The sequence below is a fragment of the Amycolatopsis sp. NPDC050768 genome (assembly GCF_040654155.1).
Classification (GTDB): domain Bacteria; phylum Actinomycetota; class Actinomycetes; order Mycobacteriales; family Pseudonocardiaceae; genus Amycolatopsis.
In genome coordinates, this window is the sequence record NZ_JBFAHL010000021.1 from 1 (window position 1) to 57,671 (window position 57,671).

46 protein-coding genes and 1 pseudogene (1 of these 47 running past the window's edge) are annotated in these 57,671 nt (G+C 71.4%); 27 read left to right on the top strand and 20 right to left on the bottom strand.

The annotated features are described in order from the left end of the window. The first annotated feature begins 333 nt into the window (after nt 1-333). The 3 genes from AB0H62_RS41580 to AB0H62_RS41590 all read left to right on the top strand — a co-directional run bounded on the left by AB0H62_RS41580 (nt 334) and on the right by AB0H62_RS41590 (nt 6,881). Complete coding sequence (locus AB0H62_RS41580) at nt 334-5,010, top strand: ATP-dependent helicase (RefSeq protein ID WP_220247484.1); 4,677 nt, start codon at nt 334-336, stop codon at nt 5,008-5,010. Between the two features lie 437 nt (nt 5,011-5,447). Further along, the gene (def, locus tag AB0H62_RS41585) at nt 5,448-5,948 is read left to right on the top strand and encodes a peptide deformylase (protein WP_220238080.1); all 501 of its coding nucleotides are present in this window, start codon (nt 5,448-5,450) and stop codon (nt 5,946-5,948) included. Nucleotides 5,949-6,155: 207 nt separating this feature from the next. Beyond that, nucleotides 6,156-6,881: a hypothetical protein gene (locus tag AB0H62_RS41590; protein WP_360591994.1), complete on the top strand. Its 726-nt coding sequence runs from the start codon at nt 6,156-6,158 to the stop codon at nt 6,879-6,881. Between the two features lie 92 nt (nt 6,882-6,973). Here the strand turns inward: AB0H62_RS41590 and AB0H62_RS41595 are convergent, their stop codons facing one another. Then, nucleotides 6,974-7,975: a hypothetical protein gene (locus AB0H62_RS41595; protein WP_360591995.1), complete on the bottom strand. Its 1,002-nt coding sequence runs from the start codon at nt 7,973-7,975 to the stop codon at nt 6,974-6,976. 184 nt (nt 7,976-8,159) lie between these two features. Here AB0H62_RS41595 and AB0H62_RS41600 point away from each other — a divergent pair, with 184 nt between their 5' ends. The 8 genes from AB0H62_RS41600 to AB0H62_RS41635 all read left to right on the top strand — a co-directional run bounded on the left by AB0H62_RS41600 (nt 8,160) and on the right by AB0H62_RS41635 (nt 19,198). Continuing rightward, entirely contained in the window at nt 8,160-8,954 is a 795-nt protein-coding gene (locus AB0H62_RS41600; RefSeq protein ID WP_360591996.1) for an IclR family transcriptional regulator, read from the top strand. A gap of 132 nt (nt 8,955-9,086) precedes the next feature. After that, nucleotides 9,087-9,689 carry a hypothetical protein gene (locus AB0H62_RS41605; protein WP_220238076.1) on the top strand — a complete coding sequence of 201 codons (603 nt, stop codon included), beginning with the start codon at nt 9,087-9,089 and terminating at the stop codon, nt 9,687-9,689. 19 nt (nt 9,690-9,708) lie between these two features. Continuing rightward, nucleotides 9,709-10,686 (top strand): amidohydrolase family protein, encoded by a 978-nt coding sequence (locus tag AB0H62_RS41610; RefSeq protein WP_220238075.1) that lies wholly within the window; start codon nt 9,709-9,711, stop codon nt 10,684-10,686. Nucleotides 10,687-10,857: 171 nt separating this feature from the next. After that, nucleotides 10,858-11,823, top strand: a complete 966-nt coding sequence (locus tag AB0H62_RS41615) for an ABC transporter ATP-binding protein (protein ID WP_360591997.1) — start codon at nt 10,858-10,860, stop codon at nt 11,821-11,823. Continuing rightward, nucleotides 11,820-13,202 (top strand): ABC transporter permease, encoded by a 1,383-nt coding sequence (locus AB0H62_RS41620; RefSeq protein WP_360591998.1) that lies wholly within the window; start codon nt 11,820-11,822, stop codon nt 13,200-13,202. Before AB0H62_RS41615 ends, AB0H62_RS41620 begins: the two co-directional genes overlap by 4 nt. A 4-nt stretch (nt 13,203-13,206) precedes the next feature. Then, the gene (locus AB0H62_RS41625) at nt 13,207-15,951 is read left to right on the top strand and encodes an alkaline phosphatase family protein (RefSeq protein ID WP_360591999.1); all 2,745 of its coding nucleotides are present in this window, start codon (nt 13,207-13,209) and stop codon (nt 15,949-15,951) included. A gap of 136 nt (nt 15,952-16,087) precedes the next feature. Beyond that, nucleotides 16,088-17,443, top strand: a complete 1,356-nt coding sequence (locus AB0H62_RS41630; protein ID WP_360592000.1) for a carboxylesterase family protein — start codon at nt 16,088-16,090, stop codon at nt 17,441-17,443. 57 nt (nt 17,444-17,500) lie between these two features. Further along, the gene (locus AB0H62_RS41635; protein ID WP_220238070.1) at nt 17,501-19,198 is read left to right on the top strand and encodes an FAD-dependent oxidoreductase; all 1,698 of its coding nucleotides are present in this window, start codon (nt 17,501-17,503) and stop codon (nt 19,196-19,198) included. 5 nt (nt 19,199-19,203) lie between these two features. Here the strand turns inward: AB0H62_RS41635 and AB0H62_RS41640 are convergent, their stop codons facing one another. From AB0H62_RS41640 to AB0H62_RS41675, 8 genes are all read right to left on the bottom strand, one after another. Then, nucleotides 19,204-20,067: an alpha/beta hydrolase gene (locus AB0H62_RS41640; RefSeq protein WP_220238069.1), complete on the bottom strand. Its 864-nt coding sequence runs from the start codon at nt 20,065-20,067 to the stop codon at nt 19,204-19,206. After that, complete coding sequence (locus AB0H62_RS41645) at nt 20,064-21,395, bottom strand: MFS transporter (RefSeq protein WP_360592001.1); 1,332 nt, start codon at nt 21,393-21,395, stop codon at nt 20,064-20,066. Before AB0H62_RS41645 ends, AB0H62_RS41640 begins: the two co-directional genes overlap by 4 nt. A 29-nt stretch (nt 21,396-21,424) precedes the next feature. Continuing rightward, entirely contained in the window at nt 21,425-22,120 is a 696-nt protein-coding gene (locus tag AB0H62_RS41650; RefSeq protein WP_220238067.1) for a GntR family transcriptional regulator, read from the bottom strand. Then, a complete protein-coding gene (locus AB0H62_RS41655) occupies nt 22,117-22,908 on the bottom strand; it encodes an SDR family oxidoreductase (protein ID WP_360592002.1) in 792 nt (263 codons plus the stop codon). The genes AB0H62_RS41650 and AB0H62_RS41655 overlap by 4 nt, the downstream gene beginning before the upstream one ends. Further along, nucleotides 22,905-23,786, bottom strand: a complete 882-nt coding sequence (locus tag AB0H62_RS41660; protein ID WP_220238065.1) for an oxaloacetate decarboxylase — start codon at nt 23,784-23,786, stop codon at nt 22,905-22,907. Before AB0H62_RS41660 ends, AB0H62_RS41655 begins: the two co-directional genes overlap by 4 nt. Before the next feature lie 212 nt (nt 23,787-23,998). Beyond that, nucleotides 23,999-24,655, bottom strand: coding sequence for a VOC family protein (locus tag AB0H62_RS41665; protein ID WP_220238064.1), 657 nt, complete (start codon nt 24,653-24,655; stop codon nt 23,999-24,001). 58 nt (nt 24,656-24,713) lie between these two features. Beyond that, nucleotides 24,714-25,481: a maleylpyruvate isomerase N-terminal domain-containing protein gene (locus AB0H62_RS41670; RefSeq protein WP_360592003.1), complete on the bottom strand. Its 768-nt coding sequence runs from the start codon at nt 25,479-25,481 to the stop codon at nt 24,714-24,716. Then, entirely contained in the window at nt 25,471-25,932 is a 462-nt protein-coding gene (locus AB0H62_RS41675; RefSeq protein ID WP_360592004.1) for an SAV_6107 family HEPN domain-containing protein, read from the bottom strand. Before AB0H62_RS41675 ends, AB0H62_RS41670 begins: the two co-directional genes overlap by 11 nt. 220 nt (nt 25,933-26,152) lie before the next feature. On the opposite strand from AB0H62_RS41675, the gene AB0H62_RS41680 reads away from it, so the two are divergent. Together AB0H62_RS41680 and AB0H62_RS41685 are read left to right on the top strand one after the other, a co-directional pair. Beyond that, nucleotides 26,153-26,677 carry a YbaK/EbsC family protein gene (locus AB0H62_RS41680; RefSeq protein WP_220238061.1) on the top strand — a complete coding sequence of 175 codons (525 nt, stop codon included), beginning with the start codon at nt 26,153-26,155 and terminating at the stop codon, nt 26,675-26,677. After that, nucleotides 26,674-27,246 (top strand): GNAT family N-acetyltransferase, encoded by a 573-nt coding sequence (locus AB0H62_RS41685; protein WP_220238060.1) that lies wholly within the window; start codon nt 26,674-26,676, stop codon nt 27,244-27,246. Before AB0H62_RS41680 ends, AB0H62_RS41685 begins: the two co-directional genes overlap by 4 nt. Here the strand turns inward: AB0H62_RS41685 and AB0H62_RS41690 are convergent. From AB0H62_RS41690 to AB0H62_RS41700, 3 genes are all read right to left on the bottom strand, one after another. Then, nucleotides 27,185-28,099 (bottom strand): EamA family transporter, encoded by a 915-nt coding sequence (locus AB0H62_RS41690; RefSeq protein WP_360592005.1) that lies wholly within the window; start codon nt 28,097-28,099, stop codon nt 27,185-27,187. The genes AB0H62_RS41685 and AB0H62_RS41690 overlap by 62 nt on opposite strands. A 458-nt stretch (nt 28,100-28,557) precedes the next feature. Beyond that, a complete protein-coding gene (locus tag AB0H62_RS41695; RefSeq protein ID WP_266118352.1) occupies nt 28,558-30,243 on the bottom strand; it encodes a DUF885 domain-containing protein in 1,686 nt (561 codons plus the stop codon). A 42-nt stretch (nt 30,244-30,285) separates the two neighbouring features. Continuing rightward, nucleotides 30,286-31,170 (bottom strand): methylenetetrahydrofolate reductase, encoded by an 885-nt coding sequence (locus AB0H62_RS41700; RefSeq protein WP_220238058.1) that lies wholly within the window; start codon nt 31,168-31,170, stop codon nt 30,286-30,288. A gap of 101 nt (nt 31,171-31,271) precedes the next feature. Between AB0H62_RS41700 and merB the strand changes: the two genes are divergently transcribed. The 5 genes from merB to AB0H62_RS41725 all read left to right on the top strand — a co-directional run bounded on the left by merB (nt 31,272) and on the right by AB0H62_RS41725 (nt 36,426). Further along, nucleotides 31,272-31,952: an organomercurial lyase gene (gene merB / locus AB0H62_RS41705; protein ID WP_220238057.1), complete on the top strand. Its 681-nt coding sequence runs from the start codon at nt 31,272-31,274 to the stop codon at nt 31,950-31,952. 195 nt (nt 31,953-32,147) lie between these two features. After that, nucleotides 32,148-33,239 (top strand): polyprenyl synthetase family protein, encoded by a 1,092-nt coding sequence (locus tag AB0H62_RS41710; protein ID WP_360592006.1) that lies wholly within the window; start codon nt 32,148-32,150, stop codon nt 33,237-33,239. Continuing rightward, nucleotides 33,236-34,714 carry a phytoene desaturase family protein gene (crtI, locus tag AB0H62_RS41715; protein ID WP_360592007.1) on the top strand — a complete coding sequence of 493 codons (1,479 nt, stop codon included), beginning with the start codon at nt 33,236-33,238 and terminating at the stop codon, nt 34,712-34,714. The genes AB0H62_RS41710 and crtI overlap by 4 nt, the downstream gene beginning before the upstream one ends. Beyond that, complete coding sequence (locus AB0H62_RS41720; RefSeq protein WP_220238054.1) at nt 34,711-35,634, top strand: phytoene/squalene synthase family protein; 924 nt, start codon at nt 34,711-34,713, stop codon at nt 35,632-35,634. Before crtI ends, AB0H62_RS41720 begins: the two co-directional genes overlap by 4 nt. A 3-nt stretch (nt 35,635-35,637) precedes the next feature. Beyond that, on the top strand, nt 35,638-36,426 hold the full coding sequence (locus AB0H62_RS41725; protein ID WP_360592008.1) for an LLM class F420-dependent oxidoreductase: 789 nt from the start codon (nt 35,638-35,640) through the stop codon (nt 36,424-36,426). A gap of 154 nt (nt 36,427-36,580) precedes the next feature. Here the strand turns inward: AB0H62_RS41725 and AB0H62_RS41730 are convergent, their stop codons facing one another. Next, complete coding sequence (locus tag AB0H62_RS41730) at nt 36,581-36,949, bottom strand: Rv2175c family DNA-binding protein (RefSeq protein ID WP_220238052.1); 369 nt, start codon at nt 36,947-36,949, stop codon at nt 36,581-36,583. Nucleotides 36,950-37,052: 103 nt separating this feature from the next. Here AB0H62_RS41730 and AB0H62_RS41735 point away from each other — a divergent pair, with 103 nt between their 5' ends. The 5 genes and pseudogenes from AB0H62_RS41735 to AB0H62_RS41755 all read left to right on the top strand — a co-directional run bounded on the left by AB0H62_RS41735 (nt 37,053) and on the right by AB0H62_RS41755 (nt 43,603). After that, nucleotides 37,053-39,110 carry a PASTA domain-containing protein gene (locus AB0H62_RS41735; RefSeq protein ID WP_360592009.1) on the top strand — a complete coding sequence of 686 codons (2,058 nt, stop codon included), beginning with the start codon at nt 37,053-37,055 and terminating at the stop codon, nt 39,108-39,110. Continuing rightward, nucleotides 39,107-39,316, top strand: coding sequence for a hypothetical protein (locus AB0H62_RS41740; protein WP_360592010.1), 210 nt, complete (start codon nt 39,107-39,109; stop codon nt 39,314-39,316). Before AB0H62_RS41735 ends, AB0H62_RS41740 begins: the two co-directional genes overlap by 4 nt. 47 nt (nt 39,317-39,363) lie before the next feature. Next, nucleotides 39,364-40,866: an SPFH domain-containing protein gene (locus AB0H62_RS41745; protein WP_360592011.1), complete on the top strand. Its 1,503-nt coding sequence runs from the start codon at nt 39,364-39,366 to the stop codon at nt 40,864-40,866. Between the two features lie 3 nt (nt 40,867-40,869). After that, a pseudogene (locus tag AB0H62_RS41750) lies at nt 40,870-41,484 on the top strand (hypothetical protein); the annotation flags it as partial. Nucleotides 41,485-42,277: 793 nt separating this feature from the next. Beyond that, the gene (locus AB0H62_RS41755) at nt 42,278-43,603 is read left to right on the top strand and encodes a wax ester/triacylglycerol synthase family O-acyltransferase (protein ID WP_360592012.1); all 1,326 of its coding nucleotides are present in this window, start codon (nt 42,278-42,280) and stop codon (nt 43,601-43,603) included. 4 nt (nt 43,604-43,607) lie between these two features. Here AB0H62_RS41755 and AB0H62_RS41760 read toward each other — a convergent pair whose 3' ends face one another. The 5 genes from AB0H62_RS41760 to gltB all read right to left on the bottom strand — a co-directional run bounded on the left by AB0H62_RS41760 (nt 43,608) and on the right by gltB (nt 51,745). Further along, nucleotides 43,608-44,999: a class II 3-deoxy-7-phosphoheptulonate synthase gene (locus AB0H62_RS41760; protein WP_220238047.1), complete on the bottom strand. Its 1,392-nt coding sequence runs from the start codon at nt 44,997-44,999 to the stop codon at nt 43,608-43,610. Nucleotides 45,000-45,179: 180 nt separating this feature from the next. Then, on the bottom strand, nt 45,180-45,401 hold the full coding sequence (locus AB0H62_RS41765) for a hypothetical protein (RefSeq protein WP_360592013.1): 222 nt from the start codon (nt 45,399-45,401) through the stop codon (nt 45,180-45,182). Next, nucleotides 45,395-45,616 carry a hypothetical protein gene (locus AB0H62_RS41770; protein ID WP_360592014.1) on the bottom strand — a complete coding sequence of 74 codons (222 nt, stop codon included), beginning with the start codon at nt 45,614-45,616 and terminating at the stop codon, nt 45,395-45,397. The genes AB0H62_RS41765 and AB0H62_RS41770 overlap by 7 nt, the downstream gene beginning before the upstream one ends. 86 nt (nt 45,617-45,702) lie before the next feature. Next, nucleotides 45,703-47,211, bottom strand: a complete 1,509-nt coding sequence (locus tag AB0H62_RS41775) for a glutamate synthase subunit beta (protein ID WP_220238045.1) — start codon at nt 47,209-47,211, stop codon at nt 45,703-45,705. Beyond that, complete coding sequence (gene gltB, locus AB0H62_RS41780; RefSeq protein WP_360592015.1) at nt 47,204-51,745, bottom strand: glutamate synthase large subunit; 4,542 nt, start codon at nt 51,743-51,745, stop codon at nt 47,204-47,206. Before gltB ends, AB0H62_RS41775 begins: the two co-directional genes overlap by 8 nt. Nucleotides 51,746-52,117: 372 nt before the next feature. On the opposite strand from gltB, the gene AB0H62_RS41785 reads away from it, so the two are divergent. The 4 genes from AB0H62_RS41785 (at nt 52,118) to AB0H62_RS41800 (ending at nt 55,617) form a co-directional block, all read left to right on the top strand. After that, complete coding sequence (locus tag AB0H62_RS41785) at nt 52,118-52,903, top strand: SDR family oxidoreductase (RefSeq protein WP_360592016.1); 786 nt, start codon at nt 52,118-52,120, stop codon at nt 52,901-52,903. A 133-nt stretch (nt 52,904-53,036) separates the two neighbouring features. Beyond that, nucleotides 53,037-53,366 (top strand): hypothetical protein, encoded by a 330-nt coding sequence (locus AB0H62_RS41790; protein ID WP_220238042.1) that lies wholly within the window; start codon nt 53,037-53,039, stop codon nt 53,364-53,366. Between the two features lie 41 nt (nt 53,367-53,407). Further along, nucleotides 53,408-54,760, top strand: a complete 1,353-nt coding sequence (locus AB0H62_RS41795) for a hypothetical protein (RefSeq protein ID WP_360592017.1) — start codon at nt 53,408-53,410, stop codon at nt 54,758-54,760. A 14-nt stretch (nt 54,761-54,774) separates the two neighbouring features. Continuing rightward, nucleotides 54,775-55,617, top strand: coding sequence for a hypothetical protein (locus AB0H62_RS41800; protein ID WP_360592018.1), 843 nt, complete (start codon nt 54,775-54,777; stop codon nt 55,615-55,617). Between the two features lie 68 nt (nt 55,618-55,685). Here AB0H62_RS41800 and lgt read toward each other — a convergent pair whose 3' ends face one another. Further along, the gene (lgt, locus tag AB0H62_RS41805) at nt 55,686-56,777 is read right to left on the bottom strand and encodes a prolipoprotein diacylglyceryl transferase (protein WP_360592019.1); all 1,092 of its coding nucleotides are present in this window, start codon (nt 56,775-56,777) and stop codon (nt 55,686-55,688) included. Nucleotides 56,778-56,868: 91 nt separating this feature from the next. Then, nucleotides 56,869-57,671 carry the 3' portion of an amidohydrolase gene (locus AB0H62_RS41810; protein WP_220238038.1) on the bottom strand. Its footprint extends 373 nt past the window's final position, so 803 of the gene's 1,176 nt are visible here — the last part of the coding sequence; its start codon lies beyond the right edge, outside the window; the stop codon is at nt 56,869-56,871.

Genomic DNA, 57,671 nt, shown 5'->3' on the forward strand with positions numbered 1-57,671 from the left:
TTTGGCCCCGGCTTCGCCGGGGCGTGCGAGATCGCCTTTGAGCCGGCTTCCGGATGGGGCGGTCGGATCGGCCGGGGGCCGATCGCACCGCCCCATCCGGAAGCCGGCGCGATCTCGCGCTGTGGTCGCCTGGAGGGGGTGGGTAAGAGGGCTCGGGGTGGGTAAGAGGGCTCGGGGTGGGTAAGAGGGCTCGGGGTGGGTGGCCCTGGGCGTGACGCAGTGCACGTCCAGGTCGCCCGGTCGGGTGGTCGGCGGCGCCGTGACCTGGGCGTTCGCCGCGAGGGGACCGTTCGCGACGGCGGGAATCGGAAACTGTCGGGGGTGCCGCGCATCATGGAGGACGTGGCAGCAGACGTCCTCGACCTCTTCTCCCCCGCGACCCGCACGTGGTTCGAGGGGGCGTTCGCCGCGCCGACCGCGGCGCAGGAAGGGGCCTGGCGGGCCGCGCACGCCGGGCAGCACGCCCTGGTGGTGGCGCCCACCGGGTCCGGCAAGACGCTGTCCGCGTTCCTGTGGGCGCTCGACCGGCTGTCGGTGGAACCACCGCCGGCGGAGCCGCGCAAGCGCTGCCGGATCCTCTACGTCTCGCCGCTGAAGGCGCTGGCGGTCGACGTGCAGCGCAACCTGCGCGCGCCGCTCGCGGGGATCTCGCAGGCGTCGCGACGGCTGGGGCTGCCGGTGCCGGAGATCGAGGTCGGCATGCGCACCGGCGACACCACGGCGGCCGAGCGCCGGTCGTTCGGCAAGACTCCGCCTGATGTGCTGGTGACCACGCCGGAGTCGCTGTTCCTCATCCTCACGTCGTCGGCGCGGGAGTCGCTGGCGGGCGTGGAGACGGTGATCGTCGACGAGGTCCACGCCGTGGCGGGCGGCAAACGGGGCGCGCACCTGGCGGTGTCGCTGGAGCGGCTCGACGCGCTGCTGCCGAAGCCCGCGCAGCGGATCGGGTTGTCGGCCACCGTGCGGCCGGTCGACGAGGTGAGCTCCTTCCTCGCGGGCGGGCGACCGGTCACGGTGGTGCAGCCGAAGCTCGCGAAGACCATCGAGGTCCGCGTTGAGGTGCCGGTGGAGGACATGGCGAACCTCGACGGGCCGGCGCCGTCGCCGATGGAGCGGCTGGAGAACTTCACGTCGTTGTCGCAGCTGCCTTCTCAGGGCGGCATCGGCACGCAGGAGGAGATTGCGGGCGCCGAGGTGAAGCGGCCGTCGATCTGGCCCGCGGTCGAGGAACGGGTGCTGGAGCTGATCCAGTCGCACCGGTCGACGATCGTGTTCGCCAACTCGCGGCGGCTCACCGAACGGCTCACGGCGCGGCTCAACGAGCTGGCGGCCGAACAGACGGAGCTGCGGGCCGGCGACGCCTTCCCCGCCGAGGCGATCGGGCAATCCGGGCTCACCACCGGTGCCGCGCCGACGATCGCGCGGGCGCACCACGGGTCGATGTCGCGGGAGCAGCGCACCCACGTGGAAGAGGAGCTCAAGTCCGGGCGGCTGCCGTGCGTGGTGGCGACGTCGTCGCTGGAGCTGGGCATCGACATGGGTGCGGTCGACCTCGTGGTGCAGATCGAGGCGCCGCCCACGGTCGCGTCGGGGCTGCAGCGGGTCGGGCGCGCCGGGCACCAGGTGGGGGCCGTGTCGTCCGGCGTGATGTTCCCGAAGTTCCGCGGCGACCTCGTGTCGTGCGCGGTGGTCGCGGAGCGGATGGCCGCGGGGGCGATCGAGGCCGTGCGGTACCCGCGCAACCCGCTCGACGTGCTGGCGCAGCACGTGGTGGCGATGGTGGCGCTCGAGTCGTGGACGGTGCCGGAGATCGCGGCGCTGGTGCGGCGGGCGGCGCCGTTCTCCGCGTTGCCCGACGACGCGTTGCACGCGGTGCTCGACATGCTGGCCGGGCGGTACCCGAGCGAGGAGTTCGGCGAGCTGCGGGCGCGGATCACGTGGGACCGCGTGACCGGTGAGCTGCACGGGCGGCCGGGTTCGCAGCGGCTGGCGGTCACGTCGGGCGGCACGATCCCCGACCGCGGGCTGTTCACCGTGATGACGCCGGGGGCCGACGACAAACCCGGCTCGCGCGTCGGCGAGTTCGACGAGGAGATGGTGTACGAGTCGCGCGTCGGCGACACCATCCTGCTGGGCACGTCGTCGTGGCGGATCACGGACATCACCCACGACCGCGTGATCGTGGTGCCGGCGCCGGGCGAGCCCGCGCGGATGCCGTTCTGGAAGGGCGACGCGGCCGGGCGGCCGCTGGAGCTGGGGCGGGCGCTGGGCGCGTTCGTGCGGGAACTGTCCACTTCGGACAGCGAGGCGGCGCGGAACCGGGCCGCGGCGGCGGGGCTCGACCAACGGGCGTGCGACAACCTGCTGGCGTACCTGGAAGAGCAGAAATCGGCGACGCGACACGTGCCGAACGACCGGACGATCCTGCTGGAGCGCTATCGCGACGAGCTGGGCGACTGGCGGATCGTGGTGCACTCGCCGTTCGGGGCGCAGGTCAACGCGCCGTGGGCGCTGGCGATCGCCGCGCGGCTGCGGGAGAACCGGGGTGTCGACGCGCAGGTGGCGCATTCCGACGACGGCATCGTGCTGCGGCTGCCCGACGCGCTCGACGCCGAGGGCGGCGAGGTCACCATCGGCGCCGACGACGTGCTGCTGGACCCGGAGGAGGTCGAGCAGCTGATCGTGGCGGAGGTCGGCGGGTCGGCGGTGTTCGCCGCGCGGTTCCGCGAGTGCGCGGCCCGGTCGCTGCTGCTGCCGCGGCGCGATCCGCGGCGGCGGACCCCGTTGTGGCAGCAGCGGCAGCGAGCTTCGCAGCTCCTGTCGGTGGCGGCGAAGTACGAGCGGTTCCCCGTGGTGCTGGAGGCGATGCGGGAGGTCCTGCAGGACGTCTACGACGTGGGCGGGCTGCGGGAGCTGATGGCCGACGTCCGGGCGCGGCGGGTGCGGCTGGTGGAGGTGGAGACGCCGGCGGCGTCGCCGTTCGCGCGGAGCCTGCTGTTCGGTTACGTCGGGATGTTCCTCTACGAGACCGACGCGCCGCTGGCCGAGCGGCGGGCGGCCGCGTTGTCGCTGGATTCCGGTTTGCTGGCCGAACTGCTCGGCACGGAGGCGATCCGGGAGCTGCTGGATCCCGATGCCGTGCGCGAGGTGGAGCGGTCACTGCAGCGGCTCGATCCCGATCGGCACGCGCGTTCGGCCGAGGACGCGGCCGACCTGTTGCGATTCCTGGGTGATCTGTCCACTGCGGAGGCTCTGGAACGAGGGATCCAGCCCGAGTGGCTGGAGGAGCTGGAAGCCGCGCGGCGGGCGATCCGGGTGCGGATCGCCGGCGAGGAACGGTATCTGGCGATCGAGGACGCCGGGCGGGTGCGCGACGCGCTGGGGGTCGCGCTGCCGGTGGGGGTGCCCGAGGCGTTCACGGAACCGGTGGAGGATCCGCTGGGCGACCTGCTCGGGCGGTACGCGCGGATCCGCGCACCGTTCCCGGCTTCGGCGGCGGCCGCTCGGTTCGGGCTCGGTTCGGCCGTGGTCACGGGCGTGCTGGAGCGGATGACTGGGCAGGGCCGGCTGGTCCGGGGTGAACTGAGCCCGGTCGGGCACCCGGACACCCACGGTGTGGGGCTCGAATACTGCGACGCGGCAGTGCTGCGGCGGCTGCGGCGAGCGTCGCTGGCGAAGCTGCGGGCGGAAGTCGAGCCGGTGGAGCCCGCGGCACTGGGCCGGTTCCTGCCGTCGTGGCATGGGATCGGCGCGCGGATGCGCTCGGCGCCGACGGCTGACGACGTGCTGTCAGTGGTCGAGCAGCTGGCGGGCGCGCCGTTGCCGGCCAGCGCCGTGGAGTCGCTGATCCTGCCGAGCCGGCTGCCTGGCTACTCCCCCGCGCTGCTCGACGAGCTCACCACGGCCGGCGAGGTCACGTGGGCAGGCTGCGGCGCGCTGTCCGGCGGGGACGGGTGGCTGGCGTTGGCGCCGACGGACGTGGCCGACCTGCTGCTGCCGGAGGTCGAGGAGAACGCGCCGTCGAGCCCGGTCCACGAGGCCCTGCTGTCCACTTTGGAGGGTGGTGCACTGTTCTTCCGGCAGCTGGTGGACCGGGTTTCGCCGCAGCTGGAGTCGCCGCCGAACGACGGCGACATCGCCGGTGCGCTGTGGGACCTCGTGTGGGCCGGCCTGGTCACGGGCGACACGCTGGCGCCGCTGCGCGCGCAGGTCGCGGGCCACGGCGCGCACAAACCGCGGCGGCAGGCTCCGCGCGGCCGGTATGCGCGACTGCGGGCGGGGCGCCCGGCGATGCCGTCGCGCACGGGACCGCCGACGGTCGCGGGCCGCTGGGCTCTCACGCCGGCGCGGGAGACCGATCCGACGCGCCGGGCCCACGCGCGCACCGAGGCGTTCCTCGAACGGCACGGCGTGCTCACGCGCGGTGCGCTCGACACCGAACGGGTCACAGGCGGATTTTCGGGGATCTACAAGGTGTTGCGCGGCATGGAGGACTCGGGCCAGGTCGTGCGCGGGTACGTGGTGGAGGGCCTCGGAGCGGCGCAGTTCGCGGCGAAGGGTGCGGTCGACCGGTTGCGTGCCCTGTCCGGTCCTGCGCCCGGCGCGGACGGCTGGTCCGGTTCCCCGGCCCGGGCCGGCAGCGACCGCGCGGTGGTGCTGGCCGCCGCCGACCCCGCCCAGCCCTACGGCGCGGCCCTGCCCTGGCCGGCCGCCACAGGCGACACGAAACACCGCCCGGCGCGCAAGGCGGGCGCCCTCGCGGTCCTCGTCGACGGCGTCCCCGCCCTCTACGTCGAACGCGGCGGCCGGTCCCTGCTCAGCTTCACCGAGGACCGCGCCCCCCTCCAAGCCGCGGCGGCGGGCCTCTCCACCGCCGTCCGCGAGGGCTGGCTGGGCCAGCTGGCCGTCCAACGCGCCGACGGCGAACAAGCCCTCACCTCGGAACTCGCCGACATCCTCCGTGAAGCCGGCTTCCGGGCGACACCGAAGGGGCTGCGGTTGCGCGCCTGAGTATTCGAGTGTCCAAGTATTCGAGTGTCCGGACGGACGCCAAAGCCGCGGCAACACGCCTGGCAGCCGCAGGCAAGAAGCCGCGACGCCGAAGGCCTGCCGGTGCGCAGTTGTGCTCCACGGGCAACGGCGAAACCGAAGCCCCGCGAGCGCGAGCCTGGCCACCGCGGAGTCCGATCGGCGCCGAAGCGACCGCAGCCATCAGCCTGACCGCCGCATGCGTCGGCCTGCCCGCAGAGGCTGTGGCCGGCCGGCTGCGTGGCGCGGGCCCTGGCCGCCACCGAGGCGGCACCCGGTGGCGGACGCATCGCCGCGAGCGGCGGCAGGCGTCGAAGGGCTCGTGCTGCGGGGCTGACCAGCGCGGGTGCCGGGTGGGGGCGGACCCGGTGGTCATTACACTTCGTCCGGATACCCGGCGGGAAGAAGGACGTTCGATCATGGCGATGCGCGCTCTGCGCTACTTCGGGGACCCGGTGCTCAAGACGGTCTGCGATCCCGTGACGACTTTCGACAAGAAGGTCGAGGCGCTGGTCACGGATCTCATGGACTCGGTGAAGCCGGACGGGCGCGCGGGGTTGGCGGCGCCGCAGATCGGGGTGGGGCTGAGGGTCTTCAGTTACGACGTGGGCGGCCTGACGGGTTACGTGATCAACCCCGAGATCGTCTCGTTGTCGGAGGAGACGCACGAGATCGACGAGGGCTGCCTGTCGGTGCCGGAGCTGTGGTTTCCGACCGTGCGGGCCAAGCACGCGGTGGTGCGGGGCGTCGACCTGCGCAACGAGCCGATCGAGGTCGAGGGGGTCGACGTGCTGGCCCAGTGTCTGCAGCACGAGACCGACCACCTGGACGGCATGCTCTACCTGGACCGCTTGACGCCAGAGCGCAAGAAGCAGGCCCTCAAGCAGGCGCGGGGCAAGGACTGGTTCTGGAACCGCTGAGCACCATCGGCGAAGTGCATTCATGTTCGCGGAAACGTTTTCCACGAACGGCACCACCGGGATTTGTTCACACTCTTGAAGATCGCAAGCGGAATATTCCGCTGAAATGAGAGAAAGGGCAGTGCCGGAGCCCTGCAGTCCTCGGTCGCGGCGAAATCCTCCTCTGGCGCCTTAGGTTCGAAGGCGAGAACCCCGAGGAGGAATGACGTGAAAAGACGGGACGTGCTCAAGGCAGGCCTGGCCGACGGTGCCGGGGTGGTGCTGATGGCGGCACCCGCGATGGCCGCGCCGCGGGGCCGAGGTCTGGCCGACGCGGCGAACAGTAGCTGGCTCCAGGCCACGGAACACCTGCTCAGCGCGTTGCCGAGGTCAGTCGATCAAGCCGGAAAAGGCAGCGCGCTGCTGGTCAGTTTCCAGAGCCAGGCCCGGATGAACGGCGTGTTCGGGATCGCGGAAAACGCGAGCGTCGCGGAAATGGCGGAATTCGCCGCACAAATGCCGAAGTACGGGGTGCCGTGGGTGTTGCGGACCAGGGGTGCCGCGACGCCGGAATTCACGGAGCTCGCGGAAAGTCACGGGCTCACGGTGCAGGATCAGCGTGCGCTCGCCGTTCTCGAGAAGAACACCACACCATTCGACACAACCCCGCCCGGTGCGACAGTACGGCGCGTCGACGGGGCTTACGCGCAGACGTTCCTCGACGTTTCCGTCGCGGCCACAGGCGTGCCGGCCGACAGTGTGCGCGATCTGCTCAGCGGCGCCGTGCTCGATCTGCCCGCGGCGTCGCCGTATGTGGTCGAAGTGGGCGGTGAGGTCGTGGCCGTCGGGCTCGGACTGCGGGGCGGGCTGCTGGCGATCGACCCGGCCAACGAGCAGCTCGCCCGGACGCTCGGCTTCCACACCGTGGACACCTGGACCATCGCCCACGCTTGATCACGCGGAGAAGCGGGTTCGGCCGAAGAACGCCGAACCCCCTTCTCCCGCCCGGCAACCTCACCGGCGCCAATCCGGATCGCCCGCCGCCATCAGTGCTCGACCGCCTTCTGCGCCAATGCGGCGAGCGTCGCGTCGTCGACGAAGGAGCCGTCCCAGACGGCGGTCGCGCGCGTGATCAGGCCGCGCGCGTCGAGCTCGAGCCCGGTGACGCCGTGGGGCGCGGGGCCGCGAGAGGTCCACTCGTACCCGCCGCCGAGCGCGCCGCCCAAGGTGTGGCGCACGGCCGAGCCCGGGCCGGCGTACGGGAGCAGGTCACGCGCCGAGGTCAGGAACCGCGTGATCGCGGCCGGGCCCACGAGATACACGTGCGCCGCGACGTCCTCGAACACCGCGTCCTCCGCGAAGAACTGCCGCGTCGACGCGCCGGTGGCCAGCGCACCGGCGAGGCCGTCGACCGCGCGGCGCATCACGGAGGCGGCCGTCTCGCCGACGGTCCCCTCCTTGAAATCCGCCGGGAACGGCTCGCGCTTGCCGCGCACGTAGTCGATGCCGACGTGGCGGCCGTCCCAGTAGTCGACCCAGCGCGCGATCCTGCCGCCCTGCAGGTTGACCACGCCGGTGGCGCGGATCTCGCCGGGCGCGAACAGGCCGGGGGTGTTGGAGAAGAAGACGATCGCGCTGCGGTCGTCGCCGAGGATGCGCGTGGCGTAGGACTTCCCGTCGGCGGGCCACTTCGGCATGTTCTTCGCGAAGAGATCGTGCAGCGACTGCCACGACGGCCAGATCTCGCCGGTCACGGCGTCGAGGTAGTTCATCTGCGCGCGGTTGATCTGCGCCATCGTCGCTTCGGGTTGTTTCCCGGTTTTGGCCAGGAAGTACGCGCTGAGCACCCGCGAGACGCCGGGCGTCGCGTGGGAGGTGTCGATGACCGTGCCGATGCCGGGAACCTGCCGCACACCCCCACCCGAGCCATACCCCCGAGAAGCCGCGCCCGCGGTCCCCGCCGGCAGCACCGTCGCGACTGCCGCCGCGGCCCCGGTGATCGCGACACCCTTGAGCAACGCCCGGCGACCCAGATTCCGCTCGTTCACCACTACCTCCTCGTGGGCCGCCCGCGCGGCCACAGAATTCACTTATATGCATCGAGTTTATGGAAAGTGGACGAGTTGTCGAGGTGCGCCCGGGAACCACCGCCGTACACAAGGGCAGACCACGGCTCGCCGAGGCGGCTCACCCCACCGGGTCCGGCACCGGACCGGCCGTATAGTCCAGAACGTGGCAGCCCGGGAACCCGAAGACGACCGCCAGGGCATCCAGTCGGTCGAGATCGCGATGACGGTCGTGCGCGCCCTCGAGCAGGGCCCGGGTCCCATGAGCCTCAAGCAGGTCGCCGAGGCGAGCGGGATGGCGCCGAGCAAGGTGCACCGCTACCTGGTCAGCCTGTCGCGAGAAGGCCTGGTCGCGCAGTCGCCGAACTCCGGCCGCTACGACCTCGGCCCCGCACTGCGCCGCCTCGGCATGGAAGCGCTGCGGCGCATGGACGAGGTCGAGGTCGTCTCCGAGCACCTGCCGGGCCTGCGCGACCGCACCGGCCACTCCGTGAACCTCGCCGTGTGGGGCGACCACGGGCCGGTCATCGTCGGCTGGCACTACGGCGCCCACGTGCTGCCGATCACCGTGCGGGTCGGCGCGATCCTGCCGCTGATGTCCACGTCGGTCGGCCGCGTTTTCCTCGCCCACCTGCCGGAGACGATCACCGCCCCCGTCCTGCGCGGCGACTTCGACCCCGGCGCGGCACCCGAAGTCCCTTCGCCGGCCCAGCTCACCCGCGTCATCCGCGACGTCCGCCGCTCCGGCGCCGCGGTGACCACGGACGCCATGATCCCCGGCGTCACCACGGTCGCCGCCCCCGTGTTCTCCGAGGCCACGCCGCTGCCGCTGGCCGTCGCGCTCGCGATGCCCGTCGGCCACGCGAGCCCGGAGCAGGTCGCGAGCGCCACCGAGGAACTGCTGCGCACGACCATCGCTGCGTCGGCAGAGCTCGGCGGACGCGGCCCCGCGGCCGGCTGACCCCAGCCCGAATCCTCAGCCACACCACCCAAAAGCACGCCGGTCGTCGCCCGAGCGCGCCCACCCCTGGACACCGTCATCCACTTTTCGTAAACTCGATGCACATAAGTGAACGAGCCGAAGGAGACTCCAGTGTCCACGAGCATCGTCGCGCCCCGGCCTGAACGCGCCACGTCACGCGGCCTCACCGACCTCCGCCCGGACCGGGAGTGGTTCCGCTGGTCGGGGCGCCACCCCGTCGGCGCCTTGCTGGTCACCGCGTTCGTCGCGACGCAAATGGCCACGACGGCCGGCTACTTCATGCCGGCCATCGGCCTGCCGGAGCTGCCGTGGCCGTTGCACAACGGGCACGTCGCCGCGCCGGCAACCCCCGAGGGCACGGCCGCGTCGTACTTCGCCGGGCAGTTCATGCACTACTTCAACGGGATCGCGTTCGTGTTCGTCTTCGCGCTGCTCGCGTACCCGAAGCTGCCCTTCCGCGCCACGAACACCGGAAACCTGCTGAAGGCACTCACCTTCTGCACGATCCTCGCCCTCGTCGCCGCGGGCCTGCTCGCGCCGCTGATCTACCGGCCGGGCACCGGGCTCGGGTTCTTCTCGTTCGGGCACGGCTGGAAGTTCCCGTTCGCCATCCTCGTGTGGCACCTGTTCTTCGGCGTCCACATCGCCGCGCTGCACAACCCCGTGCGCGTCAGGCAGATCCAGCTCGAAGACGCGCAGCGCGAACAGGCCTGATCCGGAAAGGACCTCCACTGTGGACGGCAAGATCGCCCTCGAAGAACACTTCGCCACCGAGGACACACTCGGCGACTCCGAGCCTTACGCTCCTCCCGCGCTGTGGCCCACCTTGCGCGCCCGCCTGCTCGACCTCGACGGCCAGCGGCTGCGCCTGATGGACACCCACGGCATCGAGCTGATGCTGCTGTCGCTCAACTCCCCTGCCGTGCAAGGGATCCCGGACGCGATGAAGGCCGCCGAGCTCGCCCGGCGCGCCAACGACACCCTCGCCGAGCACGTCGCCGCGCGGCCCGACCGGTTCCGCGGGTTCGCCGCACTGCCGCTGCAGGACCCGGACCTCGCGACGGCAGAGCTGCGCCGCGCGGTCACGGAGCTCGGGTTCGTCGGCGCGCTCGTGAACAGCTTCACCGAGCTCGACGACGCCGGCACCGTCACCTACTACGACACCCCCGAGTACCTGCCGTTCTGGGCCGAGGTCGAACGCCTCGGCGTGCCGCTCTACCTGCACCCGCGCAACCCGCTGCCGCAGGACGCCCGCGTGTACGCCGGCCACGAGTGGCTGCTCGGCCCGGCCTGGGCGTTCGGCCAGCAGACGGCGGTGCACGCACTGCGCCTGGCCGCGTCGGGGCTGTTCGACCGCCACCCCGGTGTCACCATCATTCTCGGTCATCTCGGCGAAGGTCTGCCCTACTCCCTTTGGCGGATCGACCACCACAACAAATGGACCAATGCCGCGCTCCCCTATCCCGCCGCACGGCCGATCACCGAATACTTCACCGAGCACTTCTACGTGACGACGTCCGGCAATTTCCACACCCAGTCCTTGCTCGCCGCGATGTCGGAACTCAGCGCCGATCGCGTGCTCTTCTCCACCGACTGGCCGTTCGAAAACGTCGACCACGCGGCCGGCTGGTTCGACTCCGCACCCCTGAACGAACCCGACCGTCGCAAGATCGGCAGGGACAACGCGCGAGCCCTGTTCCGGCTCTCCTAATGCAAGGTGACAGTTAACTCAAGGCAAGATCACGATTTAACTCGGACAATCCACGAGTGCGACTTGTTTCGTCCGAGCCCCGTTCCCCGATCGTTCACCCGGCACCGGTTCGAGATTAATTTGCTGTCCCTAAGTTCCTGACGCACGTTTCACGACGAAAGCAAAGGGACCATGGACACACCTCTGGCAGTCCGGGCTCGGGGAATCACCAAAAGTTTCGGCGAAGTCGTCGCGCTCGACGAAATCGATCTCGACGTCGCCCAGGGGCAGATCCACGGACTGGCCGGGCCGAATGGCGCGGGCAAAACCACGCTGCTGGGTCTGCTGCTGGGCCTCGCCGTCGCGGACGAGGGCCGCCTGGAGATCCTCGACTCGCCCGTCGGGCGGACCCTGGACGCTCCCGGCGGCGTTGCCGGGTTCGTCGACGGCCCCGGCCTCTACCCCTCGCTCACGGCGCGGAAGAACCTCGCCGCGCTGGCCGCCCTGCGCGGCGGAGACACCCGCACCGCCGACATCGACGACGCGCTCGCCCAGGTCGGGCTCACCGACGTCGCCGACGACCGCGTGCGCGGCTTCTCCCTCGGCATGCGTCAACGGCTCGGCCTCGCCGCCGCCCTGCTCACCCGCCCGCGGCTGCTCGTGCTCGACGAGCCCGCCAACGGCCTCGACCCCGCCGGCAAGAAGCACGTGCACGGGGTCCTCAAACGGCTCGCGGCCGAAGGCGCCACCGTCGTGCTGTCCAGCCACCGCATGGACGACCTCGAAGCGCTGTGCTCGGAGGTCACGATCATCGCGACCGGCCGCGTCGTCTTCACCGGCCCGCTGGGCAAGCTCTCTTCGGAGAGCCAGGAGCTCGACTACCGGCTCGTGACTTCCGATCGCGAGTCCGCGCGGAAGCTCGCCGCCGAAACCCCCGGCATCCGGCTCGGCGATGAGTCCGGAAAGGACAGTGGTGTCCTCGTGGTGCGCGCGCTGGTGCCCGCTCTCGACGACCTCGTGGTGCGCCTCGTCCACGCGGGCGTGGCCCTTCGCGAGCTCGCGCCCGTGGTGTCCCCGTTGGAAGCCGCGTTCCTCGCCCTCACCGAATCCGAAGAGGCGCCCGAAACCGCGTCTCAGCAGCAGGAGTCCGCTCGATGACCGCGACCCTCACCGAACCCGGCACGCCGGGCACACCGGAAACCCCGACCGCACGCGAAGCACCTGCCTCGGTGGCCCGCGGCTACCGTTTCGAGCTGGTCAAACTCGTCTCCCAGTGGCGCGTCCGCCTGCTGGTGCTCGCCTGCTGGATCGCCCCGGCGCTGTTCGTCGCCGCGGTGAGCCGGCAGAGCGACCTGCCCGTGGACACCGTCTTCGGCCGCTGGATGAACGCCACCGGCTGGGCGGGTTCACTCGTGATGCTCGGGTTCGCCGGCAGCTACGCGCTCCCACTGCTCACGTCGGTGGTCGCCGGTGACGTGTTCGCGTCCGAGGACCGGCTCGGCACCTGGCGGCACCTGCTGGTGGCCGTGCGCTCGTACCGGCGGATCTTCGTGGCCAAGGTGCTGGCCAGCCTCACCGTGATCTTCGTGCTCGTGGCCGGCCTGGCCGTGTCCAGCATCATCGGCGGAGTGCTCGGCGCCGGCAACCATCAGCTCGTCGGCCTCGACGGGCACCTGCTCTCCCCCGGCGCCGCCGCCGGTCAGGTGCTGCTCGCTTGGGTGTGCGCGCTGGCCCCGACGCTCGCGCTGGCCGCGGTCGGGCTGCTCGGGTCCGTCGCGCTGGGCCGGTCGCCGATGGGCCTGCTGCTGCCCGCCGTCGTCGCGCTCGGGATGGCGGTGGCCCAGCTGCTGCCGCTGCCCGTGGCCGTGCGGCTCGCGCTGCCGACGTACTCGTTCATCGCGTGGGAAGGGTTGTTCACCAGTCCCGCGCAAGCCGGGCCGCTGCTCGTCAGCATCCTCGTCTGTCTCGTGTGGACAGTCGTGGCGACCGCGCTGGCCTACTTCCTGTTCCTGCGCCGCGATTTCACCAACCTGAGCTACGACGGCTCGGCCCGCCGCACGATCACCGCCGGCGCGCTGCCGCTGGTCGGGCTGATCGTGGTCGCCTTCGCGGTGATCGCCGTGGCCACGCCGTCGCTCGGCTCCGGCGTGACGCAGGACAAAGTGCAGCAGTCGCTTTCGACCACGTTCGCGCACCTCTACCGCCTGCAGACCGACGAACTGCACCGCCCCGCCGTGACCGAAGCCCAGCTCGGCGTCACGTCGGAGTGCCAGAAGGGCGGCGGCCTCGTCGCCCAGGAAGGACCGGGCAACGACTGGCGGTGCGTCGTCTCTTGGCATCTCCCCGGCGTCGAAGCGACTGGTCAGGCCATCTACCAGCTCGACGTCACCTCAGACGGGCGGTTCGTCGCCGACGGCGACGGGCCGAAGGAAGTGAACGGCTACTTCCAGGTGCGGACCCCGATCGGGGACCAACCCAACCCGCTGTGGCAGTTCGACGCCAGCGTCGAACTGCTGTCCAACACCCCGAAGGGATGACCCCATGCAGGTAACACGCCGCCGCAGGCGTGCAGGGAGAGCCAGGTCCGGCACCGGCAGATCGCGTCAGATCCGCCTCGTCACCGCCGGAACCGCCACGCTCGCCCTGGTCGTGACGGGCTCCGGCATCGGCACCGCGTCGACGCAGGAGTTCGGCCAGCAGCATGTCGGCCAGAACACCAAGGACGGGCTGGTCGTCTCGAGCGACCAGTACCTCGACCCGATCGGCGACCGGCTGGTCGTGAACGACGGCAAGATCATGGCGTCGAAGATCAGCCCGGACGGCACGCACCTCGCCGCGCTGACCACCGACGGCGACGCCGCGCTGACGATCGTGGACCTCAAGAGCTACAAGGTCCAGCAGCTGATCGGCACCTCGGCGAAGGTCAACCTCAAGATCGCCGGCAGCGACGTCGGCCAGGAAGGCCCGTCGTACTCCCCCGACGGCAAGTTCCTGTGGCTCGCCCAGACCGACGGCTACACCAAGTTCTCGGTGAACGCCGACGGCTCGCTCGCCAACCCCGTCTCCGTCAAGATCCCCGCCGACGGACCCAAGCACGCCCTGGTCGCCCAGGCGGTGTTCTCGCCCGACGGCGCCGTCGTGTACGCCGCCGTGAACGGCCAGAACCGCGTGGTCGCCATCAACGCGTCGACCGGCGCCGTCCAGCAGAGCTGGAACACCGGCATCGCGCCGCGCGACCTCGTGCTGGTGGGCAACAAGCTCTACGTCAGCAACGAGGGCGGGCGGATGCCGCTCCCCGGTGAGACGACGATCAACTCGTACAACACCCAGGTGCCGGCCGACCCGTTCACGGGTGCCTCCACCACCGGCACGGTTTCGGTGATCAACACCGCGAAGCCGGCCGCCGCCGTGGCCACCATCAACGTCGGGCTCCACCCCACCGCGGTGTACGCCAGCAACGGCACGGTGTTCGTCGCGAACACGTCGAGCAACAACGTGTCCGTGATCGACTCGGGCAAGGACAAGGTCACCCAGACCATCGCGACCCAGCCGTGGCCCGAGGCCACAGTCGGGTACGAGCCCGACGGCATCACGCTCACCAAGGACGGGCACCTGCTGGTGACCCTGGGCCGCGCCAACGCGATCGCCGTGTACAAGTACGACAGCCCGAAGGACCCGGCCAGCTACATCGGCCTGCTGCCCACGGACTACTTCCCGACCGCGATCGCCACGGTGGGCAAGGACATCGTCGTGTCCAACACCCGCGGCATCGACGCCCAGCGCCCGACCACGGCCGCCGGGCACGGCACGCACGACACGACGTCCAGCGTGCAGCGCTTCCAGCTGCCCGACGACCGGACGATCAAGTCGTACACGCCGAAGGTGTTCAAGCAGAACGGCTGGACGAACAACGCCGTCCAGGTGGCGAACGGCAAGAACAAGAAGCCCGTGCCGGTGCCGGCTCGCCTCGGCGACCCGTCCCCGATCAAGCATGTGTTCCTGCTCGTCAAGGAGAACCGGACCTACGACCAGGTCTTCGGTGACATCGCGGCTGGCAACGGCGACGCGGCGCTCGCGCAGTTCGGCGAGAACGTGACGCCGAACCAGCACGCGCTGACGCAGCAGTTCGGGTTGTACGACAACACGTACGACATCGGCACGAACTCCGCCGAGGGCCACAACTGGCTCATGCAGGCCGACGACCCGGAGTACACCGAGTCCTCGGCCGGCGAGTACCTGCGCAGCTACGACACCGAGGACGACGTGCTGGGCCACCAGGCCTCCGGCACGCTGTGGTCGGGCGCGGAGGCCGCGGGCAACACCGTCCGCGACTTCGGCGAGTTCCAGCAGTTCCTGACCAAGCCTTCGGGCGCGTCGTGGCAGAACCTGTACTGCGACAGCAAGAACATGGCCGCGACGGGTGAGCCCAACGCCTACCCGCTCGTGTCGTCGTCGCCGATCCCGTCGCTCAACGACGTGTCGGTGCACGGCTTCCCGAAGTTCGACACCAGCGTGCCGGACGTCTACCGGGAGCAGATCTGGCAGCAGGACTTCGAGAAGAACGGTCCCGCGAACCTGAACATGTTCTGGCTTTCCAGTGACCACACCGGTGGTCCTGCGAACGCCGCCGCGCAGGTCGCGGACAACGACCTCGCCGTGGGCAAGATCGTCGACACGATCTCACACAGCCAGTACTGGAAGGACTCCGCGATCTTCGTGGTCGAGGACGACTCCCAGGCCGGGCTGGACCACGTCGACGGGCACCGGGCGCCGATCCAGATCATCAGCCCGTACGCCCAGCACGGTGCCGTGGACAGCACGTACTACTCGCAGATCACGATGGTTCGCACGATCGAGCAGATCCTCGGGATCCAGCCGATGAACCAGAAGGACAGCGCGGCCACCCCGATGGCGAGTGCGTTCACGAGCAAGCCGAACCTCACGCCGTTCAACGCGGTGGCGAACCGCACGTCGCTCACGGGCGGCCTCGCGACGCAGCCGTCGTGCGGTCCGGACGTGGTGGCTCCGCAGTTCGCGTCCGTCCAGCCCGACACCGCGGTGCCGGCGGACAAGCAGCAGGTCGCTTCGCAGTGGTCGGCGTGGCAGAAGAACCAGCGCCTCACCGGTCCGAACGCGACGGCGGACTACGCCAACCCCGCGCAGATGAACCACTTCACGTGGTACCAGACGCACGGGTTCAAGACCCCGTACCCCGGCGAGAACAAGGTCTTCTCGCCGGATCAGGTGCCGGGTGCGTACATCCCGTCGGCCGAGTCGGACGGCTGAGTCACTTATTGAGTCATGACACGGGCCCCTGGCCGGCATCACCGCCGGCCGGGGGTTCGTGCGTTCGGGACAGGAATCCCTGGCGATTCGGGCAGCCGCGCCCCGGTGCGGGCCCGGCGCTGGTAACGATGGGGGGATGACCGATCCCGTCGTCACCACCCCGTACGGCCGGGTGCGGGGCAGCGTGCGCGAAGGCGTCACGCGGTTCCTCGGCATCCCTTACGCGGCCGCGCCGTTCGGCGAGGCGCGGTTCCGGGCGCCGCGCGCGCCGGAGGCGTGGGACGGCGTGCGTGACGCGCTCGAGTTCGGGCCGACCGCGCCTTCGGTGCCGTTGCCGGGTTCGTTCCTGGCGGAGCCGGTGGTCGAGGGGCCGGCCTGCCTCAACCTCAACGTGTGGACGCCCGACCAGGACGCGGCCGGACTGCCGGTGCTGGTGTGGCTGCACGGTGGCTCGAACGTCACCGGTTCGTCGGCGATGCCGATCTACGACGGCGCCGCCTTCGCGCGGCGCGGGGTCGTGTTCGTGTCGGTGAACTTCCGGCTCGGCGCGGAAGGCTTCGCGCTGCTGCCGGACGCGGTCGCGAACCGCGCGCTGCTCGACCAGGTCGCGGCGCTGGAGTGGGTGCGCTCCAGTATCGCGGCGTTCGGCGGGGATCCGGACGCGGTGACGTTGTTCGGTACGTCGGCGGGCGCGGGCGCGACGCTGGCGCACGTGGCGACGGACCGCGGCCTGTTCCGGCGGGCGATCGTGCAGAGTGCCAGCGCGCGGGCCGCGCTTTCCGCGTCCGACGCGCTTCTGGTCACCGGCGAGATCGCCCGCGCGGCCGGCGTGGAGCCGACGGCGGCGGGGTTCGCGCGCGTCGAGCCGGAGCAGCTCGCCGCGCTGTCGACGGCGGCCGTCGCGGACCTCACGGCCGACCTCGACCCCGCTCGCTGGGGTGCGACGACCGTGGCCGCCGCGCAGCCGTTCCTGCCGGTGGTGGACGGGGAGGTACTGGCCGAACCGCCGTTCGACGTGGTCGTGCGCGGCGGCGGGGTGGATCTGTTGATCGGGACGAACGCCGACGAGCTGCTGGCGCTGGCCGGCGCGTCACTTCCGGACGGTGTTTCGCACTCGGACGTGACGGAGCTACTGGGGCAGCTGGGTCTTGCGGTCGAAGCCGCTCCTGAAGGGACCACGCCGGTCGAGCTCTACGCCGACGTGCTGACCGACGCCCTGTTCCGCCGTCCGGTCGCGGAGATCGCCCGGGCGCGGCCGGCTTTCGTGTACGAGTTCGCGTGGCCCTCGCCGTTGCCCGGTGTGGGCGCGGCGCACGGGCTGGAGCTGGGGTTCGTGTTCGGCAACCTCGGGTTGTCCGGCCTCGAAGGGCCGATGCCGCCGCGTGAGCTGGCGGATCGGGTGCAGGCGGCGTGGGTGGCTTTCGCCACGACCGGTGACCCGGGGTGGCCGCGGCACGGCGAGGACGGCGGGGTGTTCGTGTTCCGGGCCTGACGGCCTCTGAAAAACCACGCGTTCGCGCGAGTGTGGATCGCCGTTACTGTCGGGTGCATGTCCGGCGCCGTGCTTCTCGCCGTCGACGAGAACGCGGATGCGCTGCGTGACGTCGACCGGGAACTGCGCGAGCGCTACGCGCGCCACTACCGCATCGTGAGCCTGGGCTCGGCGCAGGAAGCGTTGTCGCTGCTCGAAGAACTCGCCGCGGATGGTGAAGACGTCGCGCTCGTCCTTGCCGGTCAATGGCTTTCCGGTACGACGGGCAGCGAATTGCTGGCCCAGGCGCGTCGGCTGCACCCGCACGCGAAACGCGGACTGCTGATCGCCTGGGGCGAATGGGGAGACCGGGCCACGGGCGAGGCGATCTTCGACGCGATCGCGCGCGGGCACATCGACCACTACGTGCTCAGGCCGCTGGCCGCGCCGGACGAGGTGTTCCACCACGCGATCTCGAACCTGCTGCTCGAATGGACCGAGCTGCGGCGGACGTCGCCCTACACGATCCACGTGGTCGGCGACACCTGGTCCGGCCGGGCCTACCGGCTGCGGGAGGTCCTCGGGCGGTGCGCGATCCCGCACTCGTTCTCCCTCGCCGACTCGAACGAAGGACGCGCCCGCATCGCCCAGGCCGGGCCGGGCGAGCTCCCGATCGTCGTCTTCCCCGACGGCACGGTCCTGCGCAACCCCACCGACGCCGACATCGCCGTGGCCTCGGGCGCCCCGGTCAACCCGGACCGCATGGAGTTCGACCTCGTGATCATCGGGGCGGGCCCGTCCGGGCTGTCGGCGGCCATGTACGGCGCGTCGGAAGGATTCGGCACGCTGGTCGTCGACGAGGGCGGGCTCGGGGGCCAGGCGACGTCCAGTTCACTGATCCGCAACTACCTCGGTTTCCCCCGGGGCGTCAGCGGCCGCCGGCTGGCGCAGCAGGCGTACGACCAGTCGTGGGTGTTCGGGGCGAAGTTCGTGTTCATGCAGCGGGCGGCCGAGCTGCGGCGCGACGACGAGCTCTCGATCACGCTGTCCAACGGCACGCGGGTGCGGTCCCGCGCGGTGCTGCTCGCGCTGGGCGCCACCTACCACCGGCTGGGCGTGCCGGCCCTCGAGGCGTTGAACGGGGCCGGCGTCTACTACGGCGGTCCGGCTTCGGAGGCGCCCGGTGTCACCGACCGCGAGGTCTACGTCGTCGGCGGCGGGAACTCGGCCGGCCAGGCCGCGCTGTACCTGGCGCGGTACGCCGGCCAGGTCACACTCGTGATCCGCGGTGAGTCGCTGGGGTCCGGCATGTCGCACTACCTCGCGCGGGAAATCGAGGCCACGCCCCGGCTCAGCGTTCGCCTCGCCACCGAGATCGTCGACGGAGGCGGCACCGGCTGGCTCGACCACCTCGTGCTTCGCGACCGCCGGACCGGCCGCTCGGCCACCGCCCCCGCCGACGCCCTCTTCGTCATGATCGGCGCGCACCCCCACACCGACTGGCTGCCCCCGGAGGTCGAGCGCGACGACCGCGGCTTCATCGTGACCGGCCCGGACCTGCGCGCCTGGCCGCTCTCGCGGGACCCGTTGCCACTGGAGACGAGCCTGCCCGGCGTGTTCGCGGCGGGCGACGTGCGGCACGGTTCGGTGAAGCGGGTGGCGTCGGCGGTGGGAGAGGGCTCGGTCGCGATCCAGCTGCTGCACCGGATGTTCGCGGCAGAGGCGTTGCGGCCGCGGGGGCGGCCGCAGGAACCGGTGGAGTCCGTGGGGCGGTGAACCGTCTACTGTGGAGCGTTCCGCGCGGTGAACTCGCGGAACAACCGCACCAGCTCGCCCGGCTGCTCCTCCGGCACCCAGTGCCCGGCTTCGGCCACGACGGCGCCGGTGACATCGTCGGCCAGCCGGGAGACCGACGCCTCGACCTCGGCGCCCCGGCCCCAGCCGCTCGCGCCGCCGACGGCCAGCACCGGCACGTCGACGCGTTGTTCGGCGGCTCGGGCGGCGTTGTCGCGGGCGTCCTGGTCGATCGCGCGGTAGTACTCGAACCCCGCGCTCAACGTCTCGGGCCGCGTATAGGTGCGCAGGTACTCCACGCGGTCTTCAGCGGTGATCACGTCAGCGCGATGGCCGTAGTGGTCGTAGAACCAGCCGAGGTAGAGCTCTTCCCGCCCGGCGATCAGCGCCTCGGGCAGGCCGGGCGTCCGGTGGAACTCGTGGTGCCAGCGGCGGCCGCCCTGGTTGATGCCGGGACTGCCGTCGCCGGGGATCGCGACGTCGACGATGGTCAGGGTGCGGACCGGGCCCGGGAAGTGCGCGGCGAGGGCGTAGGCCACGAGCCCGCCCCAGTCGTGACCCATCACGTGGAACCGCTCGGCTCGCAGCTCTTCCCGCATCAAGCGGTCGATGTCCGACGCGACCGTGCGCGTGTCGTACCCGCCCGCGCGCCGCGAGGAGTCGCCGAGCCCGCGCAGGTCAGGGGCGACGATCGTGAAGTCGCCGGCGAGCAGGGGCAGCACGTGGCGCCAGCAGAACCACGTCTGGGGCCAGCCGTGCAGCAGCACCACGGGTTCCCCGTGCCCGGCCGTGACGTAGTGCAGGCGCACGTCGCCCAGGTCGGCGTGGTGGTGGGTGAGGCCGGCGGTCATGCGCGGCCCCCGTCGTCGGGCATCCGGTAGGTCTCCGGTGCCAGCCGCAGCGCCACGAGCGTGACGACCGCCGTCAGCGCCACGAACACCGAGATCGCGACCGTAGTGCCCAGGGATTGCAGCAGGGACAGGGAAAGCAGCGGCACGAGCCCACCGAGCGCACCGGTGACCTGGTACGCGATCGACGCGCCGGTGTAGCGCACGCGCGACGGGAACAGCTCGGACAGGAACGCTCCCTGCGCGCCGTAGAGCACGCTCCAGGCGACGATGCCGGTGGCGAAGGCGATCACGACCGGCGCTGCGGAACCTGTGTCCAGCAAGGGGAAGAAGGCGAACGCCCAACCGGCCATGAGCACCGCCGACACCGCGTAGAGCGGACGGCGGCCCACGCGGTCGGACAGCGCGCCGGAGCCGAGGATCACCGGCACGGTGAGCGCGGCGCCGATCACGGTGCCGTAGAGGCCGTAGGAGCTGGGGATCTTCTTCAAGCTCACGTACGCCAGCCCGACGGTGGTGAAGACGTAATAGCCGCCGAAGGACACCACGGTGACGCCGATCGCGAGCAGCAGCCGCGCCCAGTGGCGGCGCAGGACCTCGGCCACGGGTGACTTCGCGGTGCTCTGGCGCACCTGCATCTGCTGGAACACCGGGGATTCCTCGACGGTGCGGCGTAGCACGACACCGATCACGATGAGCATGAAGCTGAGCAGGAACGGGATCCGCCAGGCCCAGCTCGCGAAGCGGTCGCTGCCGGCGAGCGCGACCGTGCCGAGCACAACGCCGTTGGACAGCAGCAGGCCCAGCGGCGAACCGAGCTGCGCGAAGCTCGTCGCCCAGCCGCGGCGGCCCTTCGCCGTGTGTTCCCCGATCAGCAGCACCGCGCCGCCCCATTCGCCGCCGACCGCCGCGCCCTGGAGCACACGCAACACGACCAGCAGCAGCGGTGCCCAGTAGCCGATGGCCGCGTACGGCGGCAGGACACCGATCGCGACCGTGGCGCCGCCCATGATCACGAGCGTGAGCATCAGCGTGCGCTTGCGGCCGACGCGGTCACCGAGGTGACCGAACAACGCGGCCCCGAGCGGGCGGGCCAGGAAGCCGACGGCGAACGTCGAGAGCGCGAGCAGCGTCCCGACACCGGGCGCCGCCGCCGGGAAAAATTGCTTGTTGAAGACCAGCGCGGCGACCGTGCCGTAGACGATGAAGTCGTAGAACTCCAGGGTGGTGCCGATCATGCTGGCGGCGACGACCTTGGCCGGGGCCGAGCCGGGCGGTTCGTCCTCACGGGGTCTCTGCGGCACGGGGGTAGTGGGGGTTTCGGGGTCCATGGTCGGTCTCCTCGTCGAGTACCGGGGATCTAGTGGAGGGTGGAATCGGAGTAGCCGGTGGTGCCGCGGGCCGGGTCGCGCATCGAAGCGAGCAACTGGGCCGCGGAGTGGGCCATGATCTCGTCGAAGGTGGCCTGGATCCGGGCGGGTTCGCGCGAGCGGATGGCGTCGACGAACACCAGGTGGTCTTCCGCGGCCATCAGCGGAAGGACCAGCGATTCGCCCATGCCGGCGTGGACCGAGAGCATCTGCGTCACGAGGTGCTCCCACGCCTGGGCGAGCGTGTTGTTGCCGGACAGCTTGCACAGCAGGCGGTGGAACTCGAGGTCGAGGCGGATGCGGTCGAGGAACGTGCCGGCGCGGGCGCGGTGCATCTCGTCGACGTGCCGCTCGAGCTGGTCGGCGTAGTCGTCCCACAGCGGTGAGCGCGCGATCGCCACGGCCGCGCGCCCTTCGAGCGCGGCGCGCACGTCGTAGATCTCGGTGATGTCGGCCGGGCTGAGCCGGCGCACGAACGTGCCGGTGCGCGGCCGTTGCACCACCAGACCCTGGTCGTGCAGCTCGCGCAGCGCCTCGCGGACCGTGCCGCGGCTGACCTGGAACCGTTCGCTGAGCGCGTTTTCGACCAGCGCGCTGCCCGCGCCCAGCTCACCGGAGGCGATTTCGGCGCGGAGGCTGTCCACGAGCTGCTGGCGCAGCGTCCGCCGTTCGAGGAGCCCGCTCATCGGCCATTCCCGTGGTAGGCGCTGTTGGTGTTGACGCTGTAGCTCTTCTCCGCCGACCAGCCGCCGTCGACGGGCAGCACGGCGCCGGTGATGAAGCCGCTCTCCGGGCCGGACAGGAAGGCGACGGCGTCGGCGACGTCCCGGGCCGTGCCGCCCGCGCCGAGCGGCACGACGGCGGTGAGCGAGTCGACGAAGTCCTGGTCGTGGTAGTAGCTCTCGGTCATCGGCGTGCGGATCGTGCCCGGCGCGACCACGTTCACGCGGATGCGGAAGCGGCCCAGATCCGTGGAAAGGTTGCGGGACAGGCCGATGACGCCGTGTTTGCTCGCGCAGTACGCCGGGCGGTTGCTGATGCCCGTGAGGCCGGCGACCGAGGCGATGTTCACGATGGCGCGGGGTGGTCCGTCCTTTTCGGACACCGCGCGGCGGGCGAACTCACGGCAGGTGAGGAAGGTGCCGGTGAGGTTGGTCGCGAGCACGTCGTCCCACTCGGCCAGGGTGATGTCGAGGATGCTGACGATTTCGCGGACGCCGCCGCTGTTCACGAGCGTGTCCACGCTGCCGAGCTCGCGTTCGGTCACGGCGAAGACGGCGGCGACGGAACCTTCGTCGCGCAGGTCGCAGTGCAGGCCGAGGTGGCGCTGCCCCGGGCTGCGCGGCAGCTCGGCGGCGGCCGCGGCGGCGTCACCGCGGTCGACGAGCACAACGTCGTCGCCGCGGGCGGCCAGGCGGGCGCCGATCTCGCGGCCGAAGCCGCCGGCTCCGCCGGTGACGAGGGTGACGGTCATTTCGCCTCGCTCTCGAACTCTGCGATGCCGAGCACGCGTTCGTACTCGGCCAGCGGCATGAGGGTGTCGAGTACGCCGCGAGTGGACCCCTCGTCGCGGATGGCGCGCAGGACCGTGCGGGCGGCCTGCGCGTACGCGAGCGTGGTGGACAGGCACATGATCGCGATCTTGTAACCCAGCTCGCCGAGCTCGGCCGTGTCCCGCAGCGTCCAGGGCCACACCTCGAACGCGTCGAACAGCAGCGGCACGCCGGGCAGCAGCTTCGGCAGCCGGCGCACCTGATCCTCGGACCGGACGTCCTCGACCATCACCAGGTCGGCGCCCTCCTCGGCGAACGCCTCGGCCCGCCGCACGGCTTCGGCCTCGTCGCCGAGGGCGAGCGCGTCGGTGCGGGCGATGATGAGGAAGTCGGGGTCAGTGCGGGCCTTCAGGGCCGCGCGCAGCCTCGCGACGGCGTCTTCGAAGGGGACGATCCGGACGCCCTCCATCGCTCCGCAGCGCTTGGGCAGATCCTGGTCCTCGACGTGGATCCCGGCAACGCCCGCCGCCTCGAACTCGCGCACCGTGCGCGCGACGGCGTGGCTGTCGCCGTACCCGGCGTCGGCGTCGGCGAGCACCGGGAGATCGAGCGAACTCGTCACCCAGCGTGCTCGCTCGGTCATCTCGTGCCGATCCGCGAGCCCGACGTCCGGCCGCCCGAGCAGCCCCGCGGACGCCGCGTTGCCGGACAGGTAGACGGCCTCGAACCCCTCGTCCTGCGCGATCCGCGCCGCGAGCGCGTCATGACACCCGGGCGCCACCACACACCCGGGCCGCGCGAGGAGCTCCCGCATCCGCGCTCGGACGGCGCGGACTCCGTGATCACTGCTGGTCACCATGACGCACACTGTCATTGCTCGACGGTGAGGCAGTCAACTGTCGATTGTCGGACAATAGCCATCGGCAGGGTGGTGGCCGCGAAGGTGGTCAGCGGCGGTGGGTTCACGCCGGAAGCGGCCGCGCGGTCAGGTTCGCCGCGCGTGCGACTCCAGCATCGTGCGCAGGAATTCGCCGACCGACGTCCTCCCGGCAGTACCGAAACCGTGCACTTTCAGGGCGTGCGCGTGTACTCGTTGCCTTCGGGATCGCGGGCTTCGGCCGGCTCACCCGGTGAGGTGCGCAGCACGGGGCGCAGGCGATTGCGGCCGTGCTTGGCGTCCGACGAGAGCAGGAACTCGATCGCCGGCCCGCGCCCCGAAGGGCTGCGCACACCGGTGATCTCCGGGAGGGTCGACGTCACCGGCCACCCGATCAACGCCGACCAGAAGCCGGCGAGGCCGATGGGGCCACGGGAGTCCACGACGAGCGCGGCGAGAGCGCCCGTGTCGGCGTACTCGGGGCGGGGCTCCAGCACGCAGAACTCGTTGTCCTGGGGATCGGCGAGAACCGCCCAAGGGACGTCGCCCTGACCGAGGTCCACCAGCCGCGCACCGAGCGCAAGAGCCTCGGCCACTACCTCGCGCTGGTGGCCGAGGGTGCGGCTGGCGAGGTCGAGGTGGAGCCGGTTCTTGTGCGTTTTGGCGGTCGTTTCGGGGACGAAGGCGAGCGCGAACTCGCAGCCGTCGGTGTCCGGGGGCCGCACGTCCGGGCCGTGCTGCTGCCAGCCCAGCAGCGCGGCCCAGAACCCGGCGAGGTCCAGGGGCCGCACTGCGTCGACGGCGAGGCTGTCGAAGATCAGGCTGTCGACGGTCCGGCGGGGCGTCGTCATGAGCCGAAGGTAGCGGCGACCACCGACAGGAACCGGGGAAGCTTCCCCACTTTCCGGTTCAGCGGGTGGCCAGCCGCAGCAAGGCCCAGAGTTGGGCGGCCAGGTCGTGGCCGCGCGAGGAGACGACGGCGGTCGGGGCGGCGCGGCCCCACAGCCAGAGGTAGACGTTGGCCGGGTCGCCGCTCACGAGTTCGTCGGCGGACTGGGCCTCCTCGGGCGAGCAGCGCCACGCGTCCATGGTTTCGGGGCCTGCGCGGGCGATCCAGCTGTGCCCGCCGGTCCGGATGCCGACGGTGCCGTGGCGGGTGCCGGTGAGGCCGAGCAGGGCGAGCTTGTGGCCGAAGTACAGGGTGAGGGCCTCGTCGACGCCGTCGGTGGCGAGGTCGGCGGGCACGGCCGGGTGGTCGACGCCGGCGGCGCGCTCGGCGTCGACGCGGTGGACGAGCGTTTCGTGGAGCGTGCGGCGGCGCCAGAAGCCGTAGGTCGAGTCGGCAGCCCACCAGGTGGCCGCGTGGTCGGCCGGGTCGTGGGCGGCCAGCTCGGCGATCAGCGCGTCGCAGCCCGAGGCGTAGTACTCCGCGACCGTTTCGTCCTGGCGCGGCATGCGCTGCCACTGCGCGGGCTTGTGGCCCTCGCGCAGCCAGCCGAGGGTAACGCGGTGGACGCTGCCGACATGGCGCAGCAGCTCCCCCAGCGTCCAGCCGGGGGCCGTGGGCACCGGCGCCTCGGCCGACGCCGCGTGCGCCACCTCCCCCAGCACGCGCGCTTCGATCTCCAGCGCTTCGAGCAACCGGCCGTGGTCGACCGGACCGAGCTCACGCGACATGGGCTTGGCCGGAGATGGGCAGGCCGTGGACGAGCCGGCGGACCAGCTCGAGGAACAGACCGGTGGCGCGCAGCAGGTTCGCGGCCGACTCGGCCGTGACCTTTCCGGTGATGCCGGCTTCGGCGGCCGCGCGCGTGGCCGAGTTGGCCGCGAAGAAGGCAGACCACTCCTGCAGCTCCGGCGCCACGGCGTCGAGCAGCACCCAGCCGCTGGCGGGACGGCCGCGGCCCCGGCGTGGCCGACCGCGCACGGCGAGCACCGCCGCCGCACCGCGCAGAGCCGAGAGGTAGGCGCCGATGAACCGCTCGGCGGGATCACGTTCGTTTTCGGCGTCGGCCAGACCACGCTTGGCCTGGGCGAGCAGGGTGGCCGCCGCCGGGGGTGCCGGCGGGCGCAGCGACAGGGGCAGATGGGGCTGCCCGGGGTCAGGGGACACGACCGAGACGGACATGACGACCCTCCTCCCGCTCGGGCGAGTCCGGCAGGTGCTCGGCTGCGGGGCGCTTCCCCCGCCCCTCGCCGGGCACCTGCCGGTGAACACTCACCGGATGTCGAACGTCTGTTCGAACGATTTCCAGAGTAACCCCCGGTGCCGCGTTCTCTCAACCCCGCCGGTGGAATCCGGGGACGTGGTACGGGACACGGTGCCGTCGGCGTGATCTCATAACCGGATGAGCTCCCTCGACCATCCCGCCGTCGCCAAGGTCACAGCCGCTCTGAGCGAAGCAGGCCAGCAGGCCGCCGCCGAGGGTGTGCGCGTGTTGCCGGCCGAGGTCCGCACCGCGGCCCAGGCCGCCGAAGCGCTCGGGGTCGAGGTCGGCGCGATCGCCAACAGCCTCGTGTTCCGCGCCCGCACGGCCGGTGGCGAGGAGACGGCCCTGCTCGCCCTGACCTCCGGCGCGCACCGAGCCGACCCGGCCCGTCTGGCCGCGCTCGCCGGCCTCGCCGAGGTGGGCAAGGCCGACGCGGACTTCGTGCGTGAGCACACCGGCCAGCCCATCGGCGGCGTCGCCCCCGTCGGGCACCCCCGGCGGCTCGTGACGCTCGTGGACACGGCCCTGCGCGCGTACGACGAGGTGTGGGCCGCGGCCGGGCACCCGAAGTCGGTGTTCCCGACGACGTTCGACGGGCTCGTCGAGCTGACCGGGGGCACCCCAGGCGCGCTCGCGGCGGGAGTGGAGGATGGACAGCCGTGACCGCCATGTCCTCCGGGTGTTCCCGATACGTGCAGTTGTCCGCGGACGAGTTCCGCACACGCCTGCCCGAAGCCCTGGCCATCTACGTGAAGGCCATGCAGTACCCCGAAGGCACGGCCGAGCAGCGTGCGCCGATGTGGCTCACCCACGCGTTGCGCGAGGGCTGGCGCTGCGTGGCCGCCCTCGACGCCGACGACGTGCTGCTCGGCCTCGCCTACGGGTACAAGGGCCGCGCCGGGCAGTGGTGGCACGAGCAGGTGCGCCACGGCCTCACCCGCCGCTCCGGCCCCGAGGAGGCCGAGCGGTGGATGAGCGACTACTTCGAGCTCACCGAGATCCACGTGCGCCCCGAGAGCCAGGGCAAGCAGATCGGCGAGGATCTGCTGCGCCGGCTGCTCGACGGCGTCCCGAACGCCCACGTGCTGCTGTCCACGCCCGAAGGCACCAGCCGGGCGTGGAAGCTGTACCGGCGCACCGGCTTCCTCGACGTGCTGCGCGACTACCAGTTCACGGGCGACCCGCGTCCGTTCGCGATCCTCGGCCGTCCGCTGCCGCTCGACCCGAAGTAGGTTCCGGGCGCCAGTAGCCGACGGCCAGCGCCGCGGTCAGGAGTGCCGCGCCGCCCCAGGCCTGCGGGCTCAGGTGCTCGTGGAGGAAGGCGACGGAGAGGATCGTCGCCGTGAGTGGTTCGAGCAGCGCCGACAGCGCGCCGAGCACAGGGTGGGCCGTGGTGAGGCCCTTGAAGTACGCGGCATACGCGAGCGCCGTCGGCACGACGCCGAAGTAGACGGCGACGAGCAGCACGTCGGGCCGGGCGGGCAGCGCCATGCCCAGCGTGAGGGCGGCCGGAGCGAGCAGCAGGCCGCCGGTGAGGCAGCCGTACGCGGTGGTGGCCAGGGGGTCGTCGACCGGGCGGGTGGTGAGGACGGCGAACCCGGCGGCCGCGGCGAGGGCCAGGACGATGGCTGCATTCGACGTTTCGACGTGCGGCTCCCAGGACAGCAGCACCAGGCCGATCAGCGAGCCGACGACCGACAGCACGGTCCAGGATCGCGGTGCCCGGCGCTTCCGGATCGCCGTGGCGATGGTCAGCATGACGGGCGCGGCGCCGATGGTGGTCATGGTCGCCGTGGCGACCGACCCGAGTGCGACGGCGGCGAAGTAGGTCGTCTGGAAAAACGCGAACAACGCGCCGACGACGAGCACGCGCTTGATTTGCGTGCGCGTTCGCGGAATCCCCTTGCCGGACACCGCGATCGCCGCCGCGCCCCCCAGCAGCAACCGATACGCGGCGACGGCCAGCGGGTGCAACCCGGCGAGCTGCCCGAGCAACGACCCGGCCAACCCCCCGGTCCCCCACAACACCCCGGCGACGACGAGCGCGACCGACCCACGGGCGCGCTCGGACAGGACAACAGACATGGACAACGCTCCAGCGTCGAAGGATTTCGGACATCGACGACGCGGGGCGGTTTTTCGTGCAGTTTCGTGCAGCACTGATCAGCCGCGGAGTCCTGTGGCGGACTCACGCGGCGGACACCACCCCGCTCAGAGCGCGGGGGGCGGGGTGACGAGGAAGATCCGGTGCACGGGCGGGAGTCTAGGGGGTGGGGCGATGGTGGGGCCATGGGTTTTGGGACGGAGCAAGGGAAGATGGCGCTCGCAGCCCTATTGCAAGGCCACCACCCGCGGCGGACATCCCCCGCCCTCCCCGAGGGGGGCGCGCCCATGTCCATTCTATCGGCCCCCACCGACAAAACCCGGCGTCGAGCCGATCTGGGGCCGAGCTGTCCACAACTCGAGGCAGCTGTGGACAACTCGGGAATTCGGGGCTGCGCGGGCAAACCAGGCTGGACACCCCGCGCGGAAACCCCGGCGACTCAGTTCAGCAAAGCCAGCTGCTCCCGCAACGTGTCCAGCCCCATCCCGCCCATCTCCAGCGCCCGCGTGTGGAACTGCTTGATGTCGAACGCGTCCCCCAGCCGCCGGCGAGCGTCGTCGCGGGCGGCGAGCCAGAGGCGTTCGCCGAGTTTGTACGCGGGGGCCTGGCCGGGCCAGCCGAGGTAGCGGTCGATCTCGTCGCGGACGTGGGCCTGGTCGGTGATGGTGCGCGTGAGCAGGAACTCCAGGCCGAGGTCCGGGGTCCAGCGCGAGCCCTCGTGGAAACCCGTGCCGCGCGGGATTTCCAGTTCCAGGTGCATGCCGAGGTCGACCACGACGCGGGCGGCGCGGAACAGTTGCTCCGAGAGCATGCCCAGGAGGTTGCCGTCGTCCGACAAGTAGCCGAGTTCCTGCATGAGGCGCTCGGAATACAGTGCCCAGCCTTCGCCGTGGGCGGAGATGAAGGTCATGAGCCGCTGGTACTTGTTGAGCGACGCGGCCTGGTTGACGGCCGTCGCGATCTGCAGGTGGTGGCCCGGCACGCCCTCGTGGTACACAGTGGACACTTCGCGCCAGGTGGTGAACTCGTCCTTGTCCGCCGGCAGCGACCACCACATCCGCCCCGGACGGGTGAAGTCCTCGCTCGGCCCGGTGTAGTACGCGCCGACGCCGCCGCCCGGCGGGGCGATGCGGCACTCCAGCGCCATGAGCCGGTCGGGGATGTCGAAGTGCTTGCCGCGCAAGGACTTCAGGGCCTCGTCGGACAGCGACTGCATCCAGGCCTCGAACTGCGGACGCCCCTGAACGCGGTAGCGCGGGTCGGCGTCGAGCGCCTCGGCGGCTTCCGCGACGGACGCGCCCGGGCGGATCCGCTCGGCCACCGCACGCATCTCGGTGTCGATGCGGGCGAACTCGTGCCAGCCCCACTCGTACGCCTCGCGCAGATCCAGCTCGGCACCGATGAAGTAGCGCGACCACAGCCGGTAGACGTCCTCGCCCACGGCGTCCTTGGCCGGAGCCCTCGGCGCGAGCTCGGCGCGGAGGAAGCCCGCGAACTCCGCGAACGCCTCGTCGGCCGCGCGGGCGCCCGCCCGCAGGTCGCCGGACAACGCAGCACCCACCTCGCCGGCGCTGCCCACGAGGCCGGTGAAGAAGCTCGGCCCCTCGCCGAGGCCGGCGTAGGTCTCGCACTGCTCGGCGACCTTGCCCACCTGCCGCAGTGCCGACACACGCCCCGCGTCGGCCGCGGTCAGCAGCGACGCGCGCACCCCCGCGAGTGCGTCGGGCACCTTCTTCAGGCGGGCCGCGATGTCGGCCCACTGCTCGGGCGTGTCCATCGGCATCAGGTCGAACACCATGCGCAGGTCCTGCACCGGGCTCGCGATCACGTTCAGCGCGGCGACGTCGAGACCGGCGTCGTGGATCTCCACGTCCAGGCCCACGCGCTCGGTGAACACCGCCTTCGCGACCCGCTCCCCCGCGTCGGCGGGCTCGGCGGCGGTGACCTCCGCGAGCGCCTTCGCCGCGAGCGCGGCCCGGGCCGCGTGGCCGGCGGGCGAGTAATCGGTGAGCTGGTCGTCGTATCCCGCGACGCCGAGCATGGTGGCGGCGACCGGGTCCACGGCCGCGTAGTCGTCGACGTACCGGTCGGAAATCCCGTGCACGCTGTGTTCGGTGGAAGCCATGGGCCGAACCGTACCGGCCTGGGCCCTGCCGGGGGTACGGACTTACGCGCGCGCCGGCACGAGCCCGAGGCGCGTCACCACCTCGCGCGTGGCCTTGGACCGGTTGAACGTGTAGAAGTGCAGATCCGGCACGCCTTCGGCGATCAGTTTCTCACCCAATTCGGTGACAGCGTCGATCCCGGCCGCGCGGAACGCCTTCGGATCGTCCGAAAGGGGTTCCAGCCGGTCGAGCAGCCGCTGCGACGCCGGCGCGCCGGAGAGCTTGATCGTGGTGTGCAGGGTGCGCAGCGTGGTCAGCGGCATGATGCCGGGCAGCACCAGCGCGTCGCAGCCCGCGGCGGCCACGCGGTCGCGCAGCCGCAGGAAGTCCTCGGCCTCGAAAAACAGCTGTGCGATGGCGAAATCGGCCCCGGCGCGGAACTTCCGCACGAGGTACTTGGTGTCCGACTCCAGATCCGGCGACCGCGGGTGGCCGTAGGGGAACGCCGACACGCCGACGCAGAAGTCGCCCAGCGAGCGGATGAGCTCCACCAGCTCCTCGGCGTACGTCAGGCCTTCGGGGTGCGGCACCCAGTCGCCGTAGACCTCGCCTGCCGGGTCGCCGCGCAGCGCGAGGATGTTGCGCACGCCGACGGCCGCGTACCAGCCGATCACGTTGCGCAGCTCCGACACCGAGTGGTCGACTGCGGTCAGGTGCGCCATCGGGCAGAGCGTGGTCTCCGTGGCGACGCGGGCGATGCTGCGGATCGTGCCGTCGCGGCTCGAGCCGCCCGCGCCGTAGGTGATCGACATGTACGCCGGGTCGAACGGCTCGAGCTCTCGGATGGAGCGCCACAGCACAGCCTCGTCGGCCTCGTCGCGGGGCGGGAAGAACTCGATGGAGAACCGGGGCCCGTCCCCCTGCAACCGCTCGATCACCGACGTCATGAAAGGACATGTTAGTGGGCGGAACCGGACGCTGGGAGCCGCGGCGCGTGGCCTTGGCCACGGGTACCGTCGGACTCGCACCCTCCGGCGAGGAGCCAGTCATGAGCCGCGAAGACGACACCGCCTGGGACGAAGACGTGCGAGTGGCCGTGTACCAGGCCTTCGCCGCCCACGGACGCGCGCCCACAGCACCGGAGCTGGCCGACGCGGCCCACGGTTCGCTCGCCGTGGCCAAGCAGGCGCTGCACCGCCTCGCCGACGCCCGCCACCTGGTCCTCGACGAGTGCGAGCACGTGGTGCTGGCCCACCCGTTCGCGGCGATTCCGCTGGGTTTCTCCGTGATGGGCGAGCGCACGCTGTGGTGGGGCGGCTGCGCGTGGGACTCGTTCGCGATCCCGCACCTGGTGCGCGCCGAGCCCGAAGTGCTGGTCGCCACGCGCTGCCCGTGCTGCACCGAGCCCACGGCCCTCGTCGTGAGCCGCGAAGCGCCGCCGGAAGGGCCGCAGGTCGCCCATTTCCCCGTGCCGACCGCCCGGATGTGGGACGACGTGCGCCACACGTGTTCCGTGCAGCGCCTGTTCTGCGGCGAGTCCTGTGTGGACGAATGGACCGAGCGCACGGGGATGGAGAAGGGCGCCGTGCTCGACCTCCCGGCTCTGTGGCGCCTGGCCGAAGGCTGGTACGCCGGGCGGCTGGAGTACGGCTACCAGCGCCGGGAACCGGCCGAAGCCGCCGCGTACTTCACCGCCGCCGGGCTGCCCGGCGAGTTCTGGACCGGCTGAGCGGGCCTGCCGGGCTCCCGGAGACCCGGCATCACGTCGGCGGGCGGGACCCGGCCGCCGATGCCCACCACCAGGACGACGCCAGGCCGGGTGGGCCTGAGCACCCGCGGGCGGTCAGCCGCATCCGGCGTCTCGTGCGCCACATCGGGGGCACCCGGCGCGACCGGCCGGGCCCGCGCCCCGGATGATGGCGGCATGGACGCGCCCGGTTTCGACGACGATCTGCCTGCCCACGTCGAGCGTGCGCTGACCGCGTTCCTCGACCGTGCGGGCGACGAGATCGTGCGCACGGAGCCGAGTGTCGCGGCGGGCATCGACGTGCTGTCGGGCTTCGTGATGTGCGGCGGCAAGCGCATCCGGCCGACGTTCGCGTGGTGGGGCTGGCGCGGAGCCGGCGGGCCGGCGTCCGGGGAAGCCGCCGAGGGCGCGCTGCAGGTCGTGGCGAGCCTCGAGCTGATCCAGGCGTGCGCGTTGATCCACGACGACCTCATCGACTCCTCCGACTCGCGCCGCGGCAACCCGACCGTGCATGTCGCGTCGGCCAAGGTGCACGCCGACCACGGCTGGCTGGGTTCGCCCGCGACGTTCGGGCTGGCCACGGCGGTGCTCGTCGGCGACCTCGCGCTCGCGTGGGCCGACGACATGTTCGCCGAGGCCCCGCTGCCCGCCCAGACGCTGGCGAAGGCCCGCCCGGCCTGGCGCGCCATGCGCACGGAGGTGCTGGCCGGGCAGTACCTCGACGTCCGCACGCAGGCCGTCGGCGACGCGTCGCCCGAGGCCGCGCTGCGCATCGACCGGCTGAAGACCGCCGCCTACACCGTGCAGCGCCCGCTGCACCTGGGCGCCGCCCTCGCCGGGGCCGACGACCGGCTCGTCGACACGCTGCTCGAGTTCGGCGGCGACGTCGGCGTGGCGTTCCAGCTGCGCGACGACCTGCTCGGCGTGTTCGGCGACCCGTCCGTGACCGGCAAACCCGCGGGCGACGACCTGCGCGAGGGCAAGCGCACCCTGCTCGTGGCCCTGGGCCTGCAGCTGGCCGACGAGCGGGGCGACCGCACCGCCGCCAAGGTGATCGCCGGCGCCATCGGCAAGGCCGACCTGTCCGACACGGCCGTCGACGCCGTGCGCGAAGCCCTGACCGGCGTCGGCGCGGTCGACGCCGTGGAGCACCGCATCGACGACCTCACCGCCTCGGCGATGGCCGCCCTCGAGCGCGCGCACCTGGCCGAGCCGGCTCCGGCCGCGCTGGCCGACCTCGTCGGCAAGGCGACGCGGCGGACCTCGTGACCAAGACCGTCTCCGGACCCACCGACCACGTGGTGGTGGTCGGAGCGGGGCTGGCCGGTCTTTCGGCGTCGCTGCACCTGCTCGGCGCGGGCCGTCGCGTGACGCTGCTGGAGCAGGGCAAGGTGCCGGGCGGGCGCGCCGGGCAGCAGGACTTCGGCGCCAACGCCGTGGACACCGGCGCGAGCGTGCTGACCATGCCGGAACTGGTGGAGGAGGCGCTGCACGCCGTCGGCGAATCGCTGGCGGACACGCTCCCGCTCACCCAGCTCGACCCCGCCTACCACGCCCGCTTCGCCGACGGCAGCACGCTCGCGCTGCGCACTGACGGCGACGCGATGGAGGCCGAGATCCGCGCGTTCGCCGGCCCCGCCGAGGCCGCCGGTTATCGCGCGCTGCGGCGCTGGCTCACCGACCTGTACGCGGCGCAGAAGGACCACTTCATCGGCGCCAACTTCGATTCACCGCTCGACCTCGCGCGCCCGGAGCTGGTGAAGCTCGCCGCGCTGGGCGGGTTCGGGCGGCTCGGCCCGAAAGTCGCGCGGTTCCTGCGCGACGAACGCGTGCGCCGGCTGTTCTCCTTCCAGGCGCTCTACGCGGGGCTGGACCCGGCGCGGGCGCTCGGCGCGTACGGCGTGATCGCGTACATGGACACCGTCGGCGGCGTCTACTACCCGCGCGGCGGCATGGGCGCGGTCGCGCGCACGATGGCCGCGGCCGCCGCGAAAGCGGGCGCCGACCTGCGTTTCGGCACCGAAGCGGCATGGCTGGAACGGGTGTCGTCGCGGGTGCGGGCCGTGCGCACCCGCTCGGGCGAGCGGATCGAGTGCGACGCGGTGGTGCTCGCCACAGAGCTCGGCATCGCGTACCGGCTGCTGGGCGCCCGGCCCAGCCGGGTGCTTCCGCTGCGTTACTCGCCTTCGGCCGTGGTCCTGCACGGGCGCGCGAAACGGTCGTGGCCGCAGCTCGGGCACCACACGATCTTCTTCGGCCGCGCCTGGGACCGGACGTTCGCCGAGGTCGTGCGCGAAGGCCGGCTGATGAGCGATCCTTCGCTGCTCGTCACACGTCCCACCGCGACGGAACCGGAGCTGGCGGGCGACGGCGGCGAGATCGTGTCGGTGCTCGCGCCCGCGCCGAACCTGCGCCGCGGCCGCATCGACTGGCCGCGCGTCGGCCCCGCCTACCGCGCGGAACTGCTGCGCACGCTGGAATCCCGCGGGCTCACGGGGTTCGCCGACGAGTTCACCGTCGACGAGGTCGTGACCCCCGCCGACTGGGCCGCGCGCGGAATGTCCGCGGGCACACCGTTCTCGCTGGCCCACACGTTCACCCAGACCGGCCCGTTCCGGCCCGCCAACCTCGTGCGGGCCGCGGGCAACGTGGTGCTCGCCGGCTGCGGCACCACCCCCGGCGTCGGCATCCCGCCGGTGCTGATCTCCGGACGTCTCGCCGCGGAAAGGATCACCGGCCGGTGACAGAACTGGACGCCGCCGGCATCTCGGACCCCGGCCTGCGCGCCGCGTACACCGAATGCCGCCGCATCAACGCCCACCACGGCCGCACGTTCTTCCTCGCCACCCGGCTCCTGCCGGCGCGCGCCCGGCCGGCCGCGCACGCGCTGTACGGCTTTGCGCGCATGGCCGACGAGCTCGTGGACAACCCCGAACCCGGCACCGATCCCAAGGCGGCGCTGGACAACGTGGCCGGGATGGTCGACGAGGTCTACGACGGGGGCGCGCCCGCCGATCCGGTGCTGGCCGCGCTCGCCGACACCGTGCGCCGCTACGGCATCCGGCGTGAGCTCGTGGACGCGTTCCTGCACTCGATGCGGATGGACCTCACCGTCACCGAGTACGCCACGTACGCGGATCTGGCGGAGTACGTCCACGGTTCGGCGTGCGTGATCGGGCTGCAGATGCTGCCGGTGTTCGGCACCATCGGTCCCTTGGCGGAAGCCGAACCCGGCGCCGCGGCGCTCGGGGAGGCGTTCCAGCTGACGAATTTCTTACGGGACATCGGCGAAGACCTCGACCGCGGCCGGCTTTACCTTCCCGTGGAAGAACTTTCGGTGTTCGGCGTGGATCGCGAACTGCTGGTGGAAGCACGCCGGCGCGGGCTGCCCGACCCGCGCGTGCGGCGCGCGCTCGCCGTCGCGGTGTCGCGCGCCCGCGCGGTGTACCGGCGCGCCGAAGCCGGAATTCCGTTGCTGCGTCCCGAATCCCGGCCCTGCGTGCGGACGGCGATCACGCTGTACGAAGGCATCCTCGACGAGATCGAGGCGCTGGACTACGACGTGCTCAACCGGCGCGCGGTCGTCGGCAAGGGCCGCCGGCTGGCCGTGGCTGCGCCGCAGCTGCTCACCGTGTGGGCCCGCGGCCGCGTGCGTAGGCTCTGAGCCATGACTTCCGCTTCGAACCGGCGGCTGCGAATCGGGCTCCAGCTCCAGCCGCAGCACGCCGACTACGACACCATCCGCCGCACCGCCTCGGCGGCCGAGGACATCGGCGCCGACATCGTCTTCAACTGGGACCACTTCTACCCGCTCTACGGCGATCCCGACGGCATGCACTTCGAGTGCTGGACCATGCTCGGCGCCTGGGCGGAGTCGACGTCCCGGGTCGAGATCGGCGCGCTGGTGACGTGCAACAGCTACCGCAACCCGGAGCTGCTCGCGGACATGGCCCGGACCGTCGACCACATCTCGGGCGGCCGGCTCATCCTCGGCATCGGCTCGGGCTGGTTCGAGAAGGACTACGACGAGTACGGCTACGAGTTCGGCACCGCCGGCGGGCGTCTCGACAACCTCGCCGAGTCGCTGCCGCGCATCGAATCCCGCCTGGGCAAGCTGAACCCGGCGCCGACGCGCAAGATCCCCGTGCTCATCGGCGGTGGCGGCGAGAAGAAGACCCTCAAGCTCGTGGCCAAGCACGCCGACATCTGGCACGGCTTCGGCGACCCGGAGGTCGTCGAGCGCAAGGTGAAGATCCTCGACCAGCACTGCGCGGACCTCGGCCGCGACCCGCTCGAGATCGAGCGCTCCTGCGGTGTGCAGGGCGACCCGGACGAGCTCGGCCCGAAGCTCGTCGAGCTGGGCGTGAGCACGTTCACGGTGGGCGTCGGCGGTCCCGACTACGACCTCACGGCCCTCAAGAACTGGGTCGCTTGGCGCGACAAGCACAACGGCTGACACGCGAAGTTCGCCGAAGGCCTCCTCGCGCGAGCGGGGAGGCCTTCGGGCGTTTCGGACAGAACTTTCGGACAGCGGACACGGCGGCCGTCGGCAGGCCGTGATCGATCACCTCGCGTGGTCGGACCGGCGCGGAGCGAATCAGGCGAAAAGCCTAGAAAGCCATGGCCTGGGCGCGCCGCTTCACCTCGGTGCCGTGGCTCGTCCGCAGCGCGTTGACGGGTGTCATGCCCGGCAGCGTGTCGTCGGCCGCGAAGAGCCAGCGCAGCATCTCGGTGCGGCTGAACCCCGAGTCCGCGAGCACCGTGATGGTGCCCGCCAGGCCCTTGACCACTCCGTCTTTGACGAAGAAGTCGCTGGGCACGTACAGGTCACCTTTGCGGCGCACGGCGATCAGATGACCGTCGCGCAGCATCTGGCGCACTTTGTTGGACGAGATCCCGAGCACGGCCGCCACCTGGTTCAGGGGAAGGACGGTGACAGCGGAGTCGAGGACGTCATCGGCGACAGGAATCCCACTCACACGTGACACTGTGCCACATTCGACCGCTTCCCCGACTGGTACGCACGGGTGACCCGCCGCCTCACCGCACCCACGCGGGCGTAGTTCCGTACGATAGCCAGCCGTGACACGCACGCACCCCAGCCTCGTCGGCACGCTGCTCGAACGCCGCTACCGCGTGGACAGGCTGCTCGCCCAGGGCGGGATGTCGTCGGTCTACCGGGGGATGGACACCCGGCTGGACCGCGCGGTCGCGATCAAGATCATGGATCCCCGCTTCGCCGACGACCGCTCGTTCGTGGACCGTTTCGTGCGCGAAGCGCGTTCGGCCGCCCAGCTGCACCACCCGAACGTGGTGGCCGTGCACGACCAGGGCTTCGACGTCCCGCCCGGCGAGGACGCGGGGCTCGCGTTCCTCGTGATGGAGCTCGTGGACGGCGGGACGCTGCGCGACCTGCTGTCCGAGCAGGGCAAGCTCGACGTCGCGCTCGCGCTGAGCATCGCCGAGCCCGTGCTGTCGGCCCTGGCCGCCGCGCACGCCGCCGGGCTGGTGCACCGCGATGTGAAGCCCGAGAACGTGCTCGTCGGCCGCAGCAGCGGCGCCCTGTCGGGCGGCGTGGTCAAGGTCGGCGACTTCGGCCTGGTGCGCGCGGTCGCCAGCGCGGGCACCACGAGCTCGAGCGTCATCCTGGGCACCGTCGCCTACCTCTCGCCCGAGCAGGTCACCACGGGCGTCACAGGGGCCCGCGGCGACGTGTACTCGGCCGGGATCCTGCTGTACGAGATGCTCACCGGCCAGGCGCCCTACACCGGCGACACGGCCCTGTCGGTCGCCTACCGGCACGTGAATGACGACGTGCCGCGCCCCAGCGAGCTGCGGCCCGACCTGCCGCCCGCGCTCGACGACCTCATCCTGCGCGCCACCCGTCGCGACTCCGAGCTGCGCCCGGCCGACGCCGGCGTGTTCCTGGCCGAGCTGCAGGCCGTGCGCACGGAGCTGGGCCTGCCGGTCGTGCCGGTGCCCGTGCCCCCGCCGCCGGACGGCGACCGCATGTCCGACACCGAGCGCACCATGCCGCGCATCCCGGTGACCGAGCAGACGATGCCGGTCTCGGGTCCGCAGGGCACGCGCGCGCTGACCCGGGCGGTCCCGGTCGGGCCGCCGCCGTCGCCGCCCGCGGGCCAGCCGATGCCGACGCAGCAGGTCGCGGTGCCCCCGCCGGCCACCCCGCCTCCGCCACGGCGCCCGCGTCCGCCGGCCGGCGAGCCGAAACCGCGCGACCGGCGGAAGATGTTCGCCCTGATCGCAGTGGGCGTGCTGGTGCTGGGCGGGCTGATCGGGGCGTTCGCGTTCATCCTCAGCGAATCGGCGCCCACCACGTCGGCCGTGCCGAAGCTCGTGGGCCTGACGCAGGCCGAGGCCGGCGACAAGCTGCGCGCGGCGAACCTGACGCCGCAGTACAGCCAGGAGTTCAGCAACACCGTGCCGGCCAACACCGTGGTCAAGGTGACGCCGGCCGAGGGCACGCAGCTGGAGAAGGACGCGAACGTCTCCGTCGTCGTGTCCAAGGGCAAGCCGGTGGTGCCGAACATCCAGGTCGGCGCCTCGCTGGCCGACGCGACGAAGGCGATCCAGGGCCAGCAGCTCAACGTCACGCAGGGCACACCGGCGTTCAGCGACACCGCGCCCCAGGGCACCGTCGTGAGCGTGAGCCCCGCGGCCGGCACGCCGGTGAACATCGGCGGCCAGGTCACCGTGGTCCTGTCGAAGGGCCCGGAACCGCTCCCACCCGTGCCCGACGTCACGGGCCGGCCGAAGGACGAGGCGTTCCAGCTGCTGCAGCAGGCCGGGTTCCAGCCGGTGGACGGAGGCGAGGAGTTCTCGCAGACGATCCCCGCCGGCGGCGTCACCCGGACGGACCCGCCGGCGAACACGCCGGGCAGCAAGCAGGTGAGGGTCTTCGTCTCCAACGCCGTGCAGGTGCCCGACGTGCGGTTCAAGCAGTTCGACGAGGCCGAGAAGATCCTCAAGCAGGCCGGGCTCGACGTCGACAAGCAGGGCGGCGGCGGTGGCCGCGGCCACGGTAGTGGCGGCTTCAACTTCGTCTTCCAGCAGGACCCGCAACCGGGTTCGCTGGTGCCGAAGGGCACGAAGGTGAAGATTCAGGGCTTCGGCGGATGATCGGCAGCCGAGGCCGCGTCACGGGCGCCGTCGGCCCCGGCCTGATCGGTGAGGTGCTGCTCAGCGTCCGCGGCGGCACCGAGGCCTTCTACGCCTACGCGGCCGACCCCGAGGTGAGCTTCCCGACCGGCACTCAGGTCCTTGTGGTGGATTTCGAACCCCCGCGAACGGTTTACGTGGAACGGTGGCAACCGCTGAAGCCTTAGCGGCGTCGAAGAGCTACCAACAACCGAAAATCGGGCTGCGAGGGGTTATGGAAATCTGGCTCATCGTCGTGATCGCGGTGGTAGCCGTGATCGTGCTCTTCGGGCTTCTGCGAATCCTGTACAAGGTCGCGGAGCCGAACGAAGCGCTCATCATCTCCGGGTGGGGGATCCGGGTGGAGCGCACCGAGACCGCCGACAGCCTCGGGTTCAAGATCGTGACCGGCCGGGGCGTCAACGTGATCCCCGGCTTCCAGACCGCCCGGCGACTCTCGCTCGACACGCGCGGCGTCAACCTCCAGGTGTCCTGCGTGACCAAGCAGGGCCTGCCCGTGACCGTGCGGGCGGTGGTGATCTACAAGGTGGGTGACGATTACGCCTCGATCGCCAACGCCGCCCGCCGCTTCCTCGACCAGCAGACGGGCATGAACGACACCATCCACGAGCTGTTCTCGGGCCACCTGCGCTCGATCGTGGGCGGGCTGACCATCGAGGAGATGATCCACAACCGCGACGCGCTGACCGGCGAGGTCCGCCAGTCGTCGGCCACGGAGATGATCAAGCTGGGCCTGATCGTCGACTCGCTGCAGATCCAGGAGATCGACGACGAGTCCGGCTACATCCTCAACCTGGGCAAGCCGCACGCCGCGGCCATCGCGGCCTCGGCCCGGATCGCCGAGGCGCAGCGCGACCAGGAGGCCACGCAGGCCGAGCAGGTGGCCGCCGCGCAGAAGGCGGGCGCGATGCGGGAGAGCCAGATCAAGCAGGCCGGCTACCAGGCCGAGGTCGACCAGGCCAAGGCGAAGGCGAGCCAGTCGGGCCCGCTGGCCGAGGCGACGGCGCGGCAGGAGGTCGTGGTCCAGGAGACTCGGGCGGCCGAGCTGGAGGCCGCGCTGGCCGAGCAGCGGCTGCAGTCGCAGGTCCGCAAGCCGGCCGACGCGAAGGCGTACGAGACGCGCACGACGGCCGACGCCGACCGCGACGCCCAGATCGCCCGCGCGCAGGCCGAGGCCAAGGAGACCGAGCTGCGGGCCGCGGCCGACGCAACGCGCGTGAAGACGGCCGCCGAGGCGGAGGCCCAGGCCACGAAGGCGCGGGCCGAGGCGTCGGCGGGGGCCACGCGCGCCACCGGCGAGGCCGAGGCGGCGGCCGCCCAGGCTCGCGGTCTGGCGGAGGCGGAAGCCGCGAAGGCGCGGGGTCTCGCTGAGGCCGAATCGGCCCGGGCTCGCGGTCTGGCGGAGGCCGAATCCATCAAGGCGCGGGCCGCGGCACTGGCGGAGAACCAGGAAGCTGTGGTAGCACAACAGCTGGCCGAACGTTGGCCGGAAATCGTCGAGGCCGGCGCGAAGGCGTTCGGTAACGTCGACCACATGGTGGTCCTGAACGGCGCGGACGGGATGTCGGACATGTTCACCAAGGCGTTGTCGCTCGGCGGTACGGGCCTCGGCCTGGCCCGCCAGCTGATGGACGCCATGGGCAGCCCCTCGAAGCCGTCGGCCCCCACGGGCTCGGAGCAGGCGCTGTCGAACGGCGACCTCTCCCCGCGCGAGTAGCCCATGAGCTTCTTCACGGACGGTCCTCGTGAACGCCCCCTGTTCCCCGTGCGGGAGCAGGAGCTGTTCGGCTACGAGGGCCGTCCGTGGATGGGCCCGCCGAACGACCACATCGTCCCGGCGCTCCTGCCGTGGGCGCGGCCGCTCGGCCGTTCCGAACGCACGATCGTCGCCCTGCGCGGCATCGAGGTCTGGCCGGAAGCCCTGACGCTGCGCCTGGCGGTGTACTCGCGAGACAGCCTGCAGGAGGGCCGCAGCGGCTCCCTCATCGACCACCGGCGGATCCCGGACTACAACGCGCTGCTCGTCGGCGTGCTGTACCCGGACGGGAGCCGGGCCAGCTCCGAGTCGATCTCGGTGCCGTCGGCTTCGGAGCCCGCGCAGCCGGTCCTGCGCGCCGTGGGTGGCGGCGGGACGCAGTTCCACCTGGACCACCAGATCTTCTTGTGGCCATTGCCGGGGGACGGGCCGTTCACGTTGGTGATCCAGTGGCTCGACCGGGACATCAAGGAAACGCACACGGAGCTGGACGGCGCGGCGATTCGGGCGGCGGCGGAGGAGGCCGGGGAGTTGTGGCCTGGGCTGCCGAAGCGGCCGGGCAACGGGGTGGCGCTGCGGAACGCCGCGGCCGCGGGTTCCGGTGCCGCTCCTGATGTGGCTTCCGGTTCCGGTGCGACTCCTGGTGGGGCTTCGGATTCCGGTGCCGCTCCTGGCGTGGCCTCCGGTTCCGGGGCCGACGGCGCGCTTCCGGTGCGGGCCCCGGAGTCCGCCGAGCCACTTCCCCGCCGCGACGCTGCCGACAGCGCCGCACCCGGCGAGCGCCTGCCGCAACGGTCTCCCTCGGTGCTGCTTCCGCGCCTGGCCGGCGAAGCTTCGCTGCTCCCCCGCCGCAACGTCGCCCTCGGCCCTGACCGCCCGGTACCGCGCCCGCCCGGCACGGCCTCACCGCTGCCCCGGCGCACCCCCACCCGCGCCGGCAGCCCACTCATCGCACACCCCCCGAACGGCCTGGCCGAGCCACCGCCGCACCCCGCGCAGACGGCACCTCCGCGCCCGCCCGCCGAGCCCCCACCACTTTCCCGCCGCAACACCGACGACAGCCCGACAGTCGCGCTGCCCACACCCGCCGCAGCCGACCCGCTCCCCCAGCCGTCCCGGCCGGCGCCGCCGCAGTCGCCCGGCGAAGCGCTCACCGTGGCGCAGCCGCCCGCGTTGCCGCAGCCGTCAAGGCCGGCGAAGGAGGAGAAGCCGGCACGGGGTGGGTGGGCGCGGCGGTGGGGTGCGCGTGACCCGGGTGAGTGAAACCGCGGGTCGTTAGCGCCCGCGAAACACGGTGACCACCCTCCCGTCATGTCAAGGTGGTGTCGTGGGGCGCATCCCACTCTTGCCCAGCCGCACGAGGACGGTCGCGATGGTTCGTACCCCGCTCAGCCCGCTCGACGTCGCGTTCCTGTGTCTTGAAAGCGAAACCGCGCCGATGCACATGGGTGCGGTACTGGTGTTCACCTCTCGCGGGCGAGCCGACGGCGTGGAGCTCGCGGCGCTGCTGGCCTCGCGCGCGGAGAAAATGCCGCAGCTGCGCCGAAAAATGCGCACCGAGCTGTTTCCGCCCGGTTCCGCGACTTGGTCGGATGATCCGGATTTCGTTGCGGCACAACATATCCACCACCACGAGCTGAGCACGCTGTACGACCCCGACCCGCTCACGGACTTCGCCGCGCAGTGGATCGCTGAACCGCTCGACACGAGCCGTCCGTTGTGGGATCTGACCGTGGTGACCGGGCTGCCCCAGGGTGGTTTCGCCGTGTTGCTCAAGCTGCACCACGCCCTTACTGACGGAGAAGGCGCGTACGCGGTGACCGTCGGCCTGCTCGACGGCCTGGCCGTCGCGGACCGCACCCTCGCCCGTGCGTCCGGACCGGCGCCGATCCCGCGGCCGCGTTCGGCGCTGCACAGCGTGAAAGACAGCGTGAAAGACACCCTCGCGCACGCCGGGGAGACGGCCGGGATCGCGACGTCGCTCGTCCGTGCGGCGCGGCCGCCCCTGTCGCCCGTATCGGCGCCCGCGTCGGCCGAGCGGCGCCTGGGGTTCGTGCGGCTGCCCACCGCCGACATCCGCCGCATCCGCCGCGCACACGGCGGCACGGGCAACGACGTCGTGCTCGCCGTGCTGGCCGGGGCGCTGCGCGAGTGGCTGGTCAACCGCGGTAAACGCGCCGACGGGCGCACCCTGCGGGCGCTGATCCCGGTGAGCGTGCGCGGCCGTTCGAGCGGCCAGGTCGGCGGCAACAGACTGTCCGGCTACCTGTGCGACCTGCCGATCGGCGAGGACGACCCCGTCGAGCGCCTGCACCTGGTGTGCCGCGCGATGACCCGGAACAAGGCCGCCGGCCCGGCCCGCGGCGCCGGCGCGTTCCCGCTGCTCGCCGACCGCGTGCCCACGGTGCTGCACCGCCTCGGCACGAAAACGGCCGGGCTGGCCGCGCCGCTGCTGTTCGACCTGGTCGTGACCACCGTGCCGCTACCGGCCGCGCGCCTCACCCTCGCGGGCGCGCCCCTGGCGCAGGTGTACCCCTTTGTGCCGCTGGCCCCGCGCCACGCCGTGGGCATCGCCGTCGCCACCTACCGCGACGGCGTCCACATCGGACTCCAGGCGAACGCCGAGGCCGTCCCCGACCCCGGCGGCCTGCGCGACGCGGTGCTGAAATCCACCGCGGTGCTGCTGAACACCGTTTAGGGACTCAGCCCCGCAGCATCTCCGCCACGAGGAACGCCAGCTCGAGCGACTGCTGGGTGTTCAGCCGCGGGTCGCAGGCGGTTTCGTAGCGGCCGGAGAGGTCGACGTCGGAGATTTCCTGGGCGCCGCCGAGGCATTCGGTGACGTCTTCGCCCGTGAGTTCCACGTGGATGCCGCCCGGGTAGGTGCCGAGCTTGTGGTGCACCTCGAAGAAGCCCTGCACCTCGTCGACGATGCGGTCGAAGTGGCGGGTCTTGTAGCCGGTGGACGACTCGTGCGTGTTGCCGTGCATCGGGTCGCACTGCCAGATGACCTTGTGGCCCGAGGCCTCGACCTTCTCGACGATCGCGGGCAGCACCTCGCGGACCTTGCCGTTGCCCATGCGCGAGATGAGCGTGAGCCGGCCCTCTTCGTGGCGCGGGTCGAGGCGCTCGACGTACTCCAGCGCCTGCTCGGGCGTGGTCGTCGGGCCGATCTTGAGGCCGATCGGGTTGGACAGCAGCTCCGCGAACGCGATGTGCGCGCCGTCGAGCTGGCGGGTGCGCTCGCCGATCCAGAGGAAGTGCGAGGACAGGTTGTACAGCTTGGGGTTGGCCGCGTCGGCGTTGTCCAGGCGCAGCAGGGCGCGCTCGTAGTCGAGCAGCAGGGCCTCGTGGCTGGCGAAGATCTCGGTGGACTGCAGCGACGTGTCGGTGACGCCGCAGGCGTTCATGAACCGCAGGCCGCGGTCGATCTCGTTGGCGAGCGCTTCGAAGCGCTGCGCCGCCGGCGAGGCCGACACGAAGTCCTTGTTCCAGTCGTGCACCTGGTGCAGGTCGGCCATGCCGGCGCCGGTGAGGGCGCGGACCAGGTTCATGGCGGCACCCGCGTTGGCGTACGCGCGGATCATGCGGCCCGGGTCGGGCACGCGCAGCTCGGGCTTGGGCACCAGCGAGTTGATGATGTCGCCGCGGTACACGGGCAGGCCCAGCGCGTCGGTGGCCGCCGAACGAGGCTTCGCGTACTGGCCGGCGATGCGGCCCATCTTCACCACGGGCAGGCTCGCGCCGTAGGTGAGGACCACGGCCATCTGCAGCAGCGTGCGCAGGTTGGCGCGGATGTGGGGCTCGGTGTTGGACTCGAACGTCTCGGCGCAATCGCCGCCCTGCAGCAGGAAGGCCTCGCCGCGCGCGACCATCGCGAGCCTGCTCTGCAGCCGGTCGATCTCGGCGGGCACGGTGATCGGCGGCACGCTCTCCAACACGCCCCGGACGCGCTTGGCCAGCTCGACGTCAGGCCACTCGGGCTGCTGCGCGGCGGGCAGGGCCAGGGCCGCGTCGAGGCGCGAACGCAGCTCGGGCGGAAGCGGCGGGAGCTCGGGAAGCGTGTCGACGGGAACGTCCACTGTCCAGTTCACGGCTCCCAGGATAAGGTTCGCCGCCCGCGTGGTTCCGGGAGGGCGGCGCGGGTCACACGTCCGGTTCGTCCTGGCAGGTACAGCGCGACGGGTCGCCGCGACGAGAAATCTGCTTCACGTTTCGCCCACCGCCGACGGCGGGCTCCGGGAGAACGGGCCCCGTCCGCCCGGAGCCGGGCCTCAGTTGCGCACCGTCAGCTTCTCGATCGAGCCCGACGGCTTTCCCGTGCTCGGCGACGTACCGTGGTTGGCGATGTACACGTCGTCGCCGTCGATCGCGAGGCCGGTGGCCTGGGCCAGGCCGGCGGACGCGAGCACGGTCTTCTTGCCGTTCTTCTCGATCCGCGTCAGCACGCCGTCCGAGGGCGGCGTGGCGATGCCGTCCTTGGCAAAGGTCACCACGAGTTGAGCGTCTGGCCGAGGATCGCCATGGTGCCGCGGACGAACTCGACGTCCGCGGGGCCGGCGCCGGCCCTGCCGTCGGTCCCGGCCGCGGACGGCAGGTTCTTCACGACCTGCTTCAGCTTGCCGTGGTCGAGCACCGAAACGGCACCGGTCTTGCCGAAGCTCCACTCTCGACGGTCAGCGGCGACCACCGTGTGTGCCGGGAAGTTCACCCGCGCCAGGGCACCGCTGAAAAACAGGCCCCCAGCGCGCCATTGCGCTGGGGGCCTGCAGAACGTGGGGCCTGGAGGACGAGGGGTCAGACCACGGCGAGCGGCAACGCCGTCGGGTGCACCGGCGACGGCAGGTCCGAGTCGCCCATGAGGAACGCGTCCACGGCATTGGCCACGGACCGCCCCTCGGCAATGGCCCACACCACCAGCGACGCGCCGCGGTGGGCGTCGCCGCAGACGAACACGCCCGGCGTCCCGGTCTGCCAGTCGGCGCCGCACGACAAAGTGCCGCGCCGCGTCAGGGAAAGGCCGAGACCGTCGAGCAGCGGCATCCGCTCCACGCCCTCGAAGCCGATCGCCAGCAGCACCAGGTCGGCGGGCAGCACCTCGACCTCGTCGCTGGTCGGCACGACCTCGCGCCGGCCCGTCTCCGGGTCCTTCATCACGCGGACCTGCTGCAGCTCAAGGGCCTTGACGTTGCCGGCGCCGTCGTCGACGAACCGCTTCACGGCCACGGCGAACTTGCGCTCGCCGGCCTCCTCGTGCGCCGGGTAGGTGCGCAGGATGTAGGGCCACGTCGGCCACGGCGAGCGGTCGTCGTCGCGGCTCGTCGGCGGCACGGGGTACTGGTCCAGCTGCGTCACCGACAGCGCGCCCTGGCGGGTGGCCGTGCCGTAGGAGTCGGCGCCGGTGTCGCCACCGCCGATCACGACCACGTGCTTGCCGGCCGCGTCGATCGGCGACGGGCCGTCGCCCTCCACGAACCGGTTGGCGGGCACGAGGTGCTCCATCGCGAGGTGGACCCCGCGCAGCTCCCGGCCCGGCGTGGTCTGGTCGTCGCGGCCGCGCAGCGCGCCCACGGCGAGCACCACGGCGTCGAACTGCTCGCGCAGGTCCTCCACGGTCAGGTCCACGCCGACCTCGCAGCCGGTGACGAACCGCGTGCCTTCCTTGCGCAGCTGCGAGAGGCGCCGGTCGAGGACCTTCTTCTCCATCTTGAACTCGGGGATGCCGTAGCGCAGCAGGCCGCCGAGGCGGTCGTCGCGCTCGAACACCGTGACCTCGTGGCCCGCGCGGGTTAACTGCTGCGCGGCGGCGAGCCCGGCCGGCCCGGAGCCGACCACGGCGACGCGGCGGCCCGAGGACACCTCCGACACCTGCGGCTGCACGTACCCGGATTCCCACGACTGGTCGGCGATCGTCGCCTCCACCCGCTTGATGGCCACCGGCCCGCCCGACAGCGGCGAGATCGACAGCACGCAGCCGGCCTCGCACGGCGCCGGGCACAGCTTCCCGGTGAACTCGGGGAAGTTGTTGGTGGCGTGCAGCCGGTCGCTCGCCGCGGCCCAGTCACCACGGCGGACGAGGTCGTTCCACTCCGGGATCAGGTTGCCGAGCGGGCAACCCGTGCCGCCGGAGTGACAGAACGGGATGCCGCAGTCCATGCAGCGCGAGGCCTGCGTGCGCACGGTCTCGTTGCGCTGCGCCGGTTCGACATCGGCGTAGACCTCGCCCCAGGAGGCGAGACGGTCCTCTTTGGACCTCTTCTTCGGCTCTTCGCGCCGGTTCTTCATGAAACCCGTCGGGTCAGCCACGAGCGGCCTCCATGATCGCTTCGTCGACGTCGCGGCCGTCAGCGCGAGCTGCCTTCGCCGCGTCGAGGACCCGCTGGTAGTCGCGCGGCATCACCTTGGTGAAGGCCGCCGAACGCCGCGTCCAGTCGCCGAGGAGCGACGCGGCCACCGCCGAGCGGGTCAGGTCGTGGTGCTGCTGCACGATCTGCTTGAGCCACGCCAGGTCCTCGGAACCCGGCACGGACAGATCCACCATGTCACCGTTGACCTTGGCGCGGTCGAGGTCGAGCACGTACGCGGTGCCGCCGGACATGCCGGCCGCGAGGTTGCGGCCCGTCGGGCCGAGCACCACGGCGCGGCCGCCGGTCATGTACTCGAAGGCGTGGTCGCCGACGCCCTCGGCGACGACCGTGGCGCCGGAGTTGCGCACGCAGAAGCGTTCGCCCACCTGGCCCCGCAGGAACATCTCGCCCGCCGTGGCGCCGTACGCGAGCGTGTTGCCCGCGATCGTCTGACGCTCGGCAGAGAACACGGCTTCGGGGTCGGGCCGCACGATGATGCGGCCGCCCGAGAGACCCTTGCCGACGTAGTCGTTGGCGTCGCCGACCATGTCGAGCGTGATGCCGCGCGGGAGGAACGCGCCCAGCGACTGCCCGGCCGAACCGGTGAGCAGCACGTGGATCGTGTCCTCGGGCAGGCCTTCACCGCCGTAGCGGCGGGTGATCTCCGAGCCCAGCAGCGTGCCGACGGTGCGGTTCACGTTGCGCACCGGCAGTTCGAGGCGCACCGGGTGCGCGTCTTCCAGCGCCGCCTCGGCGAGCTGGATGAGCGTGCGGTCCAGGGCGTGCTCCAGGCCGTGGTCCTGCGCCCGTACGCGCCGCTTCGCCCCGCCGTACGGCGTTTCGGTCGGGACCTCGAAGATCGGCTTCAGGTCGAGCCCGGCCGCCTTCCAGTGCGCCTGCGCCTCGGCCGTGTCGAGCACCTCGGCGTGCCCGATGGCCTCGTCGAGCGTGCGGAAACCCAGCTGCGCCAGCGTTTCCCGCACCTCCTGGGCCACGAACTCGAAGAACTTCACGACGTGCTCGACCTGGCCGGTGTACCGCTTGCGCAGCTCGGGGCTCTGCGTCGCGACGCCGACCGGGCACGTGTCGAGGTGGCAGACGCGCATCATCACGCAGCCCGCGACGACGAGGGGGGCCGTCGCGAAGCCGTACTCCTCGGCGCCGAGCAGCGCCGCGATCACCACGTCGCGCCCGGTCTTCATGGCGCCGTCGACCTGCACCGTGATGCGGTCGCGCAAACCGTTGAGCAGCAACGTCTGCTGGGTCTCGGCGAGGCCGATCTCCCACGGCGTACCGGCGTGCTTGAGCGAGTTCATCGGCGAGGCGCCGGTGCCGCCGTCGTGCCCGGAGATGAGCACCACGTCGGCGTGGGCCTTGGAAACGCCGGCCGCGACCGTGCCGACCCCGAGCGAGGACACCAGCTTCACGTGGACGCGGGCCTGCTCGTTGGCGTTCTTGAGGTCGTGGATGAGCTGCGCCAGGTCCTCGATGGAGTAGATGTCGTGGTGCGGCGGCGGCGAGATCAGCCCGACGCCGGGCGTCGAGTGCCGCGTGCGCGCGATCCACGGGTACACCTTGTTCGGCGGCAACTGGCCACCTTCACCCGGCTTCGCGCCCTGCGCCATCTTGATCTGGATGTCGCTGGCGTTCACGAGGTACTCGCTCGTGACGCCGAACCGGCCACTCGCGACCTGCTTGATCGCGCTGCGGCGCTCGGAGTCGTAGAGGCGCTCCGGGTCCTCGCCGCCTTCACCGGTGTTGGAGCGGCCGCCGATGCGGTTCATCGCGATGGCGAGCGTCTCGTGGGCCTCGGCCGAGATCGAGCCGTAGGACATGGCGCCGGTGTTGAAGCGCTTGAGGATCGCCTCGACGGGCTCCACCTCGTCGAGCGGCACGGGCTCGCGCGCGCTGTCGCGGAACTTGAACAGCCCGCGCAGCGCGCCGCCCTCGCGATAGAGCCGGTGCACCTCTTCGGTGTATTTGCGGTAGACCTCTTCGCGCCCGGTCTTCGACGCGTGCTGCAGCAGGAACACCGTCTCCGGCGTGAACAGGTGCAGCTCGCCCTCGCGGCGGTAGGCGTACTCGCCGCCGGTGTCGAGTCCACGGTGGACACGGTCGGTCGGGTTGTCCGGGTAGGCGCGGCGGTGGCGCACCGCGACCTCCTCGGCCAGCACTTCGAGCCCCACGCCGCCGAGCTTCGACGACGTGCCGGTGAAGTACTCGTCGAGCAGGTCCTGGCTCAGGCCGAGCGACTCGAACACCTGCGCCGCCGTGTACGCGCCGACGGTGGAGATGCCCATCTTCGACATGATCTTCAGGACGCCCTTCACGAGCGCCTGCACGTAGTTGCGGATCGCCTTGCCCGACTCGATCCCCGTGATCGCGCCCTGGGCGATCATGTCCTCGATCGTCTCGAACGCGAGGTACGGGTTCACCGCGGCGGCGCCGTAGCCCAGCAACACGGCGATGTGGTGCACCTCGCGCGCGTCGCCCGTCTCCACGACGAGCGCGACGCGCAGGCGTTCCTTGGTGCGCACCAGGTGGTGGTGCACCGCGGAGACCAGCAGCAGCGACGGGATCGGCCCCATCCGGTGGTCGGAGTCGCGGTCGGAGAGCACGAGCGTGCGCGCCCCGGCGGCGATCGCCTCCGACGCCTCACGGCGTACTCGCTCGATCGCGGCGGCCAGCGCCTCAGCCCCGCCGTCCACTTCGTACAGTCCGGAAAGGACACTGCACGCGAAGCCCGGCAGGTCGCCGTCGTCGTTGACGTGGATGAGCTTGGCGAGCTCGTCGTTGTCGATGACGGGGTACGGCAGGTTCAGGTGCCGGCACGACGCGGGGCCGGGCGCGAGCAGGTTGCGCTCCGGGCCCATGATGCGCGCCATCGAGGTCACGAGCTCTTCGCGGATCGCGTCGAGCGGTGGGTTGGTGACCTGCGCGAAGTTCTGCTTGAAATACTCGTACAGCAGCCGCGAACGCTTCGACAGCGCGGCGACCGGGGTGTCGGTGCCCATCGAACCGATCGGCTCGGCACCCTTGGCGGCCATCGGCGCCAGCAGGATCTTGAGCTCTTCCTCGGTGTAGCCGAAGGCGAGCTGGCGGCGCAGCACGGAGTCGTGGCTCTGCACCACGTGGTCGCGGTCGGGCAGGTCGGCCAGCTTCAGCAGCCCGGCGTGCAGCCAGCCCTCGTACGGCTGTTCCGCGGCCAGCGCCGACTTCACCTCGTCGTCGGAGACGATCCGGCCGGCCTCGGTGTCCACGAGGAACATCCGGCCCGGTTTGAGGCGGCCCTTCGCCACGACGTCGCCGGGGGCCACGTCGAGCACGCCGGCCTCGCTGGCGAGGACCACGCGGCCGTCGACCGTCTGCCACCAGCGCGCCGGACGCAGGCCGTTGCGGTCGAGGACCGCGCCGACGAGCGTGCCGTCGGTGAACGTGACACAGGCCGGGCCGTCCCACGGCTCGATCAGGCTCGCGTGGAACTGGTAGAACGCACGCCGCGCCGGGTCCATCGTGGCGTGGTTCTCCCACGCCTCCGGGATCATCATCAGGACGGCGTGAGGCAGCGACCGGCCACCGAGGTGCAGCAGCTCCAGCACCTCGTCGAACGACGCCGAGTCCGACGCGTCGGGCGAGCAGATCGGGTACAGCCGCGCGAGGTCGCCCGGGATCAGGTCGGACTCCAGCAGCGCCTCGCGGGCGCGCATGCGGTTGCGATTGCCACGCACGGTGTTGATCTCGCCGTTGTGCGCCACGAACCGGAACGGGTGCGCGAGCGGCCACGACGGGAACGTGTTGGTGGAGAACCGCGAGTGCACCAGGGCGATCGCGCTCTCGAGCCGCTCGTCGGTGAGGTCGGTGAAGAACGCGGGCAGCTGCGCGGTGGTGAGCATGCCTTTGTAGACGATCGTGCGCGCCGACAGCGACGGGAAGTACGTGCCGCAGTCCGAGGCCACGCTCTCGTGCTCCACGCGCTTGCGCAGGCAGAAGACCAGCCGTTCGAGCTCCAGCCCGGCTTCCCCGCCCGGCGACGCGACGAACAGCATGGCGAAGTGCGGCATCACCGAACGCGCCGTGGGACCGATTCCGGCCCGGTCCGCGTCGACGGGGACCTCGCGCCAGCCGAGGACGTCGAGGCCTTCCTCGGCGGCGATGCGTTCGGCCAGCTCGACGGCCTTGCGGCGCTGCTCGGCGTCGCCGGGCAGGAACGCGATACCGGCCGCGTAGGCACCCGCTCGAGGCAGGACGAAGCCGGCTTCGGCGCGCAGCAGCTCGTCGGGCAGTTGCAGCAGGATGCCCGCGCCGTCACCACTCGTCGGTTCGGCGCCCGCGGCGCCGCGGTGCTCGAGGTTCGCCAGCGCGGTCAGCCCGTCGGCGACGATGCCGTGGGAGCGGCGCCCTTTGATGTCGGCCACCATGGCCACACCGCAGGAGTCCAGCTCGGTCGCCGGGTCGTAGAGACCCTGCTTGCCGGGAATGGCGGAGAAGATCATGGAAAAGGGACCTCCTTCGTCGTCTTCGTGCGAGACCGGCGAACCGGCCGTGGGGAGCGCACGGGACGACGATGGCCCGCTTGTTAGCGCGACTTTAACACCTGGGAAACACCGGAGCAGCACCTCAGAGCGCCCCGGACGGCGGTGAACGGTAACGATCTGGCTGCGCGGAACGACGTAGTTCCTGATGGCACCCAGGTCGTTCGCTTAGCTAACTATCGGATCTGGGCGGTTGCCGTCAAGTGTAACCGGGCTTTTACGCATCCGGCCTGACACAGCCGTTTCCGGCCGTTTTCCTGGGGTCTTCCCGGCTCGAGCGACCACCTGTGTGACCGATGCCGCTCGCCGGTGAAACGTGTTAGCGTCCGCCGCATGATCCTCGATCGGTTCCGCGTCACGGACAAGGTCGCGGTGGTCACCGGCGCCGGTCGCGGCATCGGCGCGGCCACCGCCGTGGCGCTCGCCGAGGCGGGCGCCGACGTGGTCATCGCCTCGCGCACCGAGTCCCAGCTGAACGAGGTGGCCGCCAGCGTGGCCGCGGCCGGGCGCCGTGCGCACGTGGTGACGGCCGACCTGTCGGACCCGGCGGCGGCCGGCGCGCTGGCTTCGGAAGCCCTGGCCGCTTTCGGACGGCTTGACATCGTCGTCAACAACGTCGGCGGCACGTACCCGAGGCCGTTCACCGAGTCGACGACGGACTTCCTCGAGGAAGCGTTCCGGTTCAACGTCGCGACCGCCCACGCGCTGACCGTCGCCGCGACCCCGGCACTGCTCGAAAGCGGCGGTGCGGTGGTCAACATCTCGTCGATCATGGGCCGCGTACAGGGCCGCGGCTTTCTCGCCTACGGCACGGCGAAGGCCGCGCTGTCGCACTACACGCGGCTGGCCGCCGTGGACCTCGCGCCGAAGGTGCGCGTGAACGCCATCTGCGTCGGTTCGGTGCTCACGTCGGCACTGGAACTGGTGGCGGGCAACGAAGAGATCCGCGTGAAGATGGAGAACGCGACCCCGCTGCAGCGCATCGGTTCCGCGGAGGACGTGGCTTCGGCGGTGCTGTACCTGGCTTCGCCGGCCGGCGCGTACGTGACGGGCAAGGTGCTCGAAGTGGACGGTGGGCTCCAGGCGCCGAACCTCGAGCTCGGGCTGCCGGACCTCTGATCGTCCTTTGTAGACACTTGTCTGATTTGTCGGATTTCGATTTCCTATCCGGTGGATTTCCCGAAACACCCCACGCTGGGTGATCACTTCCTGCCATAGTGTTCGTCGACCGACGATCACGGGGAGGGAATCGGTGTCGGACTTCGACGTACACACCGACGTCATGCGCGAGTACGCGGACGTCGTCGACGGGCTGCACGCCCAGGTCGGCAAGATCAAGGACTACATGCGCACCACCGCGTGCGACAAGTCGGGCTTCACCGGCCTGTTCGCTTTGCTGCAGCCCGTGGTGGACCTGGTGGGCAACCTCTACGGCAGCACCCTCGACTTCGGCGACAACCGCCTCACCTCGCTGAGCCAGGGCGTCCGCTCCGCCGCCGACTCCTACGACCACCACGACGGCCAGGTCGCCGCGATCCTCAAGGAATTCGGCATCGCGATCGACGAGGTCGGCGCGAAGTGACCACCCACCACTGACTCCGACCACCACCGAGGGGGAACGACATGGCCAGGCACAGCCACCCGGGCGGGTCCGGCGGGACGACGCACCACACGCCGACGCACCCTGCCACGCCCCAGCAAGGGCACCCGAACACACCGCCGCCGCACCCGAACACGCCGCCGAACCGGCCGGGTTCGCCGCCGCAGCAGCACACCCCCGGCACTCCGGCGCCTGGCGTGCCACCGCAGGGGCACCAGCCGGACGACCCGAACCACCCGAACCGGCCCGGCCAGGACGAGGGCGACGAGCGCAAGCGCCCGGGGCAGGGCGAGGACGAGGACGGCAAGAACAAGGGCGACGAGGACAAGGACGAGAAAAAGAAGAAGGACGACGAGGACGACTCCGACGAGCCCGAGGACGACGACTCGGACGATGACGACGACTCCGATGACGGTGGCGATACACCCGCGTCGTCCGGCGGGGATCCCGGCGCCGCGCCGGCAACGTCGCCGAGCGGGTTCGACGAGGGCAGCTCGATCAGCGAACAGCTCCAGCCGCCCGAGGACACGTCCGGCGAGGACATCCAGGACCTCGTCAAGGAAGCCGGCGTGGAGGTCATGGCGGTCGAGTGGATCTTCCAGCAGATCACCGGCCAGACGCTCACGCAGATGTTCATCGAGCCGATCACGGGTGACTTCTCGAAGATCTCCGCCGACGCCGAGGCGTGGCGCAACATCGCCGAGGCGATGAAGGCGTTCTCGACCGTGATGGTGGGGAACGAGAAGATCCTCGGCGACAGCTGGTCGGGCCCGGCGTCGCTGGCGCACAAGGCGTACGTGGACCTCGGGTGGCGCGCGGGGCTGGCCGCGGAGGCCGGGATCGCGGAGCTGATCGCCAAGGGGTTCGAGCTGCTGTCGGACACGTCGCAGAAGCTGGCGGCCAAGGCGCTCGACCTGTTGAAGAGCCTGATCGACCGGCTGCTGGTGATGGCGGCCGAAGCGTGCGTGCCGATCGCGGGGTGGATCGCCGACGCGATCACCGGGCTGTCGGAGATCCTGCCGCTCATCAACTCGCTGATCTCGATCATCGACATGATCAAGGACATCGTGCAGAAGGTCGGCGACCTGTGGAACTCGGTGAAGGACATCGGGTCGCAGCTGGCGAAGATCAAGGACGTCGGCAGCGTCTCCGACGTGATCGACATCGGCAAGGGCATCGCGGGCGACGTCGGCGACATCAAGGACAACGCCTCCGACATCGCCGGCGACGTGGGCGACATCAAGGACTCCGTGAAGGACGGCGTCGAGGAGTCCCGCGGCAACCACGAGGACAACAAGGACTACTGGGACAGCCGCAAGAGCCGTACCCCGGCGCACTCCGGCAGCGGCCGGATCAGCGGCCGCATCGACGACTGAGAGGACCCGCCGTCATGTCACGGCCCACCCCCGCGCAGGACGCGTGGAAGACGCCGGAGATCCGCGAGGCGGAATCGGCGCTCGACAGCACCGTGAGCAAGTCGCGGCAGCTGCTGAAGGACCTCGAGAAGATCCGCCTGAAGCCGCTGCCGCAGACCGACACCCCCGAACGCATCGAGGCGCTCAAGACCGCCGCCTCGAAGCCCGACGCCCCGGCCGCGCTGCGCCTGGTCAAGCGCAAGGTCGACGCCGGCGAGCTGACGTGGAAGGACGTCGCGTCCGGCAAGGCCTTCGCCGACCCCGAGGTGCGCGCCCTGGCCGACGCCAAGCTCGGCGACGCGAAGGACATGTACGAGGAGTTGCAGGAGGGCCTGTCGCCCGAGGAGGTCCTCGAAGCCCGCACGGGCTCGCGCGACTTCCTCGCCGACTCGAACCGCTCGACCTACCCGGCCGCCGCGGAGGAGCCGAAGGGCTTCTCGACGGACGACCCGCTGGCGAGCAGCGCTTCACCGTCGAGCCCGGCTCCGCCGCCGCCCGGCCGCCACAGCGCTCCCCCGCCGGACGACGACTTCGCCGACCCGCTGGCCGACCGCAAGCCGTCGGCACCGCCCGCGCCTCCGGCACCGCATTCGCCGCATTCGCCGCCTTCGCCCGGGCCGGACCAGGGCCGGCACACTGCACCCCGGCACGAGGACCCGCGCTCGCGCTTCACCACCCCGGACGACGACGAGTTCACCAACCCCCTCGCCGGCCGCGGCACCCCGAAGCGCCAGGACCCGCCCTCCCCGCGCCGCCCCCGCGGCGAAGACCGCTCCGCCGGAGACGACGACTACTTCGGCGGCTCGCCGCTCGGCTGACCCCGCAACGCACGAGGTCCCCGGCTCGACTTCGAGCCGGGGACCTTGTGCGTGGTGAAAACCGAGGGTCAGGACTTCTCAGGCTTGTCCGAATCCGAACCGGAGGAAGCGGACCCTGCGTCGACCGTGATTTCGTCGAGGGTGTCCGCGTCGGGTTCGGACGGTGGGGCGGCGGTGTCCGAAGCGGACTCCGACGGGGAAGACTCAGCCGCTTCCGCAGAATCCGCAGAGCCCGAAGCTTCAGAAGGCTCCGCAACCGCGTCACGTTCGTCCCCGCGGCTGTGCAGCGTCTCGGGCAGCTCGCGCGGGCCCTTCTTCTTCGCCAAGATCATGAACGTCACCGCTCCCAGGAACACGAGGATCGCGACCCAGACGTTCACGCGCAGGCCCAGGATGTGGTTGGCCGTGTCGGTGCGCATGAGTTCGATCCAGCAGCGGCCGAGGGTGTAGCCGGCCACGTACAGGGCGAACGCGCGGCCGTGGCCGAGCTTGAAGCGGCGGTCGGCCCACACGACGACGAGGGCGACGAGCAGGTTCCAGATCAGCTCGTACAGGAAGGTCGGGTGCACCGGGCTGTCTGCCAGCGGCACGTGGCCCACGGCGACACCGGTGAGGGCATCGGGCAAGCCGGTCGCCGGGTCGATGCGCTGGTAGATCTCCAGGCCCCACGGCAGGTCGGTGTGCGCGCCGTAGAGCTCCTGGTTGAAGTAGTTGCCGATGCGGCCGATGGCCTGGGCCGTGACGATGCCGGGGGCGAGCGCGTCGGCCAGCGCCGGCAGCGGGATGCCCTTGCGGCGGCAGGCGATCAGGGCGCCGACGCCACCGAGGGCGATGGCGCCCCAGATGCCGAGGCCGCCGTCCCAGATGGCGAAGGCGTTCCACGGGTTCTTGCCGGCCGTGAAGTACAGCTCGGGGTCGGTGATCACGTGGTAGAGGCGGCCGCCGACGAGGCCGAACGGCACGGCGAACACCGCGACGTCGATCACGGTCCCCTTGGTGCCCCCGCGCGCGGCCCACCTGCGCTCTCCCCACCAGATCGCCACGATGATGCCGGCGATGATGCACAGTGCGTAGGCACGGATCGGGATGAACCCCAGGTGCCACACACCGCGGTCGGGGCTCGGGATCGTGGCCAGGAAGGCTGCCGAGGCGGAATACACGCGGTCACCGTAGCGCGTCAATGCTCCGGTGTGGTGAGGGCGCCGCCGAAGGGTTCGTGAAGGACCGGTCACGGTCCGGTCGCGAAGGTGACTACTCGTAGCCGCCCGGCTGCAGAGCGGCGAGGTACCCGGCCATCAGGCCCCGCGCGACCTGCCCGACGGCGGCGTCCTCGGGCAGGAACACCTCGTCGTGCAGGCTGGGTGCGCCCGCGGTGTCGCCGAGGCCGACGAACAGCATCAGCCCGCGGGTGCCGGTGCCGCAGTAGTGGGCGAAGTCATCGGCGCCGAAGGAGCGGAAGTCCACGTCGACGTCGGCGCCGCCGTCGAGCAGCCAGGTCTGGGCGGCCGCCGCGAGCGCCGGGTCGTTGACCAGCACGGGCTCGCACGGGCTGATCTGCAGGTCGGCGGTGCAGCCGTACGCGCGGGCGGTGGAGTGCACGATCTCGGCCAGCACCTCCAGCGCGTGTACGCGGTCGGTCGCGCGCATGAGCCGCAGCGAGCCGAGCGCGGTCGCGGTGTTCGGGACGACGTTGGCGGCCGTGCCGGCGTGGATGCGCCCGACCGTGCAGACGGCGCCGTGCACGGGGTCGATCCGGCGGCTCGCGAGCTGCTGCAGGCTCACCACGAGCTGGCTCAGCGCCAGCACCGGGTCGCGCACGAGGTGCGGGTACCCCGCGTGGCCGCCCTGGCCGTGGAGCACGATCTCGAACTCGTCGGTCGACGCGTTCACCGGCCCGGGCGCGGCCGAGACGACGTTGTGCGCCAGCCGCGGCTGCACGTGGGCGCCGATGACGGTGTCCACGCCGAGCTCCTCCAGTGCCCCCGACTCGACGATGTCCAGCGCGCCCGAAGGCGACGTCTCCTCACGCGGCTGCAGCACCGCGACCAGCCGCC

Coding starts and splice junctions, on each gene's coding strand:
- gltB (WP_360592015.1), bottom strand. CDS start 51,745: ATGATCTTCTCCGCCATTCCCGGCAAGCAGGGTCTCTACGACCCGGCG.
- AB0H62_RS41660 (WP_220238065.1), bottom strand. CDS start 23,786: ATGGTGACCAGCAGTGATCACGGAGTCCGCGCCGTCCGAGCGCGGATG.
- AB0H62_RS41630 (WP_360592000.1), top strand. CDS start 16,088: ATGACCGATCCCGTCGTCACCACCCCGTACGGCCGGGTGCGGGGCAGC.
- AB0H62_RS41640 (WP_220238069.1), bottom strand. CDS start 20,067: ATGACCGCCGGCCTCACCCACCACCACGCCGACCTGGGCGACGTGCGC.
- AB0H62_RS41620 (WP_360591998.1), top strand. CDS start 11,820: ATGACCGCGACCCTCACCGAACCCGGCACGCCGGGCACACCGGAAACC.
- AB0H62_RS41665 (WP_220238064.1), bottom strand. CDS start 24,655: ATGACGACGCCCCGCCGGACCGTCGACAGCCTGATCTTCGACAGCCTC.
- AB0H62_RS41675 (WP_360592004.1), bottom strand. CDS start 25,932: ATGTCCGTCTCGGTCGTGTCCCCTGACCCCGGGCAGCCCCATCTGCCC.
- AB0H62_RS41580 (WP_220247484.1), top strand. CDS start 334: ATGGAGGACGTGGCAGCAGACGTCCTCGACCTCTTCTCCCCCGCGACC.
- AB0H62_RS41755 (WP_360592012.1), top strand. CDS start 42,278: ATGGTTCGTACCCCGCTCAGCCCGCTCGACGTCGCGTTCCTGTGTCTT.
- AB0H62_RS41745 (WP_360592011.1), top strand. CDS start 39,364: ATGGAAATCTGGCTCATCGTCGTGATCGCGGTGGTAGCCGTGATCGTG.
- AB0H62_RS41785 (WP_360592016.1), top strand. CDS start 52,118: ATGATCCTCGATCGGTTCCGCGTCACGGACAAGGTCGCGGTGGTCACC.
- AB0H62_RS41625 (WP_360591999.1), top strand. CDS start 13,207: ATGCAGGTAACACGCCGCCGCAGGCGTGCAGGGAGAGCCAGGTCCGGC.
- AB0H62_RS41635 (WP_220238070.1), top strand. CDS start 17,501: ATGTCCGGCGCCGTGCTTCTCGCCGTCGACGAGAACGCGGATGCGCTG.
- AB0H62_RS41695 (WP_266118352.1), bottom strand. CDS start 30,243: ATGGCTTCCACCGAACACAGCGTGCACGGGATTTCCGACCGGTACGTC.
- AB0H62_RS41795 (WP_360592017.1), top strand. CDS start 53,408: ATGGCCAGGCACAGCCACCCGGGCGGGTCCGGCGGGACGACGCACCAC.
- AB0H62_RS41680 (WP_220238061.1), top strand. CDS start 26,153: ATGAGCTCCCTCGACCATCCCGCCGTCGCCAAGGTCACAGCCGCTCTG.
- AB0H62_RS41725 (WP_360592008.1), top strand. CDS start 35,638: ATGACTTCCGCTTCGAACCGGCGGCTGCGAATCGGGCTCCAGCTCCAG.
- AB0H62_RS41670 (WP_360592003.1), bottom strand. CDS start 25,481: ATGTCGCGTGAGCTCGGTCCGGTCGACCACGGCCGGTTGCTCGAAGCG.
- AB0H62_RS41645 (WP_360592001.1), bottom strand. CDS start 21,395: ATGGACCCCGAAACCCCCACTACCCCCGTGCCGCAGAGACCCCGTGAG.
- AB0H62_RS41740 (WP_360592010.1), top strand. CDS start 39,107: ATGATCGGCAGCCGAGGCCGCGTCACGGGCGCCGTCGGCCCCGGCCTG.
- AB0H62_RS41655 (WP_360592002.1), bottom strand. CDS start 22,908: ATGACCGTCACCCTCGTCACCGGCGGAGCCGGCGGCTTCGGCCGCGAG.
- merB (WP_220238057.1), top strand. CDS start 31,272: ATGAGCCGCGAAGACGACACCGCCTGGGACGAAGACGTGCGAGTGGCC.
- AB0H62_RS41690 (WP_360592005.1), bottom strand. CDS start 28,099: ATGTCTGTTGTCCTGTCCGAGCGCGCCCGTGGGTCGGTCGCGCTCGTC.
- AB0H62_RS41800 (WP_360592018.1), top strand. CDS start 54,775: ATGTCACGGCCCACCCCCGCGCAGGACGCGTGGAAGACGCCGGAGATC.
- def (WP_220238080.1), top strand. CDS start 5,448: ATGGCGATGCGCGCTCTGCGCTACTTCGGGGACCCGGTGCTCAAGACG.
- AB0H62_RS41650 (WP_220238067.1), bottom strand. CDS start 22,120: ATGAGCGGGCTCCTCGAACGGCGGACGCTGCGCCAGCAGCTCGTGGAC.
- AB0H62_RS41615 (WP_360591997.1), top strand. CDS start 10,858: ATGGACACACCTCTGGCAGTCCGGGCTCGGGGAATCACCAAAAGTTTC.
- AB0H62_RS41710 (WP_360592006.1), top strand. CDS start 32,148: ATGGACGCGCCCGGTTTCGACGACGATCTGCCTGCCCACGTCGAGCGT.
- AB0H62_RS41700 (WP_220238058.1), bottom strand. CDS start 31,170: ATGACGTCGGTGATCGAGCGGTTGCAGGGGGACGGGCCCCGGTTCTCC.